Genomic DNA, 56,769 nt, shown 5'->3' on the forward strand with positions numbered 1-56,769 from the left:
AATTGAACCCGCGTCCGCGAATCCTCCGCCTTTGGCTCTACATGCTTATCCGACTCTATTGATTTAACCGGTCGCTACCCGAGCGGCAGGGAAGACGGCCGGCGGTTCCGTTAGGTTTTAGCGAATCGGCCCCGGACAGACTTCATCGCGAGCTTACAATTGGGTTACCCCCGAAAACCGACGCCTATAAGCGAGCTTCGGATCAGAGGCCGGCCGGATTAAGCGGCCAGAGCGTAGTTGTCGTCGTTGGCAACTATATTGGTTGCAGATGGATTTACGAGGTTATCTGCACCTCGGCATGCACCTCGGGTTTTGCGATCCTCGTCGAAGCCAAGTCGCCCCCAAGTCGAAGAGTAGACAGTATAGCGGCAAAAAAGTTTCGAGCAACCTGCGCTTGGGATGTGGCGTGATTATTACGCGAGACAGTTTTCGGTCGGGAAACGGTGCTATACGGTGAAACCACTGGTGTTGCGGGTTTGGAGAGCATCGAATACCAGACGAGCGTAAGGTCTGTTCATCCTAAAGCAGCATGAGGTCCCGTTTTGTTCTTATCCTGTGCGAACACTTGGTTTTCCTTAAGGCCGGAACGGAGCTTCCGGCCTTAAGAGCGGGCAAATTCGCGAAACGAACTGGTTTTTCAGTCTTTCAGAGATCGTCCATCCATTCGGCATCGCGGATAAATCGGTGCTTCTCCTGTTCTTCCATTTCCGCGAGATTCGTGAAAACTTCTTTGGCGTGCGGGTCTTCGACTATGGTGGCTGCCCCTTTATAGATTTCGATCATTGCATTGTCGAAGGCCATGGCGATTTTTATAACGTCATCGACCGATATATCGGGCCTGACGGCGGCGTCTCGCAACAGTTGTTCGACATTGGAGCCGGGAGAATACTGGAGCCAGAAGTTGAGAATGCTCTTGCGCGATCCATCTTCGAACCGCTGCATCGCCTGTTCTCGATTTTTCTCGTGGCGGCTCAGGTAATCCAAGAGCATTTTTACCCGGGCCTGATCATTTTGCTGGTTCAGCGAATCGTAAAGCTCCGTTAGTTCGCTGTGTAGTTGTATGCCGTAGTCGAGCACATCTTTAACTTGCTCGAAATTGTGCATCTGCTGGTGCATATGGTTCTCCGACAGTTTTATTCGGCAGGTTTCAGACGATTCGAAGCATCCCTCTTTTGGCATTGCAAGGCAAGAGCACAGTAATTTCGTCGGATCGATGCACTCAAGTTTACCGGTTGCTGCGGGGCTTATGCTGTCCGGCAGTAGCCGATTTTCCAAGAGGCATCATTAATTAGACTGCTACGACTCGTCTATCGCTCCCGGCGCGTCACCGTATAACTGGCCATCATGCCCGCGTCGATGTGGTCGTTGACATGGCAGTGATACATCCAGACGCCGGGATTATCGGGTTTCATGTCGACGGTAACGTGGGTTCCCGGAAGCAGATTCACAACATCGACGCGGCGGCCGATCTCGGTCAGCGTATTGCCGTGCCAGTGCGAGGTATGAAGGTCGACTTCCGTGCCGAGAGCCAGTTGATACCAGCGCACCGTTTCGCCCTCTTTCATCGTCAAACCCGGCACGTTGTGATAGACGTAGCCGTTCATGCCGTGCATCAAATTGCTCTCGACGAAGCTCTCGTCTTCGGATTTTTCCGCGGCGGCGGGAGCGAAGGTGCTGATGTTTTTGTCCAGATAAAAGCTTTTGTTTTCGTCAAATACGGTGAAAAGTACGACGAATTCCCGGTCGATGCCTTTCAGTTTTCCGTTGCTCTGCAGAACGCCGCGGCGAGAGATGATGATGGGTCCCACGAGCCCGGTATTCGTATCGGTGACTTCGTTGACATGGGAATGGTATAGCCACACGATCGAACTCGGGTCCGCCGGGCCAGGACCCGAACGCTCGGGCACTTTCCAGATGTAGGTATCGGTTTCGCCCGGCTCGACGACATCATCTTTCCGGTCATCGCCGGATGTGCCGTCCTCGTAATGGGTGCCTTCGCTGTCTTTTAGGTAAAGTACGCCGTGTGGATGAAGCGATACGGGCATGTCCGCCGTTTTATTCGTCAGCACCACTTTGATGGTGTCGCCGACGTTGGCGCGAATAACCGGCCCCAGGATTCCCAAGTGCCGCCACTCCGGCGGACGTTCCTTGACCTGGGTAAAGCTGGCGTCGGTGTATTCGACGTAATGCGCTTTATAGTATTGCCGGCCGATCCGATCGGAGTTGTTGCCTTCGACGAAGACTTTCTCGTCTTCGTTGAATTTCTCGCCATGCATGGGATTGATAGGGTACGACGGGGCGTAGTCCCATAGTGTCTCTTCGGCGGCGATGTAATAGGTTCGTGTTGTATTGGCCGATACGATTCCGGAGAACAAAGGTAAAACGGCCAAGTGTAAAAGAAGAATTCGGATTTGGATCATGGCGATAAATCTGGCGAGGTAAGCAGGCGAAGCGTGAAGAAATGATAATCACTACCATTAAACTGTGCCAGTGTTTGTTCCCGTCAGGTGGCCGGTGGCTTTTGTGATAGTATTTGGAGCCGGTTAAATAATGCGCTAAATCTCTTTCCGGGTTTCGGTAGTAACACTCTTCTCCATGAACGAATACAAACTCACCCATCTCAAGCAGCTGGAAGCCGAAAGTATCCACATTATTCGCGAAGTGGCTGCGGAATTTGAGCGTCCCGTGATGCTTTATTCCATCGGCAAAGACTCCGCGGTCATGCTGCATCTCGCGATGAAGGCGTTTTTTCCCGGCAAGCCGCCTTTTCCGCTCATGCACGTCGACACGACCTGGAAATTCCGGGAGATGATCGAATTTCGCGATCGCCGCGCCCACGATCTGGGTCTGGACCTCATCGTGCACATCAACATGGAGGGTGTGGAGCAGGGTATCGGTCCTTTCAGTCACGGCAGCAAGAAGCACACGGATGTCATGAAAACCGAGGGACTCAAGCAAGCCTTGAACAAATACCAGTTCGATGCGGCATTCGGCGGCGCGCGCCGGGATGAAGAGAAATCGAGGGCGAAAGAGCGCGTTTATTCTTTCCGCGACCGAAACCATCGTTGGGACCCGAAGAATCAGCGGCCGGAACTTTGGAATCTCTACAACGGCAAGATCAACAAAGGCGAGAGCATCCGGGTATTTCCGCTCTCAAACTGGACTGAGCTGGATATTTGGCAGTACATCTATCTGGAAAGCATTCCCATCGTCCCGCTGTATTTCGCCAAAGAGCGGCCGGTGGTCGAGCGCGACGGCATATGGATCATGGTGGACGACGACCGTATGCCGCTGGCGCCCGATGAAAAGCCGGTTATGAAAACGGTCCGCTTCCGTACCCTCGGTTGCTATCCCTTGACCGGCGCCGTCGAATCGAGCGCAGCCACCTTGCCCGATATCATCCAGGAGATGCTGCTGACCAAGACGTCGGAGCGCCAGGGGCGTGTCATCGACCACGATCAGGCGGGCTCGATGGAAGAGAAGAAGAAAGAAGGCTATTTCTGATTTGCCGCGTGAAGGTGCCGAGTGCACGTTCAGCGATAGAGTCTACGTCTGACCCATTCATCCAGTGAATTAGTCTATGTCTCATCAGTCCGAACTCATTAGTTCCGATATCCACGCCTATCTTGCTCAGCACGAGCGCAAAGAATTACTGCGCTTTTTGACTTGCGGCAATGTCGACGATGGCAAGAGCACCCTGATCGGGCGGCTCTTGCACGATTCGAAAATGATTTACGAGGACCAGTTGGCCGCGATCAAGAAGGACAGTGTCAAGTCGGGCACTACCGGCGGCGATATCGACTTGGCGCTGTTGGTCGACGGACTTCAGGCCGAGCGGGAGCAGGGGATCACCATCGATGTGGCCTACCGGTATTTCTCCACGGCCAAGCGGAAATACATCATCGCCGACACTCCGGGGCATGAGCAGTACACCCGGAACATGGCTACCGGTGCTTCCACCTGCGATTTGGCCATTATTCTGGTCGATGCCCGCTACGGGGTGATGACGCAGACCAAGCGGCACAGTTTTATCGTGTCCCTGCTCGGCATTAGGCACGTGGTCGTGGCCATCAACAAAATGGATCTAGCCGGTTACAGCCGCGATGTATTCGAGCGCATACGCAGTGATTACCTGGCGTTCGTCGAAAAGCTGAATATCCATGATGTTCGTTTTATTCCGCTATCGGCTTTGAAGGGCGACAACGTTGTCGTCCATAGCGACGAAATGCCCTGGTATCAGGGGCAGGCGCTGATGGAACTGTTAGACACTATCGAAATCGCCCAGGACCAAAACTTCACGAATCCACGTTTTCCGGTGCAGTACGTCAATCGGCCGAATTTGGATTTCCGCGGCTATAGCGGCACCATGGCTGCGGGCGTCTTTCGCAAAGGCGATTCCGTTACGGTACTGCCATCCAAGAAAACCAGCCGTATTAAATCCATCGTCAGCTACGACGGAGAACTGGACGAAGCCTTCCCGCCTCAAGCCGTCACGGTCACGCTGGATGATGAAATTGACGTGAGCCGCGGCGACATGTTGGCTCGGTCGGACGATCTACCGATTCTCGATACGCGCTTCAAGGCGCATATCGTCTGGATGACCGAGGCGCCCTTGGTTCCGGGCCGGCAGTACTATCTGAAGCAAACGACCAAGGTTGTGAACGGCTCGGTTTCGCAGATCCACCACCGGGTCGACATCAATACTTTGGAGGAGCATCCGGCGGATCAGCTCAAGCTGAATGAAATCGGCCTATGCGAGGTTGCCCTTAGCGCGCCGCTCGCCTTCGATCCTTACAAGGTCTGCAAGGGAACTGGTTCGTTTGTCATCATCGATCGTCTAACCAACGTCACCGTAGGCGCCGGCATGATCGTGGGGCAAGCGGATGGCGAAACGGGATTGCGGCGGGTGACGGTAGAAGAGCGTAGTGCGCGTTTCGGCCAAAAGGCCGTGACGTTATGGATCACCGGCGAGCACCGGCACGATGTGGCCTACGAGCTTGAACGCAGGCTCTTCGATTTGGGGCACGCCAGCACAGTACTGGATGATCACACCTTAGCCGAGCAGGTTCGGATTATTGCCGCGCAGATTAACCAGGCCGGTTTGATCTGCATCTGCCCTTGCGAAACGGGTCCCGGTGACGATGGTCTGACGACGCTTCACGCATCGGCCGATGAAATGAATGCGGACGATATCGTCGCATTACTGAGGGAGACTCAGAGCCTGGCGTTCTGATTCGTTAGTTCCCTTCGGTCTTCCGCGCTGGCCCATTCCGCCATCAATGGCGGAATGGGCGTTCCAATACTTGCCGTGTTCTTTTCGGTAACTCTCCAGTCTTAGATCATCCTGCCTGTTGCCGACGAGCACGGCTAGCGCTCCTGTTTCGGCGGTATTGAAAACCGATATGTTCGCATCTCTGTAGCGCTGCAATACCGCCCGGTGAGGGAACCCGTAGCGGTTCAGATAGCCGGCGGGAATCAAAGCGTAGCGAGGGTTCGCGGCGGCCAAGAAGTCCCGGCTTGAGGATGTATTGCTGCCGTGATGAGGGACGACCAGAATGTCGCTAGCCAATCCGTCTCCATAACGGCTGACGAGCACGCGCTCGGCGGCTTTCTCGATGTCGCCGGTCAATAGAACGCTTCCGCCTGGTCCGGTGACTTTCAATACACAGGAATTGTCATTCTCATGCTCGCTTTTCTCGATGGGCGCAAGCATCTCGAATTTAACTCCATCCCACTCCCACAGTTGTCCGGCTATACAATTTGCGGTTCGGAATTCCGGCAATTTCTCGGGCACGCTGGTATAGATTTGCTCGATTCGAAACCGTTTGATTAACGCAGGCGCACCGCCGATGTGATCGTTGTCGCCGTGGCTTACGATCAAGGCATTGATGTTCTCTATCCCGCGATGACGAAGATAAGGTTCGATGACGGCGGAGCCGATATCGAATCGGCTTCCGAATCGGGCCCCGGTATCGAAAATCATGAGGTGCTCGCGGGTCTCGACCACAGCTCCAAGTCCCTGGCCCACGTCGAGTAGCGTGAGTCGGAAACCAGCCTCCGGCAGCCGATCCGGATGCGCGCTCACGGCCGGAATGACAAGAACGAGACCGAGCCAGCGGGCCGGAATGCCCTTGGGGGATAACAGCAGCACGAAACCGCCCAATGCGAGCGGAATTGTCCAAAACGGTGGTTCGGCATGAGTCCATTGGGCCATCGGCAATTCGGACAGCCATTGAAGAAACGGCCAAATCCATTCGAGCAGGCGGGACGCCAGGGTCAGCAGCCCTTCGCCGGCAAACGGTAAGATTGGTAACAGCAGTGCGCCGGTCAGGCAAACTGGAATCAAGAGCAAGCCGATCGCAGGAACGGCAAATAAGTTGGCGATCGGAGAAATGAGCGAAACTTGCTGAAAAAACAACAGCAGCAAGGGGGAGAGGCCCACCGAGGTGGCCCAATTCACCCGCGCCATTGCCCGCCAACCGCTGCTCGTGCCCCTTCGGTACGAAATAGCGAAAAGGATCAAGGCTACGGCGATGAAAGAAAGCCAGAATCCCGGCGCAAGAACAGCCAATGGATCGTAGAGCACGACCGCAAGCATCGATATCACCAGGACGTGAAAACTGTTCAGATGCCGCTGCCGGATGACGGCGCCCATGACGATGGCGATCATGATCAGGGCGCGCTGAGTGGGTATCGCGAAATCCGCGAGCGCCGAGTAGAAGAGGGCAGCTGTAAAAGCCGAAACGGCCGCAATGCTCGGCGGTGACCAGCGCATCACGCCCAATCCCGCACAGATCCGACGTACCAGGAAAAAAACAAATCCCGCGACCAAACCGATATGAGAGCCGGAAATTGCCACCAAATGTGCTGTGCCTGTCCGCCGAAGCACGTCCCATTGCTCGGGCGTAATCTCGTCGTCGGCACCCATGGTCAGGGCTTTGACGATTCCGGCTAGGGGGCTGCCGTTCAGCGTAGTCGAGAGGCGGTCGTAAAGCTCTTGCCTCCACACCCTAAATGAATAAGGGTTGTCCACGGCATTCAGGCGCCGATTGTCCGGAGACTCGGTGACATAACCAACGGCGCGGATACCCTGTGCGAAGAGCCATTGTTCGTGGTCAAGGCCTCCTGGATTGAGCATGCCGTGGGGCGGCTTGAGCTTTACCCTAAGCTGCCAGCGTTCGCCCGCTCTTACCGAGATCTGGTGGTTATACCAGCTCAGCCGAACTCGGGACGGCAAAACCAGGTTGGCGGGTTCGATAGTCTTTTGAAGGTCGAAGTCGAAGCGGAAGCCGTGGTCTCCGGGCTGGGGTATGGAATGTATGACGCCTTCGATGATCGCCGCTTGTCTTTCCGTAGCTGTCGGTAGGCTCTCGTTCAGGCGAATTCCGGCAAAGGCAAGTGCCCAAAAGATGCCGAGGACAAATGCGGCTAGAAGGCGCAGCTTGAAATAAGCGAATAAACCGAAAGCAAGGACTAGGAGAACGAAAGTCCAAGGATCGGGCAATGACGAGAATTGTTGGACAACGGTCACCCCGCCGACAAAGCCGACAACGAGCGGGAGGGTCATCGGATTATGGAGACGGAGAATTTCATTCAACTTTGAATTTCAAGTCCGTACAATAGCGCGCCTTTTACAAGAAAAAATAGTTCACAATCATTCCAGTTTAGGGCTATGCCAAAAAAGTTTTTTAAACGCTACTTGCCGGACCCGAAAAAAATCAAAGAGATTAAAGCACTGGAGTTTTTGGGGGATAAGCTTCACTCGCCGAATTTGTGGCATCTGAACCGTCGGTCGGTGTCACGCGCTTTCGCCATAGGGTTGTGGGCGATGTATACGCCGCCATTGCCATGGCAACAAATCATCGCCGCGGTCCTGGCTATCTATTTCAATGCCAATTTGCCCATTGCCGTGGCGTTGGTCTGGATTACCAACCCGCTGACCTGGGCGCCGATGTATTACTTCGCCTACAAGGTTGGCGCGCTTATTATGGGGCAGGCGGCTTTTTCCTTCGATCAGTTCTCCGAGCTGTTCAGCATAGAAAAGGCTTTGGAGCTAGGGGCGCCCTTGCTGATCGGCTGCGCCATTCTGATGCACCTTGGCGCTGTCCTGGGCTATTTCGGCATTCTTTGGGTGTGGCGAAGATCCGTGCTTCATCAGCTGGAATTGAGGAAATTCCGCAATGCCGAATTAAGCACAACCGTCATGGTGCGGGAAAGCTACGCGACGTACAAAAAGCTCTTGGAACATCGGCGCAAGCATCAGGAAGGTCAATTGGCCGAAGCAGCAAGGTCCGAGGCGAAGGGTTAACAGCGATTCGTCTTTAGGCTGGCGGGTTCGGACGTGCTTTACGGCGTGACGATCCGCCCGTCGTCCAGGTGCAAAATCGTGTCCATCCGCTGAGCCAAAGAGGCATCGTGAGTGACGACCAGGAAGCTCACTCCGTTTTCCTGGTTCAGCTCCAGCATGAGTTGGTACACCTGTTCCGCGGTTTTTCTATCCAGATTTCCGGTTGGTTCGTCGGCCAAAACGCATTTCGGTTTCGTGACCAGGGCCCGTGCGACTGCTGCGCGCTGGCGCTCGCCTCCCGACAATTCCCCGGGCTTATGTTCAAGACGTTTGCCCAGTCCAACCCGCTCTAGCATCGAGGCGGCGCGCTCTTTTGCCTCATATACCGGCAGCTTGCCGATCAAAAGCGGCATGGCAACGTTTTCCAGCACCGTGAATTCACCCAGCAGGTGGTGGAACTGATACACGAATCCCAGCACCCGGTTTCGCAGTTCGGCGAGCTTGCGTTCGTTCAGTGTTCCCAGTTCTATGCCGTCCAAATAAACTTGCCCTTGGGTCGGCGCATCGAGACCCCCGAGTAAATGCAAGAGCGTGCTTTTACCCGAACCGGAGGCGCCCATAATGGCTACTTGCTGTCCCGCTTCGACGGCAAGGGTTACGCCCTGCAATACGTCAACGCTCAGATTGCCTTGGGCGTAACGCTTGTGGAGGTTGCGGCACAGCAGGACCGGCTTATTCATAACGGAGTTCCTCGGCGGGCTTGATACGCGATGCCTGCCAGGCAGGATAGATCGTTGCCAGGACGGAAAGCAGGAAGGCCATGCCGGTAATCCGGTATACGTCCGACCAGATCAGCTTCGACGGTAGCTCGCTGATGTAATAAACGTCCGCGGACAGGAACTGAACGCCGAACAACCGCTCGATTGCCGGCACGATGGTTTCCACATTCCACGCCAGTAAAACTCCGCCGACGCCACCCAGCAGGGTGCCGAAAGCACCGATGACTGTGCCCAGTACGATAAAAATTCCCATGACCCCGAGTGGCGTCATGCCTTGAGTTCGGAGGATCGCGATATCCGAACGCTTGTCGGTGACGACCATCACTAGTGTGGAAACGATGTTGAAAGCGGCCACCGCGACGATGAGCAGCAGGATGATGAACATGACCCGCTTTTCCGTTTGGATGGCTTTGAAGAAATTACTGTGCGACTGGGTCCAATCGGCAATTTGATAGCGCCCATTGAGCTTGGGGCCGAGGTCCCGTGCCACGTGCTGGGCATAGAACACATCATCCAGCTTGAGTCTGACCCCCGATACGGCGTCCTCGAGACGAAACAGCTTGGCGGCGTCTTCCAACTGGACCAACGCCAGGTTCCGATCGTATTCGTACATCCCCACCTGGAAGACGCCGACTACCGTGAAGCGCTTGAGGCGCGGCAGAATGCCGGCGGGTGTCGCGGTGAGTTGCGGAGTGATGACGGTTATCTTGTCGCCGGTGACCACACTCAGATAATCGGCTAGCTCCGAACCGAGAATAATGCCGAATTCGCCGGATTTAAGTGCTTCGAGATGTCCTTCCACTATTCGGTTTGCGACCTCGGACACACGTGGTTCGTAGTCGGTCATGATGCCGCGCAGCATCACGCCGCTCACTCGGCGGTCCGAATTCAGCATGGCTTGCCCTTCGATATAGGGCGCCCAGCCGAGCACGCGGGAATCCTGCTTAAGGGTGTTTTCGAGCGAACTCCAGTTTCTGAGTTGGCCATCCAAACCGGAAATGGAGGCGTGCGAAGTCATGCCCAGTATGCGCTCGCGAAGTTCCGCTTCGAATCCATTCATTACCGACAGCACCGTGATCAAGGCAGTAACACCCAAGGCGATGCCTAAAACCGACGTGAAGGTAATGAACGAAATGAAGCGCGTGCGCCGTTTAGCCCGCGTGTAGCGCAGGCCGATGAAGAAGATCAGTGGCTTAAACATGCGCCGAAATTGACCAGGCTCCGCAGGAGGTGAGCGTCATGGGAAGGAGATTTAGAGGTTTGTCAGGGGTTCAAAGAGGCGGTTGGCTCTTTTGGCAATCCACGCAGATGCCGTAGAGGCATAGCGAGTGATCGGTGAGCTTGAAATGCTTATCTTGCGCTATTTCTTTTTGGCGTCGCTCGATGAAGTCATCGCTGAACTCTTCGACCCGGCCGCACTTGACGCATACCATGTGATCGTGGTGCTCGCCGCGGTTCAGCTCGAAGATCGAATTGCCTCCCTCGAAATGGTGGCGTTTGACCAAGCCGGCCGCCTCGAATTGGGTCAGAACCCTGTAAACCGTGGCCAAGCCGATCTCTTCGCCCTCGCTGAGCAGCGATTTGTAGACTTCTTCCGCCGTCAGGTGCCGATCCGATCCGCTGCGGTTCTCCAGCATTTCCAGAATTTTGACGCGCGGGAGAGTAACTTTGAGTCCGGCGTTCCGTATATCTTGACTTTCCAAGACGGTAACCTACGCAGTGTTTTAAGTCTGTCGATCGAGTATTATTGGACGATTGGTCCGATTCCCTGCAATCATATCATGCCGAAGCTCCTCACCGTAATAACCTACTGTCTAAGTCTGTTTTTGGCCGGTTGTTCCACCGATAAGCTTAAAGAATCCTTGCCTGGCGTATACCGGCTCGATATTCATCAAGGCAATATCGTTTCGCAGGAAATGGTGGACCAGCTTCGGCCCGGTATGACTAAGCGGCAAGTGGTATTCATCATGGGGTCGCCGCTGGTTGTGGATCCATTCCACGACGATCGGTGGGACTATGTCTACTCCAACGAGCCCGGCGGCAAGCCGCGGCTGCAAAAGCGGATCACCTTGATTTTCGACAAGGATGAGTTAATGGGGCTTCAGGGCGATTTTCGGCCGGGCAATCTTCCGGAAGTCGAGCCCAGCAAGGATGTGACGATCAATATTCCCAAAATCGAGCGTGAAAAAAGCCTGTGGGAGAAGATCACGGGATTGTTCCGAAAAGGCGATTAGTAAAGTGGTGAAAAGTCGCCGTTTCCGGTTCTACTTTTTCGCTGCCCGGGCGCGCCTCGCTTCTTTCGGATCGGCGATCAAAGGGCGATAAATCTCCACGCGGTCGCCGGGTTTTATCGGTTGGTCGATAGGGCAGACTTTGCTGAATATCCCGATCTTGTTCTTCGCCAGGTCGATTTCGGGAAAACGGTCCAAGATGCCTGACGCGGCTATGGCGGTTTCCGCGGTTGCATCGTCCGGTACATCCACCGCCAGGATAATCTGCGCATCCGGCTTCGCGTAAGCGACTTCGACTTTCATTGCTTGCCCGAGCTTCGGGAAATCAAACCACGCCGATGGCGCTAAGGGTGACCAGCGCGACGGCCAAGGGAGACGCGTAACGGATCGCAAGCCGCCAATAGCTATAGGCGGGTCCCATTTCGAGCTCTGTCTCAGTGACTTCGCGCTTCATGACCCAGCCGGCGAATAGGGCAACCAAGATGCCCCCGACGGGCAACATGATGTTGGCGGTGATAAAATCCACAAGCTCAAAGAAGTTCTTTCCGAACCATGTGTTTTCGGACCAAAGGTTGAACGAAAATACCGTGCCGAATCCCAACAGCCAGCAGCCTAATCCACTCCGGAGGCATGCCGTTTCGCGGCTCATCGCCCGGTTCTCGGAGAGCCAAGCCACGGCGGGTTCGATCAAGGCAATCGCCGAGGTGATTGCCGCGAAAAACACGAGTACGAAAAACAATAAGCCGAATAGCGAACCGCCGGGCATTTGACCGAAGGCGATCGGTAGCGTTTGAAAGATCAAACCGGGTCCCATGGTCGGTTCCAGGTGATTGGCGAATACGATCGGAAAAATGGCGACGCCCGCCAGCAAGGCCACTAGGGTATCCGCAGAGGCGACGAATACCGTGGATCGCGAAATCGAAACATGATCGGGCAGGTAAGAGCCGTAGATCATGATCGAGCCCATGCCCAACCCTAGAGAAAAGAAGGCCTGTCCCATGGCTACCAGCACGCTTTCGCCGCTGATGCGGCTGAAGTCCGGTTTGAACAGGAACGATATCCCTTGGGCGAATCCGTCGGAATTCATGGCATAGCCATCCAAGAGTACGAGCATGATGAACAATCCCGGCATCATGAAGCGCGTCGCACGCTCCAGTCCGCCACTGACTCCGCGGCTGACGATTGCCATCGTTGTGGCCATGAAAACGGTGTGCCAGATAAACTGAATTTCCGGAGAGGACTTAAGCTCGTTGAAGACCCGGCTGGCGTTGTCGGCGCTGATATGGGTCAGATAGCCGCTGCTCATTTTGAATATATAGATCATTGACCAGCCGGCGATAACCGAGTAATAGGACAGAATCAGGAATCCCGATAGCATGCCGAGCCAACCGGCATAGTGCCACGCGGAGCTGGTCTTTGCTTCTTGCGCCAGCGTCAACATGGTGTTGATGGGACTTTGGCGGCCGCGGCGTCCCAGCATAGTTTCCGCGATCATGATCGGAATGCCGATGGCAACGACGCACAGCAGGTAAACCGCGACGAAAGCGCCGCCTCCGTTTTCGCCGGCCAAATAGGGAAACTTCCAGATATTTCCCAGGCCTATGGCCGAACCGCTCGCGGCTAGAACAAACGCCAAGCGCGATGACCATTGGTTGTGCAGAAAACGTTGATCGGTCATGTATTCTCCGAGTTATTGTGCTGAGCCAATCGAAGGTCCGGGCAACCCCAGGATGGGTTAAAATATCAAGATTTTTCCATTGAGTCAGGCAAATTTAGATCTAAGTACATGGCCGCAAAGAAAAACAAGGATACAGCCGGGAGTGGCACCATTGCGCTCAACCGACAAGCCACCCACGAGTATTTCATAGAGGAGCGCTTCGAAGCGGGCCTGGCCTTGCAGGGGTGGGAGGTGAAAAGCTTGCGGGCCGGGCGAGCGCAGCTGAAGGAGAGTTATGTCACGCTTAAAAACGGCGAAGCCTGGCTGCTCGGAGCGCATATTTCTCCTCTGGCTTCCGCTTCCACCCATATCGATCCCGATCCAATCCGAACCCGGAAGCTGCTTCTGCATCGTCGAGAATTGAGCAAACTCATCGGCCATGTAGAACGCAAAGGCTATACTCTGATCCCGCTCGCGTTGTACTGGAAAAGTGGGCGTGCCAAGCTGGAAATCGGTTTGGCGAGAGGTAAAAAACTGCACGATAAGCGCGCCACCGAAAAGGAAAGGGACTGGCAGCGCGAAAAGCAGCGCATCATGAAGCAGCGCTGAAACCGAGTCTTTTTGAATTGTTCGTTGCTGCTCGGTGCGTCGTCGCACGAGTGAGTTTCTTGTTTTTGAATGCCTCCCTGTGCGGGTTTGGCAATAATTTGCGCATTCTGGAGAATTGGCGATAACGATGCATTGGGTTGAGCACAATCACCTTTTGGTTTTGGCCATATTAGTTTTGGCGAGTGGCTTTTTCTTCACCCAGCGGGCAGAAGCCGGTCCCTATGCGGCTTTGGTGGCGGAAGTCGAAACCGAGCGTTCGCTATTCGACCGGAATGCCGACGAGTTGAGGCATCCGGCTTCGCTTACCAAGATGATGACGCTGTATCTGGTCTTCGAGGCTCTGGCCAGCGGGCGCATTTCTCCCGATACCGTATTGCGGGCTTCCCGGTTTGCCGTGCTGCGTCCCCCATCCCGATTGGGGCTAAATGCCGGCGATGGGATCACGGTCGAGCAAGGCATATTGGCTCTGGTGACCCGGTCGGCGAACGATGCGGCAGCGGTAATCGCCGAGGGAATGGCCGGTTCGGAGTCCGCATTCGCGCAGTTGATGACCGAGAAGGCGCATCAACTGGGTATGAGTCGCACCGTTTACCGGAACGCGTCCGGCTTGCCTGATCCTAATCAGGTAACGACGGCTTGGGACATGTTTCGGCTCGGGAAGTCCTTGTACAAGCATTTTCCGCAGTACTATCCCTATTTCTCTACGACCCAGTTCTATTTCGATGGCCGTAGCTTTCATAACCACAATCATCTCTTGAAAAGCTATCCGGGCGCGGATGGGATTAAAACCGGTTTCGTCAATGCGTCCGGTTTTAACTTGGTTGCGTCGGCGCGCCGCAGTGGTCACCGGTTGATTGGGGTGGTTTTTGGCGGAACCAGCGCCGCAGCCAGGGATGCCCATATGCGGGACATACTGGATGACGGTTTTGCACAGCTTGATGGATTGGAACCGAAGGTTCACACAGCTTCATTTGACCAGCCCGAGCCGCCAACCTTGCTCTCCCGGCCGAAACTACCTCAGCCGTCGGCCGAGAGGCGGACCGGAAGAAAGGATGTCAAGTTAGCTAACAGCGGTAGTCGTCCCCGAGACGAAGGGGATGGACAGGAGAAAGCAGGCGCTAATCGCGGAAAGCAAATTTGGCAAGTTCGTGTGGGCTCATTTCCCCGGGAGAAAGCCGCGGAGCAGCGGCTGTCGCAGGCCTTGAAGGTCGCTCCACATCCGTTCCGTCATGCGCGTGCGACGATTACCGCCCGCACGCGGAGTGGGAAAAAAGTTTATCTGGCTGTTTTCAATGGAATGACTAAAGAGGATGCAGCCGCGGCCTGTCAGGCGCTCAAGCGTAAACGTATGGAATGTGCTTCGGGGCGGTCGTCGAGCTAAATCGACGTCAAAATAGCGCTTGGCGCGTTCGCAAAACTTTAATAGGGCGTCAATGGCCAATTTGAACAAATGCATGGTAGTGGCCGGCATTCTCGGGGCTGGCTGGCTAATTTATTTGTTGGCTCCCATCTTGACGCCTTTTGTCGCCGGTGCGCTGGTGGCTTATCTGAGTGATCCCCTTGCCGACCGTTTAGAGTCGCTCGGGCTAAAGCGTCAGAATGCCGTAATCGTCGTTTTTGCGGTCATTATTTTCGCTATCAGTTTGGTGCTTCTGTTGATCATCCCAATGCTGGAGGAGCAGATCAACAGGTTCATCGACAATCTGCCCGCATACTCCCGCTGGTTTAGAGCGACTGTTATCCCCTGGGCGCAAAAACATCTGGGAATACGCATCAAATTCGTCGATTTGGAACAGCTTGCCGGAATGTTAAGCGCTCACTGGCAGCAGGCGGGAGGGGTGGCGACCACCGTCCTGTCTTCTTTGTCACGTTCCGGCGCCGTAGTGATCTCGTGGCTGATGAATCTAGTTTTGATTCCCGTCGTCATCTTTTATCTGCTGAGAGACTGGGATGTGATAGTCGCCCAGGTCAATGGACTTCTACCACGTCGTTGGGCGCCTGACATTACCATGCTCGCGGCAGAATCGGACGAAGTTCTGAGCGCCGTTTTTCGAGGTCAATTTGCGGTAATGGCCGCTCTCGGCACGATTTACAGTGTGGGACTATGGCTGGTCGGACTGGATTTGGCGCTCCTTATCGGCATGTTTTCCGGACTGATCAGTTTTATACCGTATGCGGGTTCGATCTCCGGCGTGGTGGCCGCATCCATAGCCGCGCTGACGCAATTCGGGGATTTGTGGTCGGTTGTTCCGGTTCTGGCCGTATTCGGCGTGGGTCAAATGCTTGAGGGGGTTTGGTTAACTCCTTGGCTGGTGGGGAATAAGATCGGTCTGCATCCCGTGGCGGTCATTTTCGCCGTTCTGGCGGGCGGCCAGCTGTTCGGGTTTTTAGGTGTGTTGCTCGCGTTGCCGGTCGCGTCGGTGATTATGGTGTTGATGCGGCATATCCATAGCCTTTATAAATCGAGCGATCTTTATGGCGATGATGTCTCCGGCGAGGATTCCGAAAGCTTAGGGGATCGGAGTTAGCGAACCCGTCATGGAACCGATGCGTCTGAATATCATACATGGCTAATTAAGCCAAATTGATGTATTATCGTGCACTGAGGTGTACGGGGATATATCGGATCAATTCAGGGAATGGTTTTGACAAAACAGGGGGGTTGTTTTTCCGATTCGCCTGGCATCCGTGATAACGAAAAACAGTATTGGAGGTTATGTAATGATTTCTGTTAAGAAAGCGATGCTTGCTGTAGCGGGTGTGGCGATGCTGGCGTCGGCCGCCGTCAATGCGGAGACTGTCGAAGTAAAAGGTCAAGGCGTGAAATTCGCGCCCGAAATTATTCATGCCAAAGTTGGCGACGTTATTTCGTTCCGCAATATGGCGACCCATTTCGTAGAAAGCGTAGAAGGCATGTGGCCGGAAGGGGCTCCGAAAATGCTGTCCGCTATGGGTGCCGATTACGACTATCCGGTAGAGAAAGAGGGTCTGTACGTCTTCAAATGCCCGCCACACTGGGGTGCTCGCATGGGTGCCGTGATGGTGGTAGGCCAGCCGGCTGATTTGAGCGCTACGGTAGAAAAATACCTCCAGGTTGCTGATACCGTTAAAGAAGCTAAGCCTGCGAAAGGTCTTCTGACTAAATTCCAAGAATCTGAGAAGAAATAATACTCTTCCTCAGTCTTAGTGAAAGGCGCACCGAGTTCCGCTCGGCGCGCCTTTTTCTTTGGCCGCGCTTTTTCGGGCTTATCGGAATTGTATTTATGTTGAGGGGCTAGCGGTTGGCGTATGTGGCTCTCAACGCATCTAGGTCCAATATGCGAACGTCTCTGTGATGGACCGTAATCAGTCCGGCATCTTCGAGATTCCGCAACGTACGGCTGACCGTCTCGAGAGCTAATCCTAGAAAATTGCCGATCTCCTGGCGAGTAAGGGTGAGTTTAAAGTCTATCGGCGAAAAGCCGCGCTTTCTGAGGCGGTCCGAAAGATTCAGGATAAACATCGCAACCCGCTCTTCCGCCGCACGTTTATTGATGATCACCTGGTCTGTTTCTTCATCCAGCTTGGCGCTGGCGTGACGGAACAGTTCTCGCAGCAAATTCGGCACTTCGTGGCACAACTGGTCGAGTTGATCGGCGGGAAGTTCGCAGTAGCTTAAGGTTTCGAGGGCAACTGCAGAGCATTTGTGGTGATTGGTGGCTAGCGCGTCAAAACCGAGCAGTTCCCCCGGCAACAGGAAGCCGGTAATGTATTCCCCGCCATACGAGTCGTGAATGACGGTTTTTGCCGTTCCTCCCTTAATCGCTAACACGCCGCGGAACTTGTCGCCCTCGTGGAAAAGATGCTCCCCTCGCTGCAAAGTTTTCTTGCGGCTAACGATACGGCTAATACGCTCGATATCCTTTTGGGCTAATCCCCGAGGGATGCACAGCGATGTTAAACTGCAATTCTGACAGGTTACTTGCAGTTTCGTTTTAAGGTCGAGTGAGGGCGTTGTGGTCACGAGTGCAATTGGACAGATATAAAGCCAAAAGAATAGTCAACCGGGAGAAGCCATTTACAGTTCTGACGGATTGGCACTGGATCGAAGACGGGTGTTAATAATTGTTCGGGCGGCGAGGGACATTAGATGGGCGCCCTTAATCGCGAGGCCGAGGTTTTGCGTCAAGTTATTAAGCGAGTAACGCAGCCAATTTATCGATGCATAGTCAATGCGCTCGTCGTGTTTATATTAACCATATCCTCCTGAATTGGGGAGACTGCCTTGACTCAAGGTGGTCGGAGGCTAAACCGGTTGCTGTTGTAAAGGCGGCCATAGATTCGCTGATTAAGCATTCGCGTCGGGCAGACCTAAGGCCGAGCCGCACTAGTTTGCCAGGAGTACGATAGGCGTGGGGCAGGGTTCCCAAAGCCATGGGAAGATGCGTTGTACCTCATGACGGCACTTCGGTAAATGGACCAGCCAACAAAGCTGTTTGTAATGATTTGTAGGGGTTTCGTAGCTGGTCGCCATTCTCCAAACAAGGATCGAACCTGTTAAAATTCGCGTAATTTATAACACATCCGAATCGTGATGAATTCCCCTGATGTAATTACACCTTATCAGCTTGTCGGCGGGGAAACTGCTGTCCGAGGGTTGGTGGAACGGTTTTACGGGTACATGGACACAATGTCCGAAGCTCATGATATTCGGGCGATGCATCCAGCGGATTTGACCGGTTCCAAGGATAAGTTATTCAAGTTTCTGTCCGGCTGGTTGGGCGGTCCCGATCTTTATTGCGAGGAGTTCGGTCACCCGCGCCTGCGTATGCGGCATTTTCCGTTTTCCATCGGCACGAAGGAACGGGATCAATGGTTGCTGTGCATGTTCAAGGCGCTCGACGATATGCCTTTGAATTCCGTCTTGCGCGAGTCTCTTGCCCGAGCGTTTACGCAGACAGCCGATCACATGATCAATCGGGCCGAATAACCGCTCATTACACCATTCATAGGGAAAAACCATGAGAATGAGCCCCCGGGAGTTCCTGGACTGGGAGACCAAACGTATCACCCTGCTGGGCATGTCCGGCGTCGGCAAGACGACGCTGGCCAATAACTTGCCGAAGAAGAAATGGTTCCATTATTCCGGCGACTACCGGATCGGCACCAAGTATTTGGAGGAGCCGATTCTCGACAATATCAAGCGGCAGGCGATGGATGTGCCGTTTCTGCGCGATTTGTTGCGCTCCGATTCGATTTATATCCGAAGCAACATCACCGTGGATAACCTGGCGCCGGTTTCGACCTTTCTCGGAAAGATAGGCGATCCGGCTAAGGGCGGGCTCACGCTGAGCGAATTCAAGCGCCGCCAAGCCCTGCACCGGCAGGCCGAGATCGCCGCGATGCGCGACGTTCCCGAGTTTATACGCAAAGTCGAGTCGATTTACGGCTACAAGCATTTCATCAACGATGCCGGCGGCAGCGTATGCGAGTTGGGAGATCCGGAAACCATCAGGATTCTCGCGGAGCACACGATCATTTTATATATCAGGACCACTCCGGAGTTGGAGCATCTTCTGATCGAGCGCGCTCAGCGGGATCCCAAGCCGCTCTACTACAGGGAGGCGTTTCTGGACCAGCAGCTCGCTGAATTCATGAGGGAGAGGGGGTATTCGGATATCGAGGCGATCCCCCCGGACGAATTCGTCTCCTGGGTGTTTCCCCAATTGTTCCGCTCGCGACTGCCCCGTTACCAGGCCATAGCCGACGAATACGGCTATACCGTCGATGCCAATGCGATCGCGAATGTTCAGTGTGAAGACGACTTCATTCGTCTCATAATGGACGCCTTGGCGCGTTGACCGCGTTAACTTTATCCCGGAGAGCTTAACGACATGCCCTTGGTAGCTCATACCGAATTGCCGACGTTTAATCGCTTGCGGGAAGAGGGGCAGGAGATTCTCTCGGTCGAGCGGGCCCGCCATCAAGACATCCGCGAAATGCATATCGGGCTCCTGAACATGATGCCGGATTCGGCGCTGGAGGCGACCGAGCGGCAGTTTTTCCGCCTGGTGGGGGCCGCTAATCCGATCGTGCAATTTCATATGCACCCGTTCACGATCGAGGGTTTACGGCGAAGCGAGCCGGCGCGGGGTCATATCGACCGCTATTACGAGACGTTCGAGCAAATCAAACGCGATGGGCTTGACGGGCTGATCGTGAGCGGCGCGAATGTCACTCATCCTCATCTACCGGAAGAGGCGTTCTGGCAGCCTTTGACTGAAGTATTCGATTGGGCGAAGCGGAACGTCACGTCCATTTTGTGCTCGTGTCTCGCGACCCATGCGCTGTTCCAGTACTGCCACGGCGTGGAGCGCACCCATTTGGGCTTCAAGCGTTGGGGTGTGTATTCCCACCGGGTGGTCGAGCGGCGTCATCCCTTGGTCGCCGATATCAATACCCGTTTCGACGTGCCCCATTCCCGTTACAACGAAATCTTTAGGGAAGACATGGAGGCCGCTGGGCTTAAAGTGCTGGTGGAAAGCGAGGAGGCGGGCGTACATCTGGCTGTGAGCCATGATTTTCTGCGCGTTGTGTATTTCCAAGGACACCCGGAGTACGACATAGTCAGCTTGCTGAAAGAGTACAAGCGCGAAGTGATGCGTCACTACGACGGCGAGCGCGAAGACTATCCGCCGTTCCCGGAGCATTATTTCGGTCTGGAAATGGGCGGCCTGCTCAATGAATACGGCCAACACCTCCGAAGCGCCAGACGCGTCGGAAAGATGCCTCCTGAGTTCCCCGAAGAGTCGGTGATCCGGCATTTGGACAACACCTGGCGGGATACGGCGAAAGCGGTATTCAATAACTGGCTGGGATGTATCTACCAGGTCACCGATCAAGATCGCCGTAAGCCTTTCATGGATCATATCGATCCGGAGAATCCGCTAGGACTAATGATATGATTCCGCGCGACGCGGTGCGGAACCTTCGTAGGTGACCCCGAGTCGTATCGCGGAAGTTCGGGAGGATCGGTCACTCACGCGCCGAAGCCAAGGCCGACCAAAAGGCGGCTGTCGGTTATCCGGATCAAGTCGCTTTCCCCTAATACCTGAGCATTCGCGCATCACCTCCCTTCCTCTGAGAATGCGAACAGGAGATATCCATGTCTGAACCGACGGTCACTCAGAAGGCCCCGTACGCTGTCGAACTGGAGCCGGGTAAATACTGGTGGTGTTCCTGTGGGCGATCGGCCAGCCAACCGTTCTGCGACGGGTCCCATAAAGGAACGGAATTTTCACCGGTACCCTTCGAACTCAGCGAGACGAAGAAAGTCTGGCTCTGCGGTTGCAAGCATACCGATAAGCAGCCTATGTGCGACGGAACCCACGGCAAACTGTGATGGGTCTGGATGGCAAGACATCAGCCGGTTGATTGACGGGCCCTCATAGACAGCGGATGCCGATTTTTCGTAAAATCCCCGCTAAATTAGCGATATCCGCGAATAACATCAACGGGACGGACCATGCGGTCCTTCCCGTTTTGCATGTTTAAGGTGACACAATTGAACACGCTCGCATTATTGGCCTTGGAAGACGGCACCGTTTTTCGGGGCATATCCATCGGGGCAGATGACTGTTCCGTCGGTGAAGTGGTCTTCAATACATCCATAACCGGTTACCAAGAAATCTTGACGGATCCGTCGTATGCCCGTCAGATCGTAACGCTCACTTATCCGCACATCGGCAACGTCGGCATTAATCGTGAAGACGTGGAATCGACGGGAGTGTATGCCAGCGGTTTGGTGGTTCGCGACGCGCCGGCTCGTTTGAGCAATTGGCGTGCCGACAGCAGTCTTTCGGAATACCTGAAAGAGAATAGGGTGGTGGGCATTGCCGGGATCGACACCCGGAAACTGACTCGCATACTTCGCGATAAGGGCGCGCAGCGCGGTTGCCTCATAGCCGGCAAAGAGATCGACCCGGAGTACGCCGTGGCCAAAGCCCAAGAGTTTCCCGGGCTGCAAGGCATGGACCTGGCCAAGGAGGTCAGTGTAAAACAAAGCTACGGCTGGTCGGAAACGTCCTGGCGGCTTGGCCATGGATATGGCGAGCTTCGGAAGGATCAATTTCATGTCGTCGCATACGACTTCGGCGTAAAACGTAATATTCTTCGCCTTTTGGCCGATCGAGGCTGCCAGTTGACCGTGGTTCCGGCCACGACATCGGCCCAGGAGGTCCTGAAATTGAAGCCGGACGGCGTGTTTTTATCGAATGGGCCCGGCGATCCCGAACCGTGCGACTATGCCATTCAAGCGATCCGAGAATTTCTGGACATCGAGATTCCGGTGTTCGGCATATGCCTCGGCCATCAGCTGTTGGCTCTGGCGAGCGGCGCGAGAACGGCGAAAATGAAGTTCGGTCATCACGGCGCCAACCATCCCGTGCAAGAACTGGATACCGGACGCGTATTGATTACGAGCCAAAACCACGGTTTCGCGGTGGACGAAAGCAGCCTTCCACGAAACGTACGGCCGACTTACCGTTCGCTCTTCGACGGCAGCCTGCAAGGTGTCGAGTTGACCGACCGCCCGGCATTCAGCTTCCAAGGCCATCCCGAGGCCAGCCCCGGACCGCATGACCTGACCCCGTTGTTCGATCGTTTTATCGAAAGCATGACCTATCGGCAGGACAACCGGGTTGCACGCATCGTACCCGCAGGTTGAGTTTTGGGGCCGTGCCGAATGAATTTCGCCCCCAGCAGACATTGATCAAAGACATAACGCTTCATGCCTAAGAGAACCGACATTCAGTCAATCCTTTTGCTCGGCGCCGGCCCCATCGTTATCGGCCAGGCTTGCGAGTTCGACTACTCCGGCGCACAGGCGTGCAAGGCATTAAAGGAAGAGGGCTTCCGGGTAATTTTGGTCAACTCCAATCCGGCCACCATCATGACGGATCCGGAGATGGCCGACGCCACCTATATCGAACCCATAGACTGGCAGACCGTTGCCAAGATCATCGAGAAAGAGCGCCCGGACGCGCTGTTGCCCACCATGGGCGGACAGACCGCACTCAATTGCGCTCTCGATCTGGACCGCAACGGGGTGCTGGAGAAATTCGGGGTGCAGATGATCGGTGCTTCCAAGGATGCCATCGACAAGGCCGAGGATCGGCAGAAGTTCAAGCAAGCCATGACCGAGATCGGCCTGGGCTCGGCCCGCTCCGGCATCGCCCACAGCCTGGAAGAGGCGCTCGCCTGTCTGGACGAGATCGGCTATCCGGCGATCATCCGGCCATCGTTTACGCTAGGCGGAAGCGGCGGGGGCATCGCGTACAACCGCCAGGAATTCATCGAAATCTGCGAGCGCGGATTGGAGCTCTCGCCCACCCACGAACTTCTCATCGAGGAATCGGTCGTGGGCTGGAAAGAATTCGAGATGGAGGTGGTGCGCGATCACAAGGACAACTGCATCATCATCTGTTCCATCGAGAATTTCGATCCGATGGGCGTGCATACCGGGGATTCCATCACCGTCGCCCCGGCGCAGACCCTCACGGACAAGGAATACCAGATCATGCGCGACGCCTCCATCGCGGTGCTGCGCGAGATCGGGGTCGACACCGGCGGCTCGAACGTGCAGTTCGCCGTCAACCCCAAGGATGGCCGTCTCATCGTGATCGAGATGAATCCCAGGGTCAGCCGTTCCTCGGCCCTGGCATCCAAGGCCACCGGATTTCCGATCGCCAAGGTGGCCGCGAAGCTGGCGGTCGGCTATACGCTGGACGAACTGAAGAACGAGATCACCGGAGGCGCGACGCCGGCCTCTTTCGAGCCGACCATCGATTATGTGGTCACCAAGGTGCCCCGGTTTGCGTTCGAGAAGTTTCCGCAGGCGGACGATCGTCTCACGACCCAGATGAAGTCGGTCGGCGAAGCCATGGCCATAGGCCGCACCTTCCAGGAATCCCTGCAAAAGGCTTTGCGCAGCCTGGAGACCGGCGTGGACGGCCTGGTCGGAAAGCTCGACGTTTCCGCCGAGGACGCCCGTAATATTCTGCTTCGGGAGCTCCGTCATCCGGGACCCGAGCGTATTTACTATCTCGCCGACGCTTTTCGGGCGGGATGGACTTTGGACGAGGTGCATGCCCATAGCAGCGTGGACCCCTGGTTCCTTGCACAGATTGAAGATCTGGTTCAAGAAGAACAGGGACTGGCGAAGCGCACCCTGGCCACGCTGTCTTCGGAAGAGCTGTTCGCCTTAAAGCGCAAAGGGTTTTCCGATTCGCGCCTGGCGGTACTGTTGGGCAGCGCCGAGTCGGAAGTTCGGGCCATCCGCCACAAGCATGGCATTCGTCCGGTGTATAAGCGCATCGACTCCTGCGCGGCGGAATTCGCCACGGCAACGGCTTATCTCTATTCTACCTACGAGGAAGAATGCGAAGCCAATCCGACCGAACGGAACAAAATCATCGTTCTGGGCGGCGGACCCAATCGCATCGGTCAAGGCATCGAGTTCGACTACTGCTGCGTGCACGCGGCCATGGCATTGCGGGAGGATGGTTATGAAACCATCATGATCAACTGCAATCCGGAAACGGTTTCCACCGATTTCGACACGTCCGATCGACTCTATTTCGAGCCGCTAACGCTGGAAGACGTGCTGGAGATCATCCATTTGGAAAAGCCGGCGGGGGTGATCGTCCAGTATGGCGGGCAGACGCCGCTGAAGCTGGCGCGGGCACTTGAGGCGGCCGATGCGCCCATTATCGGCACGTCGCCCGACTCCATCGATCTGGCGGAAGACCGGGAGCGTTTCCAAAAGCTCGTCGACCGCTTGAACCTCAAGCAACCGCCCAACCGCACCGCGCGCTCGCAGGATGAAGCCGTGCGCTGTGCCAACGAAATCGGTTATCCGCTGGTAGTCCGTCCTTCTTATGTGCTGGGTGGGCGGGCCATGGAAATCGTATTCAACGACGAAGACCTTAGCCGCTACATGCGCGAGGCAGTCAGCGTTTCCAACGAGTCGCCGGTGCTGTTGGATCGCTTTCTGGATGATGCCATCGAGATGGACGTCGATGCCATATGCGACGGCAAGCGGGTCTTGATCGGCGGATTGATGCAGCACATCGAGCAGGCGGGGGTGCATTCCGGCGATTCGGCGTGCTCGATACCGCCCTATGACCTGAGCCCTGAGCTTCAAGCTCAAGTGCGCGAACAGGTTCGGCAGCTTGCTGAGGCGCTGGGTGTAGTAGGGCTCATGAACACCCAATTCGCCATCAAGGGCGAGGAAATTTTCATTCTGGAAGTCAATCCGCGCGCCTCGCGTACGGTTCCGTTCGTGTCCAAAGCCACCGGTTATGCGCTGGCCAAGATCGCGGCCCGCTGCATGGTCGGCAAGAGCTTGGACGAACAAGGCATCTTTGATGAGCGTATTCCGGACTATTACTCGGTCAAGGAGGCGGTGTTCCCCTTCATCAAATTCCCGGGCGTCGATCCGTTGCTCGGTCCGGAAATGAAGTCCACCGGCGAAGTGATGGGCGTCGGAGTCACATTCGGCGAGGCTTACGCCAAAGCTCAGCGGGCGGCCAGCGTAAAGCTGGCCCGTGGCGGCAATGTGCTGATCAGTGTCCGGGAAAGCGATAAATCCAAAATGATCCCTATCGCGCGCGACCTTTTGGCCAAAGGGTTTCATTTGGTGGCCACCCGCGGATCGGCGAAGGCGCTTGAGGATGCCGGCATTCCCTGCACCACCATAAATAAAGTTTATGAAGGCCGGCCGCATATCGTGGATATGATCAAGAACGACGAACTCCAGTTCATCATCAATACCACCGAGGGTAAGAAAGCCATCACCGATTCGTTCACCATTCGGCGCCAGGCATTGCAACAGCAGATTACCTACACGACCACCATTTCCGGTGCCCGTGCCACCTGTTCCGCTCTGAGCGAACTGGATGCCGGCGATGTCAACCGCCTACAGGATTTGCACCAGGAATTCAGCGAAGTCTGACTTTTAAGGAAACGTGACTATGAAAAAGGTACCGATTACCGCCCGTGGAGCGGAAAAGCTCCGCGAGGAACTCAGTTATCTCAAAACCGTCATGCGCCCGAAAATTATTGCGGCCATTGCAGAGGCGCGGTCGCATGGCGATTTGAAGGAAAATGCCGAATATCATGCGGCGCGCGAGCAACAGGGATTTACCGAAGGCCGGATCAAGGAGATCGAAGGCAAGTTGTCGCACGCGCAAATTATCGATGTGACGACGCTCAACGCCGGGGGCAAGGTCGTTTTCGGGGCCACGGTCGATCTTGAAGATATGGACAACGGCGGCTCGGTGACCTACCAAATCGTCGGCGAGGATGAAGCCAATATCAAAGAGGGTCTTATCTCCATCACATCGCCCATCGCCCGGGCGCTGATCGGCAAGCGGGAGGGCGAGATCGCGACCGTGCAGGCTCCGGGCGGCGTGAAGGAATTTGAAGTTTGCGCGGTCAAATATATCTGAACTATTTTTTGTCCGGATTTTTCCGATAAAGCGTAATGATATGGCCCAGGGATTGAATCAGTTCGGCACCCAATTCCCCGCAGATCCGGGCGGTCATCTCGCGGCGCTCTTCGCGGTCTGCGGCGTTCACCCGCACCTTGATCAACTCGTGATGGTCCAAGGCTAGACCGATCTCGTTTAGCACGGCGGGCGTGATTCCCGCTTGGCCGGTGATGATGACGGGTTTCAGGGAGTGGGCCTTGGCGCGCAAGAATTTTTTTAGATCGGATTTCAACTCGGATTTCCTCGAGAAATTTGGGATTTAGCGAATATCTTCAAACGTGCGTTAAAACATGCCCCGTAGCCGAAGCAGCCGCCGTTGGCTGGCCGAACACTTTTCCGACGAATACGTAAAGCAAGCCCAAGCGCTTGGCTACCGCTCGCGGGCGGTGTTCAAGCTGAAAGAGTTGGACGAGCGGGAACATTTGTTCAAGCCAGGCATGGTGGTGCTGGACTTGGGAGCCGCGCCGGGCGGTTGGTCCCAGTACGCAGCGGAGCGGATCGGCAAAAGCGGCAGAATTATAGCCCTTGATCTCCTGCCGGTGGAAGAGATTCCGGGCGTGACCGTGATTCAGGGCGATTTCCGCGAAGAATCCGTTGTGGAGCGGTTGATGGCGGAGTTGGCGGGTCGAGCGGTCGACTTGGTCTTATCTGACATGGCGCCCAACATGACCGGCGCACGCACCGTGGATCAGTCGCGGGCCATGTATCTCGCCGAACTGGCCCTGGATACCTGTCGGCAACTTCTGAAGCCCGGCGGGAGTTTCGTGGCCAAGCTGTTTCAAGGGCCCGATTTCGACGATTTCGTGCGGGAAACCCGCCGCATGTTCGGCAAGGTCTCGGTGCGTAAACCCAAAGCCTCGCGCGATCGGAGCCCCGAAGTCTATCTGGTGGCCAAGGCCAGAAAGCCGGATTAAGCGCTGTCTTTTTGTTGATCCGGCTTCAGGCTGGAATCGGAACCTCCGATTCGCCTGACCGATTTCGGAACTTCCTCTTCCGTTTCCTCGCCCAATCTCGGCCAAGCCGCCAATACCGCCTTGACCAGCGTCGCCAAGGGAATAGCGAAAAACACGCCCCAAAATCCCCAAAACCCACCGAAAAATAAGATGGCCACGATGATGGCGACCGGATGCAGGTTGACCACTTCGGAGAACAAGAGAGGCACGAGTACGACGCCGTCCAGCGCCTGGATAATCCCATAGGCCAGCAGCAAATACCAAAATTCGTCGGTGAGGCCCCATTGAAAGAAGGCCACGATCATTACCGGAAACGTTACCAGAGTCGCGCCCACATAGGGAATGATCACCGAGAGTCCCATCAGCACCGCGAGCAGCAGGGAGTAATTGAGTCCCATCAACGAGAACGTCACGTAACTCACCGCGAGCAGCACGGTGACTTCGAAAAACTTTCCCCGCACGTAATTTCCGATTTGTATGTCCACCTCAAGCCATACGCGGGTCGAAAGATAACGGTCACGGGGCATATATTGGCTGAACCACGCGAGGATGTAGTCCTTGTCTTTAAGGAAGAAAAACACCAGCAGCGGGACCAGGATCAGGTAAACGATCAAAGTGATGACGCTGACTAGTGACGCATACGAATAAGTCAGCATGGACTGGCCCCAGGCGAGGAGCTCTCGCCGTACCACGGCAGTCAATTCGTAGATCTGTTCCTCGGTAATGAAATTCGGATATCGCTCCGGCAATTGCATCACCAGAATCTGCCCGCGGTTCATCCAAGTCGGCAGTTGCTCGATGAGTTGCACGGTCTGCTGGTAAAGGAGCGGCAGGAGTGCGACGAAGAGAAACAGCAGAAATGCGAGGAAAAGCACGTAGACAATGATGACTGCGACAAGGCGGGGCAATTTTTCCCGTACGCCGATGGCGACTATGCCTTCCAGCAGATAGGCAATGACGCCTGCCGCGAATACCGGCATGAGCATCTGTCCCAAGCTGATCACCAGCAGGAAACCGACAGTCAGTAGGATTGCGAAAGATACGGCCTGCGAGTTCGGCAGTACCCGCTTGATCCAGTCACTCAACCATTCGCGCACGCTTTGCATGGTGACAGAAGTTGCCCTTGTTATGAATTGTTATTGTGTATTGGCGGACAAATAGTACAACAAACCCGCTGAACGAATAATGGACTTCCGCCAAGTACCTTGATTACAAGGCTTTTCGGATGTTTCTTGCACAAGTTATCCACAAGTCTTCAACAGAGTAAAACACACTATATTGTGCTTGACGATTAGATAGACCACACTCTATAGTGTTAGCGTATTAAAAAACATTCAGCCCATCTTCGGAGGACACGCATCTATGGAAACCGAATCCGCAGCCCGCACCAGCCAGCCGACCGCGATTCCCTTGGATACCCCGCCTGTCTCCGCCGATTTGCGCGCGACCGCTCCGGGCGAGATGCGCGTCATCCGGCGCAACGGCAAAGTTACCATTTTCGATGCCGGCAAGATCAGCGTCGCCATCACCAAGGCGTTTTTGGCCGTCGAGGGCAATACGGCCGCCGCGAGCCGGCGTATTCACGAGACCGTCGAGGAGCTGACCGGCCAGGTGGTCAATGCACTGTTCCGGCGGAATCCTTCCGGCGGCACCATTCATATCGAAGACATTCAGGATCAGGTCGAACTGGGCTTGATGCGTGGGGGGCACCACAAGATCGCCCGTGCCTATGTGCTTTACCGCGAAGATCGGGCGCGGCTCCGGGCGCAGAAGGCGGCCGAGCATGAAGAGGCGCAAGAGCCGGTCATTCATGTGACCCTGCCCGACGGCAGCCAGAAGCCGCTGGATGTAGTGCGCCTGCAGAAAATCGTCGAAGAAGCCTGCCGCGATCTTGCCGACGTAGACGGCGGCTGGATTCTCGAAGAAACGCGGCGCAACCTGTTCCACGGCGTGCCCGAGAAGGACGTGGCTCCGGCGCTCATGATGGCGGCGCGCGCCCGTATCGAGCAGGAGCCGAATTACTCCTACGTCGCCGCCCGGCTGCTGCTGGACAGTTTGCGCAGCGAAGCCCTGAGTTTCCTCGGCCACGGCTTTTTCGAGGCCACCCAGAGCGAAATGGCGGATCGCTACGCGGAATATTTTGCGGATTACGTGAAGCGCGGTGCCGAACTCGAGCTTTTGTCGCCCGAGCTGACCCGCTTCGACTTGCAGCGCCTCGGCGTGGCGCTCAGGCCCGAGCGGGACCTGCTGTTCACCTATCTCGGCCTGCAAACCCTCTATGACCGCTACTTCATCCACACCAAGGGCATCCGTTTCGAGCTGCCCCAGGCGTTCTTCATGCGCGTCGCCATGGGGCTCGCCGTCAGCGAAATCGACCGAGAAGCGAAAGCCATCGAGTTCTACAACCTGCTTTCCAGCTTCGATTTCATGAGTTCCACTCCCACCTTGTTCAACTCCGGCACACTGCGCCCGCAGCTCTCCTCGTGCTATCTCACCACCGTGCCGGATGATCTGGACGGCATCTTCGGTGCCATCAAAGACGACGCCCTCCTGTCCAAATATGCCGGCGGCCTGGGGAACGACTGGACCCGGGTCCGCGCCATGGGCTCCCACATCAAAGGCACCAACGGCAAGTCTCAGGGCGTCGTTCCTTTCCTCAAAGTGGCCAACGACACGGCCGTCGCCGTCAACCAGGGCGGAAAGCGCAAGGGAGCCATGTGCGCCTATCTGGAAACCTGGCATCTGGATATCGAAGAGTTCCTGGAACTCCGCAAGAACACCGGCGACGACCGCCGCCGCACTCACGACATGAACACCGCCAACTGGGTGCCAGATCTGTTCATGAAACGGGTGGCGGAAGAGGCGGATTGGACGCTGTTCACCCCCAGCGACACACCGGACCTGCACGACCTTACGGGCGAAGCGTTCGAGAGGCGTTATGCGGAATACGAAGCCAAGGCGGATCGGGGCGAAATCACGCTGTACAAGCGTCTCCCGGCGGCCCAGCTTTGGCGCAAGATGCTGTCCATGCTGTTCGAGACGGGGCATCCCTGGATCGCCTTCAAGGACCCGTGCAACCTGCGCTATACCAATCGGCACGTGGGCACGGTGCACAGTTCCAACCTCTGCACCGAGATCACCTTGCACACCAACGACAACGAAATCGCCGTGTGCAACCTGGGCAGCGTAAACCTGTCGAATCACGTCACCGAAGATGGCGTTCTGAACGCGCAGAAGCTGGAGAAAACCATCTCCACCGCCATGCGCATGCTGGACAACGTCATCGACATCAACTACTACAGCGTTCCCCAGGCGCGCCGCTCTAACCTGTACCACCGCCCGGTGGGTCTCGGCGTCATGGGCTTCCAGGACACGCTGTACAAGCTGCGCATTCCGTATGCCTCCGACGAAGCCGTAAGCTTCGCCGACAAGAGTATGGAGCTGGTGAGCTACTACACCATCAAGGCGTCCACCGACCTGGCCGAAGAACGTGGCCGCTATTCAAGCTTCGAGGGATCGCTATGGAGCCAGGGCATCCTGCCCCACGATTCGATCGCTCTGGTCGAACAAGGGCGCGGCAGTTATCTGCAACAAGACCGCAGCTTTACCCTGGATTGGGACGCGCTCCGCGAGCGAGTGAAAACGGTGGGCATGCGCAACAGCAACACCATGGCCATCGCTCCGACGGCGACTATCTCCAACATCTGCGGCGTGTCGCAATCCATCGAGCCGACTTACCAAAACCTGTTCGTCAAATCGAACCTCTCGGGCGAGTTCACCGTGGTCAATCCGTATCTGGTAAACGATCTGAAGAAGCTCGACCTGTGGGATGCGGTCATGATCAACGACCTCAAGTACTACGACGGCAGCCTGCAAAAGATCGAGCGCATACCGGACAATCTCAAGCAGATCTATGCCACGGCCTTCGAAGTCGACCCGCGCTGGTTGGTGGAAGCCGCGTCGCGCCGGCAGAAATGGATCGACCAGGCGCAGTCCCTCAACCTGTACATGGCCGAACCCTCCGGCAAGAAGCTCGACAACCTGTACAAGCTGGCCTGGATTCGCGGTCTCAAAACCACCTACTACCTCCGCACCATGGGCGCCACCCACGTGGAGAAGAGCACGGCCTTCGACGGCAAGCTCAACGCGGTGAAGACCGATCCCATCGACGATGCGATTCCGGGGATGATGCATCGTTCAGCGGAAGGCGCTTTCGCTGAGGCGGCGGCTTCGGGGGTGAAGATGTGTTCGATTGATAATCCGGAATGTGAGGCTTGTCAGTAACTTGCTCCCTCTCCGCTGAGGGACCTGTCGGGTTCCCTCTCCCTCTGGGAGAGGGCTAGGGTGAGGGAGCGAAATTTATCTCTCAACCGAGAAATTGGGGAGAATGTTATGGCAAAAAATACAGGTAACGGTTTTCGCCATGGATCTGTCGATAATCGATCGCAGACCCAAAATCCAAAAAACGGAAATTGGACAAAGCGTGATACTTCAACTGGCCGTTTTATGGATCAAAAGACTGATGGCAAACCTTTTAAAGGCGTTGCGAAGGAACCGGATGATCGTCGTTGAGATACCTTATCTGTCGTAGTCGTAGGGTGGGTTAGGCGTAGCCGTAACCCACCGAATGAGGTTTCGCTTTTAAGGTGTCGCTGCCGCGACGGGTTGAATTGAGTGTGGGTTCTCGGACCCACGGCCGAGGCACTTTTCTTTGCTTGTCCAAAGAAAAGTACCCAAAAGAAAGGACACCCGATTGCCGCTTATCTCCTCCGCTCCTCGCTTTCGCCGGGGGTTGCCAGAAGAGATATCCCTATCCCTCTGGCAACGCGCGGAATCCTTTCCGCGCCCCTTTGGGCTATTCCCGCCGAAAGCTCCGGTGCTCGGCGCGGCAAACGGGAAATCTTATACATCGCCGCTCAATTGCAATGAGTATTAAGAAAATCGGTAGACCTGTTTTTTCTTGGTATCATGTGCAATGAGGCAAAGCTAGTTTGTTTCATTAGGATTACATATGGCGAAAAAACGTGTTTTTATAAGCTTTGATTATGATCATGATGAAGATTTAAAAATACTTTTGGTTGGTCAATCAAAACACCCAGATACACCCTTTGAATTGGCTGACTGGTCTATTAAGGAAGCTATATCTGAAAATTGGAAAGAAAAGGCACGTTCGAGAATCAAGGCAGTCGATCTCCTGATCGTCATTTGTGGTGAGTACACGGATACAGCAACAGGTGTCAGTGCTGAAGTACGCATTGCCCAAGATGAAAACAAACCGTATTTCTTGCTCTATGGTCGCAGTGACAAGAGATGTGTAAAGCCTAAGGCTGCCAAAGACAGGGATAAAATGTACAGATGGACTTGGGAAAACCTGAAAATCTTGATAAATGGCGGTCGATAATGAAGAAAGCTCTTGTTGTTGGTATAGATGATTACTCTAGTGCCCCTCTTAATGGATGCGTGAACGATGCGATTTCCATTGCAAATACATTAGAGAGAAATGGTGATGGATCGCCGAATTTTTCAGTGCGACTAATCACTAGTAATGAAACACATGTTTCGAGTGAGCGATTAAGCGATGCCATTGCCGATTTGTTTCAAGGTGACGCGGAAACCGCGCTTTTCTTTTTTGCTGGCCACGGAATAATCAACCAAGAAACAAACGCTGGATATATTGTTAGCCAGGATGGGAGAAGAGGGGCATGGGGAGTCGCACTCTCCGATATATTGAGTATGGCTAATAAGGCATATCCCAGAATTAAATCAACCGTTATTATTCTGGATAGCTGCCATTCTGGTTTTGCTGGAGAAGTACAGGCTCTTGGCGACAATGGCATATCTGCAATCGGTAACGGAGTGACGATTCTCACGGCGTGTCACCGCGAAGGAACTGCGGCAGAAGCCAACGGTCATGGTTTGTTTACAGAGATGTTGCTGGATGGGCTGAGTGGCAGTTCCGCTGATATTTGTGGCCGGATAACACCAGCTTCTGTCTATTCTCATATTGATCAGACATTAGGACCATGGGAACAGCGACCTATTTATAAGGCCAATGTTCAAACATTTGTAACGCTGCGGGAGGTAAGCCCAAAGATTCCGAAAGAAGTATTGCGACGTTTGCCAGAATACTTTCCGGATGCAACGTATGAGTTTCCCCTAGATCCTTCGTTCGAGCCAGACAGAGAAAATATCCCTGAGGAATTACGGCATATTCCTGTCAATGAAAATAATGCGCGCGTCTTCAAAGAGCTGCAAATGTGCAATAGGCATGGATTAGTAGTCCCACTTAATGCTGAGCATATGTATTATGCAGCCATCAATTCAACCGGCTGTAAGCTTACAGCACTGGGTGCACACTATCGCAAGCTTGCCGAAATGAAACGAATCTAATAAGGGTGATTGGATGAAAGTTTTTATTTCACATCAGAAGGTAGATTCTGAATTGGCTGGCGGTATCGCAAAGCGGCTACATGAAACACACCAGATTGAATGTTACCTTGACATCATTGATCCGAATGCATCGCAAGCAGGGGACGAATTAGGTGAACACCTGCGCAATGAATTAGGAAAATGCACTCAACTCATGGCAGTTGTTTCGGAAAACACCAAAAGCTCTTGGTGGGTGCCTTGGGAAATCGGAGTTGCCACAGAGAAAGATTATCCTATTGCAACCTTTGCCCGTGATAACACTCCTCTTCCTGAATATTTGAAAAAGTGGCCTTACCTTAAGACTGCGGCTGACTTAGATGAATATGCTAAGGTCACAAAAACTATTGCGAATACGTTGAAGTTGCGGAAGTCGTATCTAACGGAGGCATCAGCACGTCGCTCAAGCACACAGGAATTCTATCGTATCCTGCGCGGGACATTGGGGCAGTGACAGCATGGCGGACTGGGTTGAGGAACGAAACCCAGCGAAAATGAGGTTTTTCCGCTCTGAGCGATGCTCTATCCCTTCCCGCTCCATACTGTCCTAATATCTGGAACGACGACAATCGTTGTTCCCGTCGACGCAGCCGAGCATCGCAGGCGCGGGCGGGAATGGCCCGAAGGGTGGACGCAGGGATGCGTCCACTCGGCAGAGGGATAGGAAATCCCTTCTGCCGAGCCCTGACCGTGCCTGCGACGCGCAGGGCACCGCGAAGCGGCAAGTCGTCGGGCCGCCTTTTCTTTGGGTCCTTTCTTTTGGCGGCGCAAAAGAAAGGACCTCGGCCGTGGGTCCGAGCACCCACAGTCAAATGAAGCCTCGCGCAGCGACACCTTCAAACCGGCTTCCTCCGCCTCAACCCCACCAAAAAACAATACGCCCCCAAAGCCGCCAAAACATGCTTGAGCGCATGCCCGCTGATCGGATACATCACCCGAAAGATCGGCTCATCAAGAAGCTCCGCCAATTTGGCGACCCCATAGAACCCCAGCAACGCCCAAACATACCCCGTGCCCGTGAATGAAGGGGGAAACAGAAGCAGTATCAGCGGAATCAGCAGCATGGGCAGAAACTGGACGAGGCCGTAGGGGCGAAGGTCGCCGTGTCCGGATTGTTCCGTTAGATGCCAATAGACGATCGATGCGATCCCGAGAAAAATCAGCGGCCACAGCAGTTTTCGCCCCGCTTGGCGGGAGAGGTGTTCGCCGACGATTATGGAGACAAAAGCCATAAAGGCAACGGTCATGGGCAGGCGGTCCCAGACCAGGGTCGCGTTATTGGGGGTGAGATGGTAATACGCCGAGCCGAGGGCGATCAGCGCGATGCCGATAAAGAAGCTGAAGTAGCTCGCGCGGAGTTCCGGGAGCATTCCGTGGCCGAGTTCCCGAAGCGCTGCCAAGCCGATCAGGAGGAAGGATAGGTTGGTCGCGACATTCCAAAAATTCGGCACCCCGAACCAACGGCTGCGGTCGGCGAATTCGTGGTAAGCCAGATCCTGTGGGACCGCCGGAATCATGAACATTCCAATGACTGCGAGCGCCGTAATGCCCAGGAGTAGAGCAAGTTTGCGAGTGATGCGATGTTCCGTTTTCATGCTGGATGGTGTTTGGGGCGAGTGCGCATAATGTAACTCGTACTATACAGACCCAGTCGGTCCGCATACCATTAGCCGACGGATGGCCTTGGGCGTCCGTGCTTGTTTAGACACGAGGAGAGATCCTATGAAAACAATGACGCTGGGTTTGCTGGTCATGCTTTTGGGGGAGAGCGGCGCGACAACCGCCACGGAGGTGAGTATCGAAAGCGCGACCAAGCAACTCCTGAAAGACACCGCGAAATCGATGATTCAGCGCGAGACGCACGGACGAGTGCACGTGGCTGCCGAGAGCATAGAGAAAGCCAAGAATCTTAAGGAAAGCATCGATAGAGCGCCTGCTGCATTCAAGGAGCAAGCCTTGGATGCCGCCAAAGAGTCTGCCGAGAAGCAGTTGAAGGAGACGGTGCCGGCTGAAGCCAAGCAGGGCGTCAAGGCCGTCGAGGACAGCGTGGCCCAAGCAAAAGCAATTAAAGATCAGGCCAAAAATGCGCCCAAATCGGCCCGGGAAGCCACGAAAGCCGTGAAATACAAGGCCAAACAAGAGGCGACCGAGAAGGCGCTTGACCTGTTGCGTTAACCGGCTTTTTGCGCCTCGTCCTCTTCAAGGGCGAGGCGGCAATGGCGATTGATCATTGGTATATGTAAGAAAACCCATTCCGCCATTTTGCATGGGCTTAGCCCGGCGGGAGAGGCGACTAAGTCCCAAAAAGCTTATGCAAAAGGGTGAAAAGCCGGCCTACTTTCTGCGGAATACCGCAGTGGACCATAACGCCCGCCCAAATTCGAGGCCATAACCCTGTCGCGACTCGCGTTTGACGACGACCGAATACCGCAGCAATCGTACGATTTTTCCGCTTTCAACAGCAAATACGACCGTGGCGGGTTCTCCCACCGAGGCATCGGGGTGTATGGCTGTCTGCAGAAAGATTCCCGAACGGCTCAGGTTTTTTGTGATTCCGCGTAATGAGCCACCGGCGGGGGAGATAAGGTAAGCGCGAACGGACGAAATCGAACGCGGCGCAGTCCGGCGGTCTCCAGGTGAAGCGTTCTTCAGATTCATCGTGTTTGGCCTTTTGTTTTTCGGTAACCCCAAAATCAAAATTTCATCACATTTCTTGGAGGTTGACGAGAGCGGCTCGCGAATCGGAAATTCGATGGACAATGTTCCAACGGAGAATGATCGCTTCTCGGCACGCCGTGAGCCCCAACTGTCTAAGGAGTAGAATGAATGCGTGCAGATCGGGGAATGATCTGGATTCAAGAGAGAATCAGGCAACCGAGATGCATTGAAACGTAGTAGCCAAAGGAGCTTGGATCATGGCTGAAAAACTCTTGCGCGATATTAAACCGGTTTCCCCGGAGAATTTGGACGATCTGATAATGATCATGGCCAAGAACATCGAAGATTCGCTGTTCAAAAGCGGGGCGCGGCCGGGGCTCGATTATTCGATCCTGGACCTTTACAAACTGGCCCAGCCCTTTGCCCTGGAAGTGTTCAAGAAGAACATCAACACCATGTCGTTTACCATACAGTGGTAAAGCGGTTAGACCAAACATCCAAGAAAGCCTGATCGTTTTACGTCGAGACCGGCGCCTGCGGCACGACTCCGGCTCGATTTGCTGTTACAGCGAATAGTGCTCGCGGCATTGCCGATTCGACCTTGCTCATCGAAACAGCGTGATTTGGTCCGAAAATGCGGGAAGCGGGTTTGCTGCCGCATGGTATCGGCCTTGTAGACGGATGCAGCCCCATCCGAAGACGCTCAGCCGAGTCCACGGACACTGTGGCGAAAGTTGACTGCTACATATTGTGTCTCGGGTATTTTTGTGCACAATATATAGTCACCGTAGGTCGACGAGCTCTCTTGTAATCGAAAGCTGCGTAGACATTTTCTCCTGAACACTCATAGGCCGAAAAGAGGAAACAAAAGCATGTTGAACTGGGAAGATCCCCTCGCCGGACTTACTGGCAAATCGAACCAAGCGCCAGCCATTCAACCTTCGGTCGAAGACGTCACAACTTTAATGCAGCCCGTTTCCGATGTAGCTCGGAAGGCACCGGAGCCTGCGCAGGCGGAAGATTCGGCAATCGGCTGCGGCGCCACCGGGCTTGAAAACATCGAGATGGGCGCCAAGCGCATCCAAGTCGATGATAAGCAAATTATCAATTGCCGCGCCGACCTGAATCAGCTCGTGCCGTTCAAGTACCGATGGGCTTGGCAGAAATATCTGGATGCCTGCGCGAATCACTGGATGCCGCAGGAAATCAACATGAACGCGGACATTGCGCTATGGAAGAGCATCGACGGACTGACCGAAGACGAGCGCACCATCATCAAACGGAACCTCGGATTCTTTTCCACGGCCGATTCTCTGGTGGCCAATAACCTGGTGCTGGCGGTATACCGGCACATTACCAATCCGGAGTGCCGCCAGTACCTGCTGCGCCAAGCCTTCGAAGAAGCGCTGCACACTCATGCCTATCAATACGTCGTCGAGTCTCTCGGCATGGACGAGGGCGAAGTGTTCAACATGTACCGCGAGCTGCCGGCCGTGGCGCGCAAGGCGGAATGGGCGTTGCCATTTACTCAGTCGTTGGGCGATCCCACATTCCGGACCGGAACGCCTGAAGACGATCAGCGCCTGCTTCGCGATCTTATCGCCTTCTATGTGATCTTCGAAGGCATTTTCTTCTACGTCGGCTTTACCCAAATCCTTTCCATGGGCCGGCGCAACAAAATGACGGGTACCGCCGAGCAGTTCCAATATATCTTGCGGGACGAATCGATGCACATGAACTTCGGCATCGACGTCATCAACCAAATCAAGATCGAGAATCCGCACCTATGGCGCAAAGGATTCCAGGATGAAATTATCCGGATGATCCGCGAGGCGGTGGACATAGAAATTCAGTATGCCTACGACACCATGCCGCGTGGCGTGCTGGGTATGAATGCCAGCATGTTCAAGGACTATCTGGAATTCATCGCCAATCGTCGCTGCGCCCAGATCGGATTACCGGAACAGTACCCCGGCGCCGCCAATCCGTTCCCTTGGATGAGCGAAATCCTGGATCTCAAGAAGGAGAAAAACTTCTTCGAGACCCGGGTAACGGAATATCAGACCGGCGGCGTTCTGAGCTGGGATTGACCCTGACTTCGGTAAATCCCGGAGGTAATAAGCCGCGTTTGATGTCTGCGTTGAGACGTTCCGCCGGTGTACGGCGGACGTGACATATGTCCAAAAATAAGACACTTTACGTATTGGCCTTGTTACAAAGCCGGGTTAATGTAAATGCGCTGCACCTAACCAGTGCCTCCAACACTTAATACGTGCGGCAGGAAACCCGGTCAAGGACGCTGGGTTTCTCTATAGCGCTTTCCCATTTAGGTTAATTGCGGAATCAAGTTTCATCAGGAAACGCTATAGGCATGGAAATTCCTATGGTGCGGCTGGGGGGCAATCTCCCGCGCTGAAACGGATCGGGCAAATGGTGTTCGGCCTCGCCGACTTCAAGGTTCGGGAGCGTCATCTTCGCTTCGGGGAACCACTCCTTCCAGAGCCATCAAACTTCCCGTTACAGGTTGCCGACAGCGCAACTCTATCGATTGCTCCGCACTATCGCTTTTAAGCGACCGGCTCACTTCAATGGAGGCTTCCGTTACCGGCGGAGTTTCCTCCGCATTGTAGTCTTCCCGTATCAAATACCGGTATCCGCCCGAGGAAAACCGAAGTTCAAGATAGGTTACCAACGGTCGCGTATAGCGGCTGTAACGAACGGCAGGGGGACACAAGCCGTCATCGTCGTGTATACCGGTGCTTGACGCCCGCCGGGAAGTATTCGGGGTCCTCGAACGGCCGCAGCGTAACTTCGGGAAGTTGTTTCTCCACCGGCGTATAGTTGGCGAATTCGCTATTGAGCCGCAATAACTGCGCCTTAACCGATTCCGCGAGCGCCTGACATTTCCGGTCGTCCGCCGTGGCGCCGGGCAAAAGCTCGGCCGTCACGCTCAGGTACTTGTCTCCGTCGGCCGATTCTTTGGTTTCCAGCACGAATTTACCGGTCGCCCAAGCCATGATTTCAGGCTGCTCCAGCCCGACCGTCACGTTTTCAGGATAGATATTCGCGCCGTAGAAAGACACGGTGAAGTCCGCGCGCCCGAACACATAAACGAAGGGTAGGGGCCGGCAGGAAAAGGTGTCGTCCAGGCCGTAATCGGTCAGCGACACGCCCCAATCGCGCAGGAAGTCGCGCATTTCGCGGTAGTTGAGAATTCCGCCTTTATCGGCGATGTGATAGCGGACCAGCGGGACCCCGTTATCGCCCGAAACCACTAGGGTTTCCTCGTGGGCCTCGAAAAACCGGCTGATCGGATCGTACTGGACCAGCGTCGGCAAGCGCGATTCGCCGAAGAGTTCCCGGGCAGCCTTGGGATGATCCGCCAGAAAGCGGCGGATGGCGATGCTCAGCGGCGTTTCGTTGCCCAGTACCCCGGCGTCCGCCGTGCCGTAAAGAGAGGCCGAATCGTAACACCGGGCCTTCGAGCCGACCCGTTCACCCACCAGGCTCCGCCATTCCTCGCTGAACACTTCGCCGGCGAAAACCATTTTCACCCGGTAGCGCGGCCACTCGATTCCGGCGGCAAGGCCGGCGTCGACGACATCTTTGATAAACGGCGGGTAACCCAGGAGCACGGTTTGCTCAAAACGCGGCGCCAGTTCCTGGATCACCCGAAAGATTTCTTCTTTCTTGTTGCCGGGCGTCGCCACCATCAGGGGATATCCTTTGGCCGCAAGGTGCCAGGCGCAGGACGTGGTGTACAGTCCGCCGACCCAGTTCCCCAGGGCGAAGCAAACCACCGCGAGCGTGCTGCGTTCATGCACCCGGAAGCTGTCGTGGAATAGCTGCTCGAAACGAAGCGCGATATCCAGTTCGTCGATTATCGATCTCGGCCAGAACGTGGGCTTTCCCGTCGAGCCCGAGGAAACCGCCACGCGGTCGCATTCCAGCAAGCTTCCGTTCCGGCAGCGCTCCGGCAGTGGATAGACGTGCATGTAATTCGGCTTGTCGATCAGGGGGAGTTGCCGGAAGGCGTCGAAAGTTCCGATCGTCTCGGGCGCTATGCCATGCGCATCGAGAAATGCCCGATAAGCCGGAACACGGTTCGCCGTGCGATGGAAAAGGTCTAGCATGACGGCTTCAGCGTCCATGGCGAGCCGATCGGCCATCAGATCGTCGAGCGATCTAAATATAAACCGATGGAGCCGATTTTGGATTTCGGATGTGCGATTGGTCAGCATGATTCGTCGCGGTAATCAAAAAGCGATGTTTGAATTATGATCTTCATCTGTTTTTCAAGCCAACACCGTAGAGGGGTCTATACGAGTTCCTCACGCGGAAATGGCCGAAGACCGAAGAGGCATCGATGTACTGACCGTCCTTTCAGGACGCCTATCCACAAGAATCGAAGTCAATGAGCAAGGTTTGGATATTTCAGGAATCGACGTTGGAAGTCGCGCTGGACGAGTGGGTCCGGGAGCAGATTGAGCATTACCCGCATAAGGAGGAGTTTATCCGCACCGTGGCGCTGGCGATGCGCGACTTCTTGGATTCGCGGCAGGTGGCTGATCATAAGATGGTAATGAATGCGCCCGAAAAGCCCTTATCTTGAGGACGCCGGCGGGCAAATGCTTGACGGTGGCCCGACCGATCTGTTTCAGTCGAAGAGTAGATTATTCCGACTTCAGTATGCCCGGGAGGCAGTATGCACAGCTTAGCTAAGGGAACGGTTCTGATGGCCTGCATTCTCAGCGGAAGCGCATGGGCGTATGGCGGTGGCGGCGGAGGAAGCAGCGGCTGCGCCGAACCGAAATTCTTCGATCCGAAGCCGAGCGGTTCCGTCCCCGCCCTGGCCGAATTCGCGTTCATCGCGTCCGACAATACCGACAGCGGCACACTAACGGTCCAAATCGATGGCCAGGCGATTCAGCCCGCGCTCGATCGTCGGAGAAACGGCGATTGGCAAGTCAAAGCCGTCCTGTCGCAGCCGATCACTGAGCCGGGCAGGGTTCGGATTTCGGTCAAGGCGAAGAGCCGGGACGGCTGTTGGGGGTTTCAGCCGTATTATGTGGAGATTAAGCCGTGAGTTCCGGTGTTGGATGCCTGGGCGTAAGCTTTTTCGAGAGGTTCACCCCCACTGCTCCAATACCACGACCTTCCATTGGCGGTTCTCGGTCGGCCGAATAGTCTGCCAGGAGGCGATGCGATGGGATGCCGGGCCATTCGCATGGTTCGAGCTGTGGTAGTAGCCGACACCGGCTTCCTGGTCGGCAATCTGTTTGGCGAGTTGCCGCAGTTCCGGAATTTCGTTGAAGCGTTCTTCGCGGAACAGGTTTTCCCCGATTTCGGCCGTATCGGTGTCGTAAAGGATGAACCCGTCGTCCTGAATGATCCACACGGCCCTCTCCCGGGTCTGGAGCCCCGCGGGCAACAATCGTCCCAGGAACTCGGCGGCCTTGAAACGGGCGGACAGGAAGCCCGGTATATTTTTGCCGCGCTTGACGGGCACCACGAGGGTCACGGCGTCGAAATCCTCCGGCGCTTCGTAGACGCGGCTCAGTACGGGTTCGGCCAGTTCCATCACTAGGCGGTTGTGTTCGAACTGCGAAGTGTCCGCGCCGATGGCCTGAGCGTATTTCGCCGGGGCCACGGCGGTGATTTTCCCGGGGGCGAGCGTGGCGGCGAAAAGTTCGGCACCGGGATACCGGGTTAACAGGGATGTCAGCAGCGGCGTCATGGCTTTTCGGTCGCCTACGGCGCGCACGGTGCCCGCAAGCTCTTCCATGCCGTCGCGTACCGCACCTATGGCATTCAATATGTCTTCCGCGATTTGATCGGCGGCGGTCAGGTTGTCGTTGGAAATGCGCGTCACATCGGCCAGAGCCGTCTCCGCCCGATGACGGGCCTGGATTGCCTGATCGCTCTCGGCGACCGCGATTTCCCGCGCTTTCCGGGCATCCATGGCGAAATCGACCGCGAGCCCCGCCCCGATCACAATGGCCACCATGACCGCGAGACCAGCGGCGAGTGCTGTCTTGTTGCGGGCTACGAAGCGGCGCATCAATTCGCCGCGCGAATAGGCGTAAGTGTGCACCAGGCGACCGTCGCGGAAGGCCCGCAGCTCATCGGTCAGTTCGGTTGCGTCGCGGAAACGTCGGAGTTTATCTTTCGCCAGAGCCTTGTCGCAGATGGCGGTAAGTTCGGCCGGCGCGGGAACCGGGCCTTCGCGAGAGGAGGGCATCGGTGCTCGGGATTTGAGCCGTTCGACGATGGACGAGAGGCTGCCTTTTAGAGGCGCCCTCCCGACCAAAATGTGATAGAGGATGCAGCCGAGCGCGAATACGTCGGTCTTGGCGTCCACCTCACCATAGCGATGGTCCACCTGTTCGGGCGCCATGTAGGCGGGCGTTCCGAGAATTTCTCCGACTTGAGTGAGCCCCTCGGAATCGGCTTCGGTGGAAGTTTCGGGTACAGCCTTGCGAAATACGTCGGCTTCGGTGCCGATCTTGGCTATGCCCCAGTCCAGGATGATGGTTTCGCCGAACTGGCCCAATACGATGTTGCTCGGCTTGAGATCCCGATGCACCACTCCTTTGGAGTGCGCGTAGGCCATGGCTTCGCAGACATCGATAAGCCGGTCGAGCAATTGCAAGCGCTTTGCGAGAGCCTGCTCGGGCTGCTCCGAGTTGCAGGCGGAAAGCGCCTCGGCCATGGTCTGCCCGCGCACGAGGCGCATCACGTAATAGGGGGAGCCTCGGGATGTGGTTCCCATATCGTAGACCGGGACGATGCCCGGATGCTCCAGGCGCCCGGTTATTTGGGCCTCGCGCAGAAAACGGCGCTTGATGGTGGAGTCGATGGCTTCGTTCGGCGCGAGCATTTCCTTGATGGCTACTTGGCGGCCGATGCGCTCGTCGAAGCCGAGCAGCACCCGCCCCACGCCACCGGAACCCACCGTGCCGCACAAAGAATAGTGATCGGTGAATCTGTAGTCCGCTTTGAATTCTTGCCGGCCTTGTTCGGGATTGAGTTGAACGTTCAGTACCGTGTAGTCGTCGAAGTCGGCGCAATTTTCACCGCTCATGTTCTGATCTTCTACATAAGGGAAAATCATTAATGTAGTTCGTCATGGGGTGCAGGACAAATAACCCAAACGCCCGTGGGTCCGGCCATCGAACCGGATAGGGTTTCCAAGGATTGTTTCTCGTTCGGACCGATTCGCATGGGATCGAAAGAACGGAACGGGCATGCCCCCGGTCTAATGGTTCGGGGTTGTTCCGAAGTGTATGGAGATTGCGGGTATGTTCACCGAGCGTGTCTTTGGCGATTCAGGGACAGCGGAGGAAAATGCCGGCGCCACAGCGCCGAGCATCATAAGGCAAATACTTCATCGCATTGAGTGCCTTTTGCTGTGCTCTGTCGTGAGTGCCGCGGCCTTTTGGGTTCAACCCGTCCAAGCGGAGGGAATCTACAAGTGCCGAACCGGCGATGGACTTTTATACACCGATGAGCCGGTTTCAGACAGTTGCCGCCGGATACAAGTCAAGGTCACCAAACCCGACCCCGAGGCAATCGCGCGATTGGAGAAGTGGAAAGAACAGCGAGCTATGGAGGAGGCTCGGGAAGCGGCGGAAGCACGTGAAGAGCGGTTGGTGCGAGTCCGCGAGCTGGAGGCGTTGGCGGCATGGCAATCGGCGCGCACGGCGCAAGTGGAAGCTCAGGCCGCTGAATACTGCCAGCAATACGATCCTCAGTCGGTCTATTTCCCCTCACGAACTTATCCCCTCAGAAGCTTCATTCCCTACGGTTATTCAACTTTCGGAGGATATCCGTTCTCGTACGGGCCTTACGCAACGGGTTACTTTAGGCACGGAATGCCGCCCATCCAACTGCATTTCTCCCGGAAACGGCGATAAGGGTAACGCCAAGTACCGGAGCACCCGTCGGACGGCATTCCGTTCCGGCGTCATGACGAGCTTTCATCGCGGCAGCTTGGCCGTCAAATCAAGCCGATAAGGAACGCGATCACGAACAGTCCGAAAAGGACGAGCAGGCTTTTGAGGGTAAAGTCCGCCACTCTCCGGAAAATTCGATCCCGCGCTTTAATCAGTCTTTCGAGCGCATCGATTTGTTGCTGTTCCAAGGGCTCCGGGGCAATACCATCAGGGCCTACGGCAAGAGCCTCCGAGGCAATCTGATTCTGTCGAAAAGAATTAAGTCGTTCGTAGGCCCGACCGCATTGGAAAATGAAATCGGCCATAGGCTCCGGGGCGCCGGAATGATCTTTCAACAGTTGTTGCCTAAGGGTTTTAAGCTCCGTCAAACACTCAGTGATGTCTTCCGGTAGGCGACGGCCCGCTTCTTTAATTTTTCCTTCGAAGTCGGCAGTCTCGATCTGAAGCTGTTCCGAAAGCATTGCATCGACTCGGCGCAGGCCGAGATCGATAAGACTCTTGTTATCTGAAGTTGCCACGTGGGTATTGTGTAGAGAAAGGGGTAAGCTTTAGCGGGATTTGCGCATGCGTGCGCTCGCATCATATCGAAGAGCGAAGCCGTTGTGCCAGTACTTCCACCGCAACGGGCCCTTGGAGCCAGGCCTGGAGGGCGAAAACGGATCTTTTCTTAGAAGCTGTCTTCAAACTACTGCGCGCCGCCATGCCGGCGTTGCTCAAGGGCTCAAAATGCTGATGAAAAGCATCCCTGCTTTTCACTCACCACCTCCCTGTGGTTCGCCCTTGCGGGCGGCCGCGCCGTGCAAATCGGCCATCCTGCCGATTTGTCACCCTGACGGGCGCGCTGCCGCGGTCCCATTTCTCTCCTGGAGAAATGGTCATGTACGCCTCGGTACACGCCGGTTTTTACTCGCCCCATCCCTGGGGCTCGCCCTGTGGGCCAGCCGGCGGCTGTTCCCTTCGCGTATCCCGCGCGCCGGGTCACCCTTCCGCGCCTTGTCCTGACATCGCTCGTGACGTTTGGAGACAGCTTCTTAGATCCTGTTGAACTTTTGACAAAACCCATGGACCAAAATATCAGTAGCCGGTAATACACCGCGACATGGATAGTTTTAGGCTCTTGGCAGGGAAGGGTCATGTGTAACCTCTCGGTCGCACATTCATGACACGCACAAACCGCATGGAACGCGACTCCTCCTTATGACGCCCTTAAGCTGCTGCTTCGGCAGGTTTGTCTGATTGCTGAAAGGAATCGGTCTTGCCGTTCAGGCCACGAGCATTGTCAATAAAATCTGATTTGAAACCTACGGTTTGGTTTCCGATACGCGCGGCCGGGTAACTCACTGGTATTGTCATTCGTTTAAGAACGTCAAGGATGCACTCTCAAAGCGGAGGTCATGGATATGACAGGTAGTGGACGGAAACACATCGTCGTAACCGGCGGAGCCGGATTTCTCGGGACGAACCTCTGCCGCTGGTTACTAATAAAAGGTCACGCGGTCACATGTGTCGACAATTTCCGAACCGGAGGCAAGGAGACCCTCCTCGGGCTCATGGAGTTGGGCACTTTGGACATCATCCGCCAAGACATCACCTTGCCGTTGCTCGTCGAAGACGTGGATGAAATCTACAACCTCGCCTGCTCCGCTTCGCCGGTTCACTATCAGGCCGATCCGGTCCACACCCTGAAGACCTGCGTGCAAGGCTCGCTCAATCTCCTGGAAATCGCCCGTTACTCGGATGCCAAGATTTTCCAGGCATCGACCAGCGAAGTGTATGGTGATCCCGAAACCCATCCGCAGCACGAAGGATATCGCGGCTCCGTCAATCCCGTGGGCCCGCGGGCGTGCTACGACGAAGGCAAGCGCTGCGCCGAGACCTTGTTCCTCAATTATTTCCGCCAGCACAAGGTACGCGTGAAAGTCGGGCGTATCTTCAATACTTACGGGCCCTATATGCGGCTCAACGACGGCCGCGTGGTTCCGAACCTGATCGGCCAGGCGCTGAAGAACCGTCCGCTGACCATCTACGGCGACGGCAATCAGACGCGTTCCTTCTGCTATGTCGACGATTTGATCGAGGCAATGCAACGCCTCATGGCAACGTCCGACGATGTGTCGGGCCCTTTCAATCTAGGCAATCCGGCCGAAATCACCATGCTCGAGCTGGCCGACACGATCATCGATCTGACCGGCTCGCGGTCGAGAATCACCTTTCGGCCGCTGCCGGTAGACGATCCGGTCCGGCGCTGCCCGGACATCAGCCATGCCAGGGAAAAGCTCGGCTGGACACCATCCACGTCTCTCTCCGAGGGCCTCAAACGCACCATAGACTACTTCGAGGATGTCCTGATGACGAAGGGAAATACGTCATCCAAAGCCATGACCGGAAGTTGATTGCTAGCCCCAAATGCCGGGAATGGCTACGCCTTATCCCGGCCTACAAAGACGTGTAGGCCGGGATAAGCGCGGCGTTTCCGGCACGGAATCTACCGAAAACGGCTCCACGCAGTTTGTTCTCCCCCGAACCGGGGGCATATCCGAAACGATGGATCGACAGGAGTGACCATGGAAAGGATTTTGATTACCGGAGGCGCGGGGTTCATCGGCTCGCATCTTGCCGATGGGTTGATCGAGCGGGGCTATCGGGTGCGGGTGCTCGACACCCTCAACGAGCAGGTGCACGGGGATATCCGGCAGCCGCCGGAGTACCTGAACCCAGCCGTCGAGTTCATGCATGGCGACGTGCGCGATGCCGGTTCGGTGCGCGAGGCGCTGCGCGAGGTGGACGCCGTGTTCCACTTTGCCGCCGCCGTCGGCGTCGGGCAGAGCATGTACCAGATCGAGCGGTATACCGACATCAACAATCGCGGCACCGCAGTCCTGCTGCAACGATTGATCGAACAGCCGGTGAAAAAGCTGACTGTCGCATCGAGCATGAGCGTTTACGGCGAGGGACTTTACCGCACCTCGGACGGCCGGACCTGCGCCCCCCCGGAGCGGCCGCTGGCGCAGCTTCAACGAGGCGATTGGGAGCTGCGTGACGAGCGGGGCGAAGCGCTGCAACCCATGCCCACGCCGGAATCGAAGATCACCTCGCCAGCCTCGGTCTACGCCCTGTCGAAATACGATCAGGAACGCCTTTGCCTGCTCGTCGGCCAAGCCTACAACATCCCGACGGTCGCGCTGCGTTTCTTCAACGTGTACGGCACCCGGCAGGCCTTGTCCAATCCCTACACCGGCGTGCTCGCCATCTTCGCCTCCCGCTATCTGAACGGCAACAGTCCATTGATCTTCGAGGATGGCGAACAAAGACGGGATTTCGTGAATATCCGCGATTTGGTTCAAGCCTGCCTGCTCTCGCTGGAACGGGATGAGGCCGCCGGACGGGTGTTCAATGTCGGCAGCGGCCGCAACTATACGGTGCGCGAGATCGCCGAACACATGGGACGCTTGCTCGGCAAGGAAGACATTCAGCCGGTAATCACCCGGAATTATCGGGTCGGCGATATCCGCCACTGCTTTGCCGATATCGGCGAGGCCCAAGACATTCTCGGCTATCGACCCCGCATCGGTTTGGAAGAAGGCATGGCCGAACTGGTGGAATGGCTGCAAACCCAGGCCGCATTCGACCGGTTCGAGGCGGCCAGCGAAGAGCTTTCGAAGCGGGGATTGCGGCTATGAAGGGCAAGCGCCAACCGTCAACCCGTCTGGAACAAGGCCAGATCAAGGACGATCCGCGTCCAGTGCTGATTACCGGCGGAGCGGGGTTCGTCGGCACCAATCTCGCGGATCGTCTGCTCGACGACGGCATTCCGGTGCTGATCTTCGACAATCTGTGGCGGCCCGGTGTCGAGCGCAACCTCAACTGGCTCTGCGCGACCCACGGCGACCGGGTCCAGGTCGAAATCGCCGATATTCGGGATTTTCACGCGGTGCAGAGTGCCGTGCACCGGGCGCGGCAAGTATTCCATTTCGCCGCCCAGGTGGCGGTCACCACCAGCATTGAAAATCCGATCGCCGATTTCGAGGTGAACCTCCGCGGTACTTTCAACGTGCTCGAAGCCCTGCGCTCGACCCGAAATCCGCCGCCACTGGTCTACACCTCGACCAACAAGGTGTACGGCGATCTTGGCAATCTCGCCGTGCACCGCCGGGGCGACCGCTATATGCCGCTCGACGAGGCCACCGCCAAAAACGGCGTCGGCGAAGACCGCCCGCTGGATTTCCACAGCCCTTACGGTTGCTCGAAAGGCGGAGCCGATCAATACATCCTCGACTATGCCCGTATCTACGAATTGCCCGCCGCCGTGTTCCGCATGAGTTGCATCTACGGGCCGCACCAGCACGGCACCGAGGATCAAGGCTGGGTGGCTCATTTTTTGATCCGGGCCTTGCAGGATCAGCCAATCACCATTTACGGCGACGGCCTGCAGGTCAGGGACGTGCTGTTCGTCGAAGATCTGGTGAGAGCCTTGCGGCTGGCCGGAGACAACATCGACCGGCTGCGGGGACAGGTCTTCAACATCGGCGGCGGCCCGGCCAAAACGACCAGTTTGATCGAGCTTGTGGACCTCATCGAGGAACTGCACGGCCGCCGGCCGGAGCTGGAATTCGCCCCGTGGCGCACCGGGGATCAGAAATACTACGTCTCCGACACCCGCAAGTTGAACCGTGCCGCCGGGTGGCAACCGGAGGTTACCGTGCGGGATGGCGTGGCGGCGACATACGAATGGTTACTAATGTACTCGGACAAACAGACGCGGTACAAACCGGCAATGGTCGCAGCGGAACCGGCGCCGTCGTCGCGGTTCAAACGACTTTGAAGCCGGTCGGAAGCACGAACGAAACCTCGGCAAAGCCAAAAAATGCAAAATAGCGGAGCGGTCAACAGAACAAAAACCTGATCTTTAAGCACCCGATTCGAGCTTCCGGAACGGAAAAAGTCAGCACGGATGGCTGACTAGTCAACAAGGAGGAGATAAACGCGTGAGACCGGCTACGGAACAAGCCCCCCCTCTGGAACCAACCGCATCCGTTCGCTGCATGGCGGCGGTCTTCGCCGGACCTCAAGACATTCAAGTGATGCCGATCTCGGTACCCGCCCCGGGACCGCGGCAGGTGCGCGTAAAGCTGGAAGGCTGCGGCGTATGCGGTTCGAATCTCCCGGTCTGGGAAGGACGCCCCTGGTTCGACTACCCTTTCCAGCCCGGCGCACCCGGACACGAAGGCTGGGGCCGCGTCGAGGCGGTCGGTGCCGAGGTCGAGCATCCGGCCGTAGGCACCCGGGTGGCGATTTTGTCCTATCACGCCTACGCCGAATACGATCTGGTCGATGCCAGCGCCGCGATTCCTCTTCCCCCCGTACTCGACAACCAGTTCTTCCCCGGCGAACCGCTGGCCTGCGCGGTGAACGTGTTTCAGCGCAGCGGCATCAAGCCCGGGGATACGGTAGCTATCGTGGGTATCGGCTTTCTGGGCGCCCTGCTCACCAACTTGGCCGCCAAGGCCGGAGCCCGCGTGATTGCTTTGTCGCGCCGCCCTTACGCGCTCGATGTCGCCCGCCGCCAGGGTGCGGTCGAGACCCTGTCCACCAGCGATTTCCGCGGCGCCATCGATCGAGTCAAAGCGCTGACCGGCGACGTCGGCTGCGATTGCGTGATCGAAGTCACGGGCGAGCAGTCCACCCTGGATCTGGCCACCGAACTGACCCGAATACGGGGCCGTCTGGTGATCGCCGGCTACCATCAAGACGGCCAGCGCCAGGTGAACATGCAGATGTGGAACTGGCGCGGTCTTGATGTCATCAACGCCCACGAGCGCGATCCGCGGCAATACGTCGGTGGCCTGCGCGCGGCGATCCTGGCCGCGGCCACCGGGCGTGTCGATCCGTCGCCGCTTTACACCCATCGTTTCGAGCTCGCGGAATTACCCCGGGCTTTCGAGTTGATGCAGTCCCGTCCCGAGGGCTTCCTGAAAGCGGTGGTGGTGCTATGAGCGCCACCCCGATACAACACGCCATCCCACAACCCCAGCCTATCCGTCCGCGACTGGGTTTTCTCGGCGTCGGCTGGATCGGCCGCAACCGGATGGCGGCCGTTGCGGATGACGGTTGCGCCGAAATCGTGGCCATCGCGGACCCGATGACGGAAGCCTTGCTGGAAGCGTCCCGCCTGGCGCCCGGAGCGATGCTGAGCGATCGCCCCGAGGACCTCTTCGAAAGCCCTATCGACGGGGTGGTCATCGCCACGCCCAGCGCCGCCCACGCCCGGCAGGCGACAGCGGCTCTCGAACGGGGTCTCGCGGTGTTTTGCCAGAAACCGCTGGCCCGGACCCGGCAGGAAGCGCAAACCGTCGTCGATGCGGCACGCCGGGCGGACAAACTGCTCGGTGTGGATTTGAGCTACCGCTACGTGCGCGGCATGCCTGAAATTCGGGAGGCCATCCGTCGGGGCGACCTGGGAGAGATCTACGCCATGGACCTGACCTTCCACAACGCCTACGGACCGGACAAACCCTGGTTCTACGACATAAACCGGGCCGGGGGCGGCTGCGTCATGGATTTGGGCACCCACCTCGTCGACCTGGCGCTGTGGATGCTGGATTTTCCGGACGTCAAGGACGTCGGCAGCCGTTTGTACGCCCAGGGAAAGCTCCTGGCGAAACCCACCGCTCAGGTCGAAGACTACGCCATCGCGGAAATCGGTTTCGTCGGCGGCGCCGTCGCGCGCATCGCCTGCTCTTGGCGTCTGTCGGCCGGCTGCGACGCGGTGATTGATTTCACCTTCTACGGCACTAAGGGAGCGGCCGCGCTCCGAAACGTCGGCGGCTCGTTTTACGACTTCGTCGTCGAACGCTTCAACGGCACGCAGCGTGAGGTCGTCGCCGCCTATCCCGATGCCTGGGGAGGCCGAGCGCTTATCGACTGGATCCGGCGACTCGGCGAAAACAGCTGCTTCGCCCCCGAGTCCCGGCGTCTGATCGACGTCTCTGCCGTACTCGACAGGATCTACGGACGATGAAAGTTCTCATGACGGCGGACACTGTGGGTGGCGTCTGGCGGTACGCGCTGGAGCTGGCTCGAGGATTAGGGCCTTTCGGCGCGGACATCACGCTGGCCACGATGGGAGCACCGCTGTCCGCCGACCAGCGGCGCGAGGTCGCGGCGCTGTCCAATGTCCAAGTGGCCGAGAGCCGCTACAAACTGGTTTGGATGGACGATCCCTGGGCGGATCTCGAAGCCGCCGGCGAATGGCTGCTGAAGCTGGCGGACGATTTCAAACCGTCGCTGGTTCATTTGAACGATTACCCCCACGGCAACCTGCCCTGGCCGGCCCCGGTGCTAATGGTCGGGCACTCCTGCGTGCTCTCCTGGTGGCAGGCGGTGTACGGCGAGCCCGCACCCAACCGTTTGGACCGGTACCGGGGAGTCGTAAGCAACGGGCTACGGGCGGCGGATTGCCTGGTGGCTCCGACCGGAGCCATGCTCGCCGAACTGCGAAGGCTGTACGGTCCGCTCCCCCCATTCCGTGTTATCTCCAACGGGCGCGGAGTTCTGCCCGAGAGCAACAAAAAGCCGTTTGTCCTGGCCGCCGGCCGCCTGTGGGACCCGGCCAAGAACATCGCCGCCCTCGCCCGAATCGCCCCTCGGCTGCCATGGCCGGTCTATATTGCCGGCGAAGCCCGGCATCCGGACGGCGGCGTGTCCGAATTCCCGGATATCCATTGCCTGGATCGGCTTTCCCCAGAGCAACTGGCGAACTGGTTCGCCCATGCATCCATCTACGCCCTGCCCGCCCGCTATGAACCGTTCGGATTATCGGCCCTGGAAGCGGCTTTGGCAGGATGCGCGCTGGTGCTCGGCGACATCGGGAGCCTTCGGGAAATCTGGCAGGACGCCGCCCTGTTCGTACCGCCGAACGACGCCGAGAGGCTCCGTTCGACGCTTCAAAAGCTGATCGACGAGCCTGAACTGCGGCGCGATTACGCGGCCAAGGCCCGAATCAGAGCGGCACGGTTCACACCGGAACGGATGGCCGCCGCCTATTGGAACGCCTATCTCGAACTGATCAAGGATGATCGGATGGCTAAACGCCAGGTCGGTAAAACAATAAATTCGCCTTTCCGGCAGGGACAGCCGGCATGACGCGATTCAGTCCGGGATCGCAGCTACGCGAAGTCATGAGACCAGCGCCGCCGCGAACCCGCTCGTCATGTCTAACGATAACAATGGAATACTAAGATGAAATTCGTCCTCTTTTATCACTCCTTGATCTCCGACTGGAACCACGGCAATGCCCATTTCTTGCGGGGCATCGCCACCGAACTGCTCCAACGCGGCCACTGCGTCGAGGTTTACGAGCCGACCGACGGCTGGAGTCTTCGCAACCTTCGGGCCGAACAGCTTCCCAACTCGCTCATGGGATTCTTCGAAGCCTACCCCCAACTGCTCAGCCGCTTCTACAACATCAACGACATCGATATCGGCGCCGTTCTGGCGAATGCGGATGTGGTCATCGTGCACGAGTGGAACGATCCCGCTCTGGTAAGACAGATCGGACGCCATCGCGCCCGGTCGACTCATTACCGATTGCTGTTCCACGACACGCATCATCGGGCCGTAACGGACCCGAAATCCATAGCCCGATACGATCTGGAACACTTCGACGGCGTACTGGCGTTCGGCAACGTACTGCGCGACATCTATTTGGATCGGGGCTGGACCTCGAGAGCCTGGACTTGGCATGAGGCCGCCGATACCCGCGTATTCCGGCCGATGATGCGCGAACCCGAGGAAGGCGATGTGGTCTGGATAGGCAACTGGGGCGACGACGAACGCACCCGGGAGCTCAAGGAATTTCTGCTCGACCCGGTGCATGCCCTTAAGCTGCGGGCGCGCATTTACGGCGTGCGTTACCCGGCACCGGCGCTCGGAGCCTTGTCCAAGGCCGGGATCGAGTACGGCGGATGGCTTCCGAATTATGAGGTTCCACGAATGTTCGCCCGCTTCAAGGTAACGGTACACGTCCCGCGGCGGCCTTATTGCGAAGCGCTGCCGGGCATACCGACCATACGTCCCTTCGAAGCGCTGGCCTGCGGCATTCCTCTGGTCAGCGCACCCTGGGACGATGTCGAGGGATTGTTTACGCCGGGCAGGGATTTCCTGGTCGCCCGCACACGCCATGAGATGAAGGAAGCCATCGGAGCGATTCTGCACGATCGCAAATTCGCACGAACTTTGGCCAACCAGGGCCGCGCCACCATACTCGGGCGGCACACCTGCGCTCACCGCATCGACGAGTTGCTGGACATCTGCCGCGAACTGCGCCTGTCCCGTCCCATGGAACACAAACCGAGGAAAGCGCCCGCTTTCATGGAAGAGAGGTCTTTATGACGCACCGCTCCAAAGTCGCGTTTTTCGGCTCCAGCCTGGTCTCGTCCTACTGGAACGGCGCGGCCACCTACTACCGCGGACTGATTCGCGCCTTGAGCGTGCTGGGCTACCGCACCACCTTCTACGAACCGGACGCCTTCGAACGGCAGCAGCATCGCGATATCGCCAATCCGACCTGGGCGGACACGGTGGTCTATCCCGCCACCGAACAGGGCGTGTCGAAGGCGCTCGAAGCCGCCCGGCAGGCGGATATTCTCGTCAAGGCGAGCGGCGTCGGCGTATTCGACGAATGGCTCGAACGCGAGGTGCTGAGTCTTCAGGCCCCAAATCGAACCGTCATCTTTTGGGATGTCGATGCTCCGGCCACCTTGGAGCGGGTTCAACAGAACCCGGACGATCCCTTCCGCACCCTGATTCCCCGTTACGACATCATCCTGACCTACGGCGGCGGTCCGCCCGTCGTGGAAGCTTACCGGGCGCTGGGGGCACGGGATTGCGTGCCGGTCTACAACGCTCTGGACCCGGCGACGCATTATCCGGTACCGCCAGATCCCCGGTTGGCCGCAAACCTGGCATTTCTCGGCAACCGCCTGCCGGACCGGGAAGCGCGGGTGCACGAATTCTTCTTCGAACCCGCGAAGCATCTCCCCGAGGCCCGCTTCCTGCTCGGCGGAAGCGGGTGGGAGTGCAACGCGCCGGCGCTTTCCAACCTCCGCTACCGCGGCCACGTGTACGCCCGGGAGCACAACGCCTTCAATTGCAGTTCGCGCATGATCCTTAACATCAACCGCAGCAGCATGGCGCGCTTCGGCTATTCCCCCGCCACCCGGGTGTTCGAGGCGGCGGGCGCCGGGGCATGTATCGTCACGGATGCCTGGGAGGGCATCGAACAGTTTCTGGAACCGGACCGGGAGATCCTGGTCGCCCGGACGGGCGACGATGTCATCCGGTATCTCCGAACGATTTCCGAAGCACGCGCCCGTGCGATCGGTGCCGCCGGCATGCGGCGGGTGGTTGCGGAACACACCTATGCGCACCGGGCGGCGCAGGTCCATCGGATTCTTAACGGGCTGGCGGGAGACGGCGCTTTGAGCAACACGCATTCGCCGCAATCTAATAGTGAAGGGAAGTCTCTTCTCAAACGGGGTAATGCCTCCTTACAACCGCAAACAGGAGTTTGACCATGTCCGAGCCATTGAACATCGTCATTCTGGGACTTTCAATCACCTCATCCTGGGGCAACGGCCACGCCACGACCTATCGGGCGCTGGTGCGCGGCCTGAACGCGCGCGGCCATACCGTGCTGTTTCTCGAGCGCGACGCGCCCTGGTACGCGGAAAACCGGGACTTGCCCAACCCGCCTTACGGCACGACCTGCCTTTATGCCGATGTCGATGAATTGAAAGACCGGTTCACCGAAGATGTGGCTCAGGCCGATCTGGTCATCGTCGGCTCGTATGTTCCGGACGGCGCCGCGGTCGGCCAGTGGGTCATCGACACGGCGCATGGCCTTACGGCTTTCTACGACATCGATACGCCGGTCACGCTGGCGAAGCTGGTGCACGGCGATTACGAATATCTGCACCCGGATCTGATCCCGCGGTACGGTCTTTATCTATCGTTCACCGGCGGGCCGATCCTGTCCTGGCTCAAGCGCTCGTACCACGCGCAACGGGTCGAGCCGCTCTACTGCTCGGCCGATCCGGATTTATATTCTTCCGACTTCGGCGCAATCGAATACGACCTCGGCTATATGGGTACTTACAGCGAGGATCGGCAGCCAACGGTCGAGAACTTGCTGCTCAAACCGGCGCGCCGCTACGAAAACGGCCGATTTGCCGTTGCGGGGCCGCAGTACCCGGAAGCCATCGCCTGGCCCCAGAACGTTCGCCGCATCGAGTATTTGCCGCCCGCCGCGCACCGGCGCTTCTATACCTCCCAGCGGTTCACGCTCAACGTCACGCGCCGCGACATGATCCGGGCCGGTTACTCGCCCAGCGTACGCCTGTTCGAGGCCGCCGCCTGCGGCACGCCGGTCATTTCGGATTTCTGGCAAGGACTCAACAGCTTCTTCAAGATCGGTGAGGAAATCCTGGTGGCCGAGCGGACGGACGACGTTCTGCGTTATCTCCAGGAGGTATCCGACGCCGAACGGATCCGTATCGGCGAACGGGCGCGTGCGAAGGTGCTTGCGGCCCACACCTCGACCCATCGAGCCATAGAATTGGAAAATCATGTGCGCCGGGCACGGGGCGGCGCCAATCCCCGTCCCCGCATTATTCACGGCTACGGCTAGAGCGGTTCTTGGTGTAGCGGACATGCTGCGCACAGCCTACACCGAACTAAAAAATGCTCTAGCCACGAGAATTCACTACCGGATGACCATCGCCAGGAGGTATTGACATGTCGCACGAATCGAAAAAAACGACGAATCACGAGGAGATTCGCCGCTGGGTGGAAGAGCGGGATGGCTGGCCCGCGACCGTCAAAGGTACCGCCGGCAAGGAAGACGAGGCCGGCATCTTGCGCATCCGGTTCACCGAAGGCGGCGATACCCTGGAGCGGATATCCTGGGAGGCTTTTTTCGACAAGTTCGAAGAGCAAAAGCTGGCTTTTCTTTATCAGGATAGGACGCAGAGCGGAGAAATCAGCCGTTTCTTCAAGCTCGTACGGCGCGATTGATCGCCGAACCCTACAAAGCGCCGGCTTTCGACTCGTCTTGACTCCTTCGAAACGGCATTGAACGGGCTCCGCCGAAGGGTTGAGATAAATTTGCCCAAGAAATTCCGCTCACAAGATCGCCATGTTCTTCAGCCGTCTTTTTACGCGCCGCAGTGCGCATGAGACCTTACCGATTCCTTGCGAACCGCAGTGCCCGGACAGTGTCAAATTTTTAAATCGGTCGGTTAACGGAAAGTAACAGATCGCCTCGTTGTGATCGCCGATCGGTAACGACTCATCGAACGCATGCGCCGATTTGATCGGCGCATTCCGAAACTCGAATAGACAAGATCCAAGGAGTATGAAATGGCTAGTCTGCACAAATCCATCGAAGTCAACGTGCCGGTAAAGATTGCTTACAACCAGTGGACGCAATTCGAGGACTTTCCGAATTTCATGGAAAACATCGTGGATGTTCATCAGATCGACGATAGCCATCTGCACTGGCACGCCGAGATCGGCGGCAAGCACAAGGAATGGGATACCGAAATCGTTGAACAGGTGCCGGACCATCGCATTGCCTGGCGCACCACGGTCGGGCCGGAGAATCACGGCGTGGTGACCTTCGAACCG

Annotated in this window: 54 protein-coding genes and 1 other RNA gene (1 of these 55 only partly in view); 38 read left to right on the plus strand and 17 right to left on the minus strand. The window is 56.6% G+C overall.

The window, feature by feature from the left end; translation table 11 throughout:
• The 3 genes from ssrA to VEB01_RS00185 all read right to left on the minus strand — a co-directional run.
• Positions 1-343: a transfer-messenger RNA gene (ssrA, locus tag VEB01_RS00175) on the minus strand; the annotation flags it as partial.
• Between the two features lie 302 nt (positions 344-645).
• Complete coding sequence (locus VEB01_RS00180; protein WP_324872081.1) at positions 646-1,116, minus strand: ferritin family protein; 471 nt, start codon at positions 1,114-1,116, stop codon at positions 646-648.
• Positions 1,117-1,307: 191 nt separating this feature from the next.
• Positions 1,308-2,420, minus strand: a complete 1,113-nt coding sequence (locus VEB01_RS00185; RefSeq protein ID WP_324872082.1) for a multicopper oxidase domain-containing protein — start codon at positions 2,418-2,420, stop codon at positions 1,308-1,310.
• Between the two features lie 175 nt (positions 2,421-2,595).
• Here VEB01_RS00185 and cysD point away from each other — a divergent pair, with 175 nt between their 5' ends.
• The gene (gene cysD / locus VEB01_RS00190) at positions 2,596-3,504 is read left to right on the plus strand and encodes a sulfate adenylyltransferase subunit CysD (protein WP_324872083.1); all 909 of its coding nucleotides are present in this window, start codon (positions 2,596-2,598) and stop codon (positions 3,502-3,504) included.
• Between the two features lie 76 nt (positions 3,505-3,580).
• Positions 3,581-5,233 (plus strand): sulfate adenylyltransferase subunit CysN, encoded by a 1,653-nt coding sequence (gene cysN, locus VEB01_RS00195; protein WP_324872084.1) that lies wholly within the window; start codon positions 3,581-3,583, stop codon positions 5,231-5,233.
• Here the strand turns inward: cysN and VEB01_RS00200 are convergent.
• Complete coding sequence (locus VEB01_RS00200) at positions 5,201-7,597, minus strand: DNA internalization-related competence protein ComEC/Rec2 (RefSeq protein WP_324872085.1); 2,397 nt, start codon at positions 7,595-7,597, stop codon at positions 5,201-5,203. The genes cysN and VEB01_RS00200 overlap by 33 nt on opposite strands.
• Positions 7,598-7,672: 75 nt before the next feature.
• Here VEB01_RS00200 and VEB01_RS00205 point away from each other — a divergent pair, with 75 nt between their 5' ends.
• Positions 7,673-8,308 carry a DUF2062 domain-containing protein gene (locus VEB01_RS00205; protein ID WP_324872086.1) on the plus strand — a complete coding sequence of 212 codons (636 nt, stop codon included), beginning with the start codon at positions 7,673-7,675 and terminating at the stop codon, positions 8,306-8,308.
• A gap of 38 nt (positions 8,309-8,346) precedes the next feature.
• Here the strand turns inward: VEB01_RS00205 and lolD are convergent, their stop codons facing one another.
• The 3 genes from lolD to fur form a co-directional block, all read right to left on the minus strand.
• A complete protein-coding gene (lolD, locus tag VEB01_RS00210) occupies positions 8,347-9,027 on the minus strand; it encodes a lipoprotein-releasing ABC transporter ATP-binding protein LolD (RefSeq protein ID WP_324872087.1) in 681 nt (226 codons plus the stop codon).
• Positions 9,020-10,267 (minus strand): lipoprotein-releasing ABC transporter permease subunit, encoded by a 1,248-nt coding sequence (locus VEB01_RS00215; protein ID WP_324872088.1) that lies wholly within the window; start codon positions 10,265-10,267, stop codon positions 9,020-9,022. The genes lolD and VEB01_RS00215 overlap by 8 nt, the downstream gene beginning before the upstream one ends.
• A gap of 70 nt (positions 10,268-10,337) precedes the next feature.
• On the minus strand, positions 10,338-10,769 hold the full coding sequence (gene fur / locus VEB01_RS00220; RefSeq protein WP_324872089.1) for a ferric iron uptake transcriptional regulator: 432 nt from the start codon (positions 10,767-10,769) through the stop codon (positions 10,338-10,340).
• Positions 10,770-10,847: 78 nt separating this feature from the next.
• Here fur and VEB01_RS00225 point away from each other — a divergent pair, with 78 nt between their 5' ends.
• On the plus strand, positions 10,848-11,300 hold the full coding sequence (locus VEB01_RS00225) for an outer membrane protein assembly factor BamE (protein WP_324872090.1): 453 nt from the start codon (positions 10,848-10,850) through the stop codon (positions 11,298-11,300).
• Positions 11,301-11,330: 30 nt separating this feature from the next.
• Here VEB01_RS00225 and VEB01_RS00230 read toward each other — a convergent pair whose 3' ends face one another.
• A complete protein-coding gene (locus tag VEB01_RS00230) occupies positions 11,331-11,600 on the minus strand; it encodes an RnfH family protein (protein ID WP_324872091.1) in 270 nt (89 codons plus the stop codon).
• A 22-nt stretch (positions 11,601-11,622) separates the two neighbouring features.
• On the minus strand, positions 11,623-12,975 hold the full coding sequence (locus VEB01_RS00235; RefSeq protein ID WP_324872092.1) for a sodium-dependent transporter: 1,353 nt from the start codon (positions 12,973-12,975) through the stop codon (positions 11,623-11,625).
• 108 nt (positions 12,976-13,083) lie between these two features.
• On the opposite strand from VEB01_RS00235, the gene smpB reads away from it, so the two are divergent.
• The 4 genes from smpB (at position 13,084) to VEB01_RS00255 (ending at position 16,731) form a co-directional block, all read left to right on the plus strand.
• Complete coding sequence (gene smpB, locus VEB01_RS00240; RefSeq protein ID WP_324872093.1) at positions 13,084-13,563, plus strand: SsrA-binding protein SmpB; 480 nt, start codon at positions 13,084-13,086, stop codon at positions 13,561-13,563.
• A 127-nt stretch (positions 13,564-13,690) separates the two neighbouring features.
• Positions 13,691-14,944 (plus strand): D-alanyl-D-alanine carboxypeptidase family protein, encoded by a 1,254-nt coding sequence (locus VEB01_RS00245; RefSeq protein WP_324872094.1) that lies wholly within the window; start codon positions 13,691-13,693, stop codon positions 14,942-14,944.
• Between the two features lie 52 nt (positions 14,945-14,996).
• On the plus strand, positions 14,997-16,091 hold the full coding sequence (locus VEB01_RS00250) for an AI-2E family transporter (protein WP_324872095.1): 1,095 nt from the start codon (positions 14,997-14,999) through the stop codon (positions 16,089-16,091).
• Between the two features lie 193 nt (positions 16,092-16,284).
• Positions 16,285-16,731, plus strand: a complete 447-nt coding sequence (locus VEB01_RS00255; RefSeq protein ID WP_324872096.1) for a plastocyanin/azurin family copper-binding protein — start codon at positions 16,285-16,287, stop codon at positions 16,729-16,731.
• Positions 16,732-16,837: 106 nt separating this feature from the next.
• On the opposite strand, the gene VEB01_RS00260 is transcribed toward VEB01_RS00255, so the two are convergent.
• Positions 16,838-17,566, minus strand: coding sequence for a helix-turn-helix domain-containing protein (locus tag VEB01_RS00260; protein ID WP_324872097.1), 729 nt, complete (start codon positions 17,564-17,566; stop codon positions 16,838-16,840).
• 570 nt (positions 17,567-18,136) lie between these two features.
• Here VEB01_RS00260 and VEB01_RS00265 point away from each other — a divergent pair.
• The 7 genes from VEB01_RS00265 (at position 18,137) to greA (ending at position 26,051) form a co-directional block, all read left to right on the plus strand.
• Positions 18,137-18,532, plus strand: coding sequence for a group II truncated hemoglobin (locus VEB01_RS00265; RefSeq protein WP_324872098.1), 396 nt, complete (start codon positions 18,137-18,139; stop codon positions 18,530-18,532).
• Between the two features lie 31 nt (positions 18,533-18,563).
• Positions 18,564-19,403 (plus strand): ATPase, encoded by an 840-nt coding sequence (locus VEB01_RS00270; protein ID WP_324872099.1) that lies wholly within the window; start codon positions 18,564-18,566, stop codon positions 19,401-19,403.
• 33 nt (positions 19,404-19,436) lie between these two features.
• Positions 19,437-20,507, plus strand: a complete 1,071-nt coding sequence (metA, locus tag VEB01_RS00275; RefSeq protein WP_324872100.1) for a homoserine O-succinyltransferase MetA — start codon at positions 19,437-19,439, stop codon at positions 20,505-20,507.
• A gap of 200 nt (positions 20,508-20,707) precedes the next feature.
• Complete coding sequence (locus VEB01_RS00280) at positions 20,708-20,944, plus strand: CDGSH iron-sulfur domain-containing protein (protein ID WP_324872101.1); 237 nt, start codon at positions 20,708-20,710, stop codon at positions 20,942-20,944.
• A 162-nt stretch (positions 20,945-21,106) separates the two neighbouring features.
• Entirely contained in the window at positions 21,107-22,267 is a 1,161-nt protein-coding gene (gene carA / locus VEB01_RS00285) for a glutamine-hydrolyzing carbamoyl-phosphate synthase small subunit (protein WP_324872102.1), read from the plus strand.
• Between the two features lie 63 nt (positions 22,268-22,330).
• Positions 22,331-25,555, plus strand: coding sequence for a carbamoyl-phosphate synthase large subunit (carB, locus tag VEB01_RS00290; RefSeq protein ID WP_324872103.1), 3,225 nt, complete (start codon positions 22,331-22,333; stop codon positions 25,553-25,555).
• Positions 25,556-25,574: 19 nt separating this feature from the next.
• Positions 25,575-26,051 carry a transcription elongation factor GreA gene (gene greA / locus VEB01_RS00295; RefSeq protein WP_324872104.1) on the plus strand — a complete coding sequence of 159 codons (477 nt, stop codon included), beginning with the start codon at positions 25,575-25,577 and terminating at the stop codon, positions 26,049-26,051.
• Position 26,052: 1 nt separating this feature from the next.
• Here greA and yhbY read toward each other — a convergent pair whose 3' ends face one another.
• Complete coding sequence (gene yhbY / locus VEB01_RS00300; protein WP_324872105.1) at positions 26,053-26,325, minus strand: ribosome assembly RNA-binding protein YhbY; 273 nt, start codon at positions 26,323-26,325, stop codon at positions 26,053-26,055.
• Positions 26,326-26,383: 58 nt separating this feature from the next.
• Between yhbY and rlmE the strand changes: the two genes are divergently transcribed.
• A complete protein-coding gene (gene rlmE, locus VEB01_RS00305) occupies positions 26,384-27,007 on the plus strand; it encodes a 23S rRNA (uridine(2552)-2'-O)-methyltransferase RlmE (protein ID WP_324872106.1) in 624 nt (207 codons plus the stop codon).
• Here rlmE and VEB01_RS00310 read toward each other — a convergent pair.
• Positions 27,004-28,152, minus strand: coding sequence for an AI-2E family transporter (locus VEB01_RS00310; protein ID WP_324872107.1), 1,149 nt, complete (start codon positions 28,150-28,152; stop codon positions 27,004-27,006). The genes rlmE and VEB01_RS00310 overlap by 4 nt on opposite strands.
• Positions 28,153-28,408: 256 nt before the next feature.
• On the opposite strand from VEB01_RS00310, the gene VEB01_RS00315 reads away from it, so the two are divergent.
• From VEB01_RS00315 to VEB01_RS00335, 5 genes are all read left to right on the plus strand, one after another.
• Positions 28,409-31,330, plus strand: coding sequence for a ribonucleoside-diphosphate reductase subunit alpha (locus tag VEB01_RS00315; RefSeq protein WP_324872108.1), 2,922 nt, complete (start codon positions 28,409-28,411; stop codon positions 31,328-31,330).
• Positions 31,331-31,438: 108 nt separating this feature from the next.
• Entirely contained in the window at positions 31,439-31,618 is a 180-nt protein-coding gene (locus VEB01_RS00320) for a hypothetical protein (protein WP_324872109.1), read from the plus strand.
• A 439-nt stretch (positions 31,619-32,057) separates the two neighbouring features.
• A complete protein-coding gene (locus tag VEB01_RS00325; protein WP_324872110.1) occupies positions 32,058-32,447 on the plus strand; it encodes a TIR domain-containing protein in 390 nt (129 codons plus the stop codon).
• On the plus strand, positions 32,447-33,436 hold the full coding sequence (locus VEB01_RS00330; RefSeq protein WP_324872111.1) for a caspase family protein: 990 nt from the start codon (positions 32,447-32,449) through the stop codon (positions 33,434-33,436). Before VEB01_RS00325 ends, VEB01_RS00330 begins: the two co-directional genes overlap by 1 nt.
• A 13-nt stretch (positions 33,437-33,449) precedes the next feature.
• Positions 33,450-33,926, plus strand: a complete 477-nt coding sequence (locus tag VEB01_RS00335; protein WP_324872112.1) for a toll/interleukin-1 receptor domain-containing protein — start codon at positions 33,450-33,452, stop codon at positions 33,924-33,926.
• 382 nt (positions 33,927-34,308) lie between these two features.
• Here the strand turns inward: VEB01_RS00335 and VEB01_RS00340 are convergent, their stop codons facing one another.
• A complete protein-coding gene (locus tag VEB01_RS00340; RefSeq protein WP_324872113.1) occupies positions 34,309-35,067 on the minus strand; it encodes a ceramidase domain-containing protein in 759 nt (252 codons plus the stop codon).
• Between the two features lie 127 nt (positions 35,068-35,194).
• On the opposite strand from VEB01_RS00340, the gene VEB01_RS00345 reads away from it, so the two are divergent.
• On the plus strand, positions 35,195-35,647 hold the full coding sequence (locus VEB01_RS00345) for a hypothetical protein (RefSeq protein ID WP_324872114.1): 453 nt from the start codon (positions 35,195-35,197) through the stop codon (positions 35,645-35,647).
• 159 nt (positions 35,648-35,806) lie between these two features.
• On the opposite strand, the gene VEB01_RS23000 is transcribed toward VEB01_RS00345, so the two are convergent.
• Positions 35,807-36,130, minus strand: coding sequence for a PilZ domain-containing protein (locus VEB01_RS23000; RefSeq protein WP_414675381.1), 324 nt, complete (start codon positions 36,128-36,130; stop codon positions 35,807-35,809).
• A gap of 257 nt (positions 36,131-36,387) precedes the next feature.
• Between VEB01_RS23000 and VEB01_RS00350 the strand changes: the two genes are divergently transcribed.
• Entirely contained in the window at positions 36,388-36,609 is a 222-nt protein-coding gene (locus tag VEB01_RS00350; protein WP_324872115.1) for a hypothetical protein, read from the plus strand.
• Between the two features lie 393 nt (positions 36,610-37,002).
• A complete protein-coding gene (locus tag VEB01_RS00355; RefSeq protein WP_324872116.1) occupies positions 37,003-38,220 on the plus strand; it encodes a ribonucleotide-diphosphate reductase subunit beta in 1,218 nt (405 codons plus the stop codon).
• A 648-nt stretch (positions 38,221-38,868) separates the two neighbouring features.
• Here VEB01_RS00355 and VEB01_RS00360 read toward each other — a convergent pair.
• A complete protein-coding gene (locus VEB01_RS00360; protein ID WP_324872117.1) occupies positions 38,869-40,371 on the minus strand; it encodes a phenylacetate--CoA ligase family protein in 1,503 nt (500 codons plus the stop codon).
• A 173-nt stretch (positions 40,372-40,544) separates the two neighbouring features.
• On the opposite strand from VEB01_RS00360, the gene VEB01_RS00365 reads away from it, so the two are divergent.
• Positions 40,545-40,742 carry a hypothetical protein gene (locus VEB01_RS00365; protein WP_324872118.1) on the plus strand — a complete coding sequence of 66 codons (198 nt, stop codon included), beginning with the start codon at positions 40,545-40,547 and terminating at the stop codon, positions 40,740-40,742.
• 93 nt (positions 40,743-40,835) lie between these two features.
• Positions 40,836-41,216: a hypothetical protein gene (locus tag VEB01_RS00370; protein ID WP_324872119.1), complete on the plus strand. Its 381-nt coding sequence runs from the start codon at positions 40,836-40,838 to the stop codon at positions 41,214-41,216.
• A gap of 42 nt (positions 41,217-41,258) precedes the next feature.
• On the opposite strand, the gene VEB01_RS00375 is transcribed toward VEB01_RS00370, so the two are convergent.
• Positions 41,259-43,214 (minus strand): serine/threonine protein kinase, encoded by a 1,956-nt coding sequence (locus VEB01_RS00375; RefSeq protein ID WP_324872120.1) that lies wholly within the window; start codon positions 43,212-43,214, stop codon positions 41,259-41,261.
• Positions 43,215-43,431: 217 nt separating this feature from the next.
• Here VEB01_RS00375 and VEB01_RS00380 point away from each other — a divergent pair, with 217 nt between their 5' ends.
• Positions 43,432-44,046 (plus strand): hypothetical protein, encoded by a 615-nt coding sequence (locus tag VEB01_RS00380; protein WP_324872121.1) that lies wholly within the window; start codon positions 43,432-43,434, stop codon positions 44,044-44,046.
• An 83-nt stretch (positions 44,047-44,129) separates the two neighbouring features.
• Here VEB01_RS00380 and VEB01_RS00385 read toward each other — a convergent pair whose 3' ends face one another.
• Positions 44,130-44,603, minus strand: coding sequence for a hypothetical protein (locus VEB01_RS00385; RefSeq protein WP_324872122.1), 474 nt, complete (start codon positions 44,601-44,603; stop codon positions 44,130-44,132).
• An 882-nt stretch (positions 44,604-45,485) separates the two neighbouring features.
• Between VEB01_RS00385 and VEB01_RS00390 the strand changes: the two genes are divergently transcribed.
• The 11 genes from VEB01_RS00390 to VEB01_RS00440 all read left to right on the plus strand — a co-directional run.
• Complete coding sequence (locus VEB01_RS00390) at positions 45,486-46,478, plus strand: UDP-glucuronic acid decarboxylase family protein (protein ID WP_324872123.1); 993 nt, start codon at positions 45,486-45,488, stop codon at positions 46,476-46,478.
• A gap of 171 nt (positions 46,479-46,649) precedes the next feature.
• A complete protein-coding gene (locus VEB01_RS00395; protein ID WP_324872124.1) occupies positions 46,650-47,765 on the plus strand; it encodes an SDR family NAD(P)-dependent oxidoreductase in 1,116 nt (371 codons plus the stop codon).
• Positions 47,762-48,907: an NAD-dependent epimerase/dehydratase family protein gene (locus VEB01_RS00400; protein WP_324872125.1), complete on the plus strand. Its 1,146-nt coding sequence runs from the start codon at positions 47,762-47,764 to the stop codon at positions 48,905-48,907. The genes VEB01_RS00395 and VEB01_RS00400 overlap by 4 nt, the downstream gene beginning before the upstream one ends.
• Before the next feature lie 163 nt (positions 48,908-49,070).
• Positions 49,071-50,078: an MDR/zinc-dependent alcohol dehydrogenase-like family protein gene (locus VEB01_RS00405; RefSeq protein WP_324872126.1), complete on the plus strand. Its 1,008-nt coding sequence runs from the start codon at positions 49,071-49,073 to the stop codon at positions 50,076-50,078.
• On the plus strand, positions 50,075-51,103 hold the full coding sequence (locus tag VEB01_RS00410) for a Gfo/Idh/MocA family protein (protein ID WP_324872127.1): 1,029 nt from the start codon (positions 50,075-50,077) through the stop codon (positions 51,101-51,103). The genes VEB01_RS00405 and VEB01_RS00410 overlap by 4 nt, the downstream gene beginning before the upstream one ends.
• Positions 51,100-52,227 (plus strand): glycosyltransferase family 4 protein, encoded by a 1,128-nt coding sequence (locus VEB01_RS00415; RefSeq protein ID WP_324872128.1) that lies wholly within the window; start codon positions 51,100-51,102, stop codon positions 52,225-52,227. Before VEB01_RS00410 ends, VEB01_RS00415 begins: the two co-directional genes overlap by 4 nt.
• A gap of 96 nt (positions 52,228-52,323) precedes the next feature.
• Positions 52,324-53,475 (plus strand): CgeB family protein, encoded by a 1,152-nt coding sequence (locus VEB01_RS00420; protein WP_324872129.1) that lies wholly within the window; start codon positions 52,324-52,326, stop codon positions 53,473-53,475.
• A complete protein-coding gene (locus VEB01_RS00425) occupies positions 53,472-54,656 on the plus strand; it encodes a CgeB family protein (RefSeq protein ID WP_324872130.1) in 1,185 nt (394 codons plus the stop codon). The genes VEB01_RS00420 and VEB01_RS00425 overlap by 4 nt, the downstream gene beginning before the upstream one ends.
• A 2-nt stretch (positions 54,657-54,658) precedes the next feature.
• On the plus strand, positions 54,659-55,771 hold the full coding sequence (locus VEB01_RS00430) for a CgeB family protein (RefSeq protein WP_324872131.1): 1,113 nt from the start codon (positions 54,659-54,661) through the stop codon (positions 55,769-55,771).
• 107 nt (positions 55,772-55,878) lie between these two features.
• Positions 55,879-56,157 (plus strand): hypothetical protein, encoded by a 279-nt coding sequence (locus VEB01_RS00435; protein ID WP_324872132.1) that lies wholly within the window; start codon positions 55,879-55,881, stop codon positions 56,155-56,157.
• 345 nt (positions 56,158-56,502) lie between these two features.
• A protein-coding gene (locus VEB01_RS00440) for an SRPBCC family protein (RefSeq protein WP_324872133.1) crosses the window boundary here: on the plus strand, positions 56,503-56,769 show its 5' portion. Its footprint extends 183 nt past the window's final position; only the first 267 of its 450 coding nucleotides appear in the window; the start codon lies at positions 56,503-56,505; its stop codon lies off the right edge, out of view.

The sequence above is a fragment of the Methylocaldum sp. genome, assembly GCF_035627495.1.
Classification (GTDB): Bacteria; Pseudomonadota; Gammaproteobacteria; order Methylococcales; family Methylococcaceae; genus Methylocaldum.

What these genes read in the sequence shown, in the direction of transcription:
- VEB01_RS00185 (WP_324872082.1), bottom strand. Translation starts at nt 2,420, where the DNA reads ATGATCCAAATCCGAATTCTTCTTTTACACTTGGCCGTTTTACCTTTG.
- VEB01_RS00215 (WP_324872088.1), bottom strand. Translation starts at nt 10,267, where the DNA reads ATGTTTAAGCCACTGATCTTCTTCATCGGCCTGCGCTACACGCGGGCT.
- VEB01_RS00320 (WP_324872109.1), top strand. Translation starts at nt 31,439, where the DNA reads ATGGCAAAAAATACAGGTAACGGTTTTCGCCATGGATCTGTCGATAAT.
- VEB01_RS00335 (WP_324872112.1), top strand. Translation starts at nt 33,450, where the DNA reads ATGAAAGTTTTTATTTCACATCAGAAGGTAGATTCTGAATTGGCTGGC.
- cysD (WP_324872083.1), top strand. Translation starts at nt 2,596, where the DNA reads ATGAACGAATACAAACTCACCCATCTCAAGCAGCTGGAAGCCGAAAGT.
- VEB01_RS00310 (WP_324872107.1), bottom strand. Translation starts at nt 28,152, where the DNA reads ATGCAAAGCGTGCGCGAATGGTTGAGTGACTGGATCAAGCGGGTACTG.
- VEB01_RS00315 (WP_324872108.1), top strand. Translation starts at nt 28,409, where the DNA reads ATGGAAACCGAATCCGCAGCCCGCACCAGCCAGCCGACCGCGATTCCC.
- carB (WP_324872103.1), top strand. Translation starts at nt 22,331, where the DNA reads ATGCCTAAGAGAACCGACATTCAGTCAATCCTTTTGCTCGGCGCCGGC.
- VEB01_RS00325 (WP_324872110.1), top strand. Translation starts at nt 32,058, where the DNA reads ATGGCGAAAAAACGTGTTTTTATAAGCTTTGATTATGATCATGATGAA.
- VEB01_RS00420 (WP_324872129.1), top strand. Translation starts at nt 52,324, where the DNA reads ATGAAATTCGTCCTCTTTTATCACTCCTTGATCTCCGACTGGAACCAC.
- VEB01_RS00350 (WP_324872115.1), top strand. Translation starts at nt 36,388, where the DNA reads ATGGCTGAAAAACTCTTGCGCGATATTAAACCGGTTTCCCCGGAGAAT.
- VEB01_RS00245 (WP_324872094.1), top strand. Translation starts at nt 13,691, where the DNA reads ATGCATTGGGTTGAGCACAATCACCTTTTGGTTTTGGCCATATTAGTT.
- VEB01_RS00230 (WP_324872091.1), bottom strand. Translation starts at nt 11,600, where the DNA reads ATGAAAGTCGAAGTCGCTTACGCGAAGCCGGATGCGCAGATTATCCTG.
- VEB01_RS00390 (WP_324872123.1), top strand. Translation starts at nt 45,486, where the DNA reads ATGACAGGTAGTGGACGGAAACACATCGTCGTAACCGGCGGAGCCGGA.
- VEB01_RS00425 (WP_324872130.1), top strand. Translation starts at nt 53,472, where the DNA reads ATGACGCACCGCTCCAAAGTCGCGTTTTTCGGCTCCAGCCTGGTCTCG.
- VEB01_RS00265 (WP_324872098.1), top strand. Translation starts at nt 18,137, where the DNA reads ATGAATTCCCCTGATGTAATTACACCTTATCAGCTTGTCGGCGGGGAA.
- VEB01_RS00370 (WP_324872119.1), top strand. Translation starts at nt 40,836, where the DNA reads ATGCACAGCTTAGCTAAGGGAACGGTTCTGATGGCCTGCATTCTCAGC.
- VEB01_RS00400 (WP_324872125.1), top strand. Translation starts at nt 47,762, where the DNA reads ATGAAGGGCAAGCGCCAACCGTCAACCCGTCTGGAACAAGGCCAGATC.
- VEB01_RS00395 (WP_324872124.1), top strand. Translation starts at nt 46,650, where the DNA reads ATGGAAAGGATTTTGATTACCGGAGGCGCGGGGTTCATCGGCTCGCAT.
- VEB01_RS00280 (WP_324872101.1), top strand. Translation starts at nt 20,708, where the DNA reads ATGTCTGAACCGACGGTCACTCAGAAGGCCCCGTACGCTGTCGAACTG.
- VEB01_RS00365 (WP_324872118.1), top strand. Translation starts at nt 40,545, where the DNA reads ATGAGCAAGGTTTGGATATTTCAGGAATCGACGTTGGAAGTCGCGCTG.
- VEB01_RS00430 (WP_324872131.1), top strand. Translation starts at nt 54,659, where the DNA reads ATGTCCGAGCCATTGAACATCGTCATTCTGGGACTTTCAATCACCTCA.
- VEB01_RS00235 (WP_324872092.1), bottom strand. Translation starts at nt 12,975, where the DNA reads ATGACCGATCAACGTTTTCTGCACAACCAATGGTCATCGCGCTTGGCG.
- VEB01_RS00225 (WP_324872090.1), top strand. Translation starts at nt 10,848, where the DNA reads ATGCCGAAGCTCCTCACCGTAATAACCTACTGTCTAAGTCTGTTTTTG.
- VEB01_RS00205 (WP_324872086.1), top strand. Translation starts at nt 7,673, where the DNA reads ATGCCAAAAAAGTTTTTTAAACGCTACTTGCCGGACCCGAAAAAAATC.
- rlmE (WP_324872106.1), top strand. Translation starts at nt 26,384, where the DNA reads ATGCCCCGTAGCCGAAGCAGCCGCCGTTGGCTGGCCGAACACTTTTCC.
- greA (WP_324872104.1), top strand. Translation starts at nt 25,575, where the DNA reads ATGAAAAAGGTACCGATTACCGCCCGTGGAGCGGAAAAGCTCCGCGAG.
- VEB01_RS00250 (WP_324872095.1), top strand. Translation starts at nt 14,997, where the DNA reads ATGGCCAATTTGAACAAATGCATGGTAGTGGCCGGCATTCTCGGGGCT.
- VEB01_RS23000 (WP_414675381.1), bottom strand. Translation starts at nt 36,130, where the DNA reads ATGAATCTGAAGAACGCTTCACCTGGAGACCGCCGGACTGCGCCGCGT.
- VEB01_RS00180 (WP_324872081.1), bottom strand. Translation starts at nt 1,116, where the DNA reads ATGCACCAGCAGATGCACAATTTCGAGCAAGTTAAAGATGTGCTCGAC.
- VEB01_RS00360 (WP_324872117.1), bottom strand. Translation starts at nt 40,371, where the DNA reads ATGCTGACCAATCGCACATCCGAAATCCAAAATCGGCTCCATCGGTTT.
- VEB01_RS00255 (WP_324872096.1), top strand. Translation starts at nt 16,285, where the DNA reads ATGATTTCTGTTAAGAAAGCGATGCTTGCTGTAGCGGGTGTGGCGATG.
- metA (WP_324872100.1), top strand. Translation starts at nt 19,437, where the DNA reads ATGCCCTTGGTAGCTCATACCGAATTGCCGACGTTTAATCGCTTGCGG.
- VEB01_RS00355 (WP_324872116.1), top strand. Translation starts at nt 37,003, where the DNA reads ATGTTGAACTGGGAAGATCCCCTCGCCGGACTTACTGGCAAATCGAAC.
- VEB01_RS00415 (WP_324872128.1), top strand. Translation starts at nt 51,100, where the DNA reads ATGAAAGTTCTCATGACGGCGGACACTGTGGGTGGCGTCTGGCGGTAC.
- VEB01_RS00340 (WP_324872113.1), bottom strand. Translation starts at nt 35,067, where the DNA reads ATGAAAACGGAACATCGCATCACTCGCAAACTTGCTCTACTCCTGGGC.
- VEB01_RS00410 (WP_324872127.1), top strand. Translation starts at nt 50,075, where the DNA reads ATGAGCGCCACCCCGATACAACACGCCATCCCACAACCCCAGCCTATC.
- VEB01_RS00330 (WP_324872111.1), top strand. Translation starts at nt 32,447, where the DNA reads ATGAAGAAAGCTCTTGTTGTTGGTATAGATGATTACTCTAGTGCCCCT.
- VEB01_RS00375 (WP_324872120.1), bottom strand. Translation starts at nt 43,214, where the DNA reads ATGAGCGGTGAAAATTGCGCCGACTTCGACGACTACACGGTACTGAAC.
- VEB01_RS00345 (WP_324872114.1), top strand. Translation starts at nt 35,195, where the DNA reads ATGAAAACAATGACGCTGGGTTTGCTGGTCATGCTTTTGGGGGAGAGC.
- VEB01_RS00270 (WP_324872099.1), top strand. Translation starts at nt 18,564, where the DNA reads ATGAGAATGAGCCCCCGGGAGTTCCTGGACTGGGAGACCAAACGTATC.
- VEB01_RS00380 (WP_324872121.1), top strand. Translation starts at nt 43,432, where the DNA reads ATGTTCACCGAGCGTGTCTTTGGCGATTCAGGGACAGCGGAGGAAAAT.
- VEB01_RS00435 (WP_324872132.1), top strand. Translation starts at nt 55,879, where the DNA reads ATGTCGCACGAATCGAAAAAAACGACGAATCACGAGGAGATTCGCCGC.
- cysN (WP_324872084.1), top strand. Translation starts at nt 3,581, where the DNA reads ATGTCTCATCAGTCCGAACTCATTAGTTCCGATATCCACGCCTATCTT.
- smpB (WP_324872093.1), top strand. Translation starts at nt 13,084, where the DNA reads ATGGCCGCAAAGAAAAACAAGGATACAGCCGGGAGTGGCACCATTGCG.
- lolD (WP_324872087.1), bottom strand. Translation starts at nt 9,027, where the DNA reads ATGAATAAGCCGGTCCTGCTGTGCCGCAACCTCCACAAGCGTTACGCC.